The following is a 57,671-nucleotide window of genomic DNA, read 5'->3' as shown; positions in this document are numbered from 1 at the left end:
GCGGATGCCGAGGCGGTCGACCAGCGCACGGAAGCGCTGGATGTCCTTCTTCGCCAGGTACTGCAGAAGGCGGCGGCGCTGACCGACGAGGATCAGCAGGCCACGACGGGAGTGGTGGTCGTGCTTGTGGGTCTTGAGGTGCTCCGTCAGGTCGGAGATCCGACGGGAGAGCAGAGCGACCTGGACCTCGGGGGAGCCGGTGTCACCCTCCTTGGTACCGAACTCGCCGATGATCTGCTTCTTCGTAGCGGCGTCGAGCGACACGCGTACTCCTCATAGTCTCTGAGTGGCCACCGAGTGCCCCCGGTCTGCTTCTCGGGGGAGCTTCTGTTACTCGGGAGGCGGGGATCCGCTGGGCGCGGCCACCAGAACCGAAGGCTCCGGGGGTGCGTACACAAACGGCCGTCACTCAGGGTACCAGGGCGTTTCGGCCGCCCGTGTCACCGGTCGCGCTGGACGTACCAGATCAGGACGCCCACGACCACGAGGACCAGCAGGAGGATCGTCCACCAGCCGACGCCGCCGCCGGATCCGTGGCTCCCGTAGTGGTGGTAACTGCTGTGATAGCTGCCGTGGTAGCCGCCGCGGCTCCGGCGGCCGCCCAGGGCGAGGACGTGGGTCGACGAGAGGGACCAGGGGGCAGTGCCGGGCATGCTCATGGCCTGGAATTTACGTGAGCATGGCATGGCATGGGCACGCCCGTTGCCTCCCTGTGACGAAACCTCCGCTCCCCCGGCACATGCGGCCCGCGTGCGCGCCGCGTCTCCGGCCGTACCCTCCTGCGGGCGTTGACCAGGCTGTTTCACCGTACGCGCGCGTGGCCTCCCAGTAGGGTGACAACGCAACGCTGTCCGTATGCCGAAGGGGGCCGCTTCACCATGGCCGAGACACAGGGCACGAGCGCCGGGACGTCGGCGCCGGAATCGCAGGAGGACGTCAAGGCGCGCAAGGAGCGGGAGCGGGACGAGCTGTACGCCCTCGACATCTCCGGCGTGGAGTGGCACTGCGCGCCCGGCACCGAGAAGCACGAGGAGCGGGTCGAGATCGCGTACCTGCCCGGCGGCGCGGTGGCCATGCGCTCCTCCCTCGACCACGACACCGTGCTGCGCTACACCGAGGCCGAGTGGCGGGCGTTCGTGCTGGGGGCGCGGGACGGGGAGTTCGACCTGGAGCCCAATGAGCGCAACGGGGGGCTCGAGGCGTAGCCGGCGGAAACGGGAAAAGGGGCGGCACGCGTGCGTGCCGCCCCTTTTCCCGTGGCTCCTCTTGGTGCCGTCGTCAGCTGGTCATCGCGCGTGCCCGCGCGTACACGTCGAACACGGCCAGCGCCAGCGGGATCAGGGTGAGCAGGACGAAGCTCTCGGCGATCTCCAGGAAGCGCCCCCAGAACGGGGTGACACCGCGCCGCGGGGTGATCAGGCCGATCGCGGTGACCAGCGCGGTGGCCGCGCCGACCGCCGCCGCGAGCCAGAGGCTGCGGATGTCCAGGGACGAGGTGTCGCCCTGGAAGGCCTCGATCAGAGCGTTCCGGGGCGGGTTCAGGGCGAGACCGAGGCCGAGGAAGACGATGGCGGCGAGGCCGGCGGCCAGCGTGGCGCCGACCTGCGCGGTGTAGCGGAACAGGTGCGCCCGCATCAGCATCGCCACCCCCGTCGCGAGAGCCAGCAGCTGCGCCCAGACGTTGCTGGAGAACCCGAGGACGATCGACGCGCCCACGGCGACCAGGGCGCAGCCGCCGACGAGGCCGACGAGGAGTTCGTGGCCGCGCCGGGCCTGGGCGGCGATCCGCTCGGCGTCCACGGGCTCCTGCGGGGCGGGCTCACCGGTGTCGTAGCCGCCGCGGGAGGGGTTGGGCGGTTCGAAGCCGATGGGCAGCCGCGCGAAGCGCATGGACAGCCCCGGCAGGAAGGCCAGCGCCACCACCGACAGCGGGGCACAGATGGCGGCGGTCTCGATGGGCCGCAGGTCGGTGAGGGTCGCGATGAAGGTGGTGACGAGGCCGACGGCGGAGGCGAACACGAACGCCACGAAGGGTCCGTCGCCACCCGGCGACACCAGGGTGAGCACCAGGGAGGCGACGAGGACGGCCGTGCAGGCGAGCAGGAACTGGAGCCGTCCGATGCCCTCGTGGTGGGCGAGCGGCAGCAGCCCGGAGCCGGCCACGCCGATGTTCGGCAGGGCGCCGAGCCCCAGCGCGACCGCCGAGCCCCGGTCGTCGTACACACGCGCGCGTACGCAGGCGATGGTGACCAGCAGGATGCCGGTGACGGCCGCGATGATGCCCTGCAGGCTGTGCATGTCGTGGCGGACCTGGGAGCTCCAGGCCACGAAGGCGAGCAGCGCGGGCAGGATGCCGCCCGCGACGAGACCGGCGGCACGGGTGAGTTCGCCGCTCCACAGGGTGCGGTCGCGGGTGACGGCGGCGGCCACCGCCTCGGAGACGTCGTCGAGGACGGCGGGCGGCAGCGACTCGGCGAACGGGCGCAGGGTGAGCAGCTCGCCGTCGAGGATGCGCTGTGCCGTGAAGGACCGGGCGCCGTCGAGGACGGTGCCGTCGCGCCGTACGAGGTGGTAGCCGACCGGAGCGCCCTCGGCGGGGCTCTGCTGGGACAGGCGCAGAATCTCCGGGTAGAGGTCGGCGACGGGCACGTCGTCGGGCAGCGCCACGTCGATACGGCTGTCGGGCGCCACGATGGTGACCCGGCAGAAACCGAACCCCATGCCGGCCCCGGAAGGGGCTCCGGTGCCGTGTCCGCCGGGCGCGCCGGCCGGCGCGGAGGCCGTCATGCTCACCTGCTGTTCCCCCTCGTCGGTGGTGGGCGGCGTGCGGCGCCGCCGCGCACCGTCCGCCCGTAAAAATCCTGTGTAGGTTGTGCGGCGCCCCGCACTCCGCCGGTGAACCCGGTGGCCGCGGCCGGGGTTCGCGGACGGGCGCCTGCTGCGAACCGTTGCGGATTGCCCGGGTTTTCCCGGAACGATTCGCAACTGCTCACGCGTCTCTCCGGCACCCTACCGCCAGCCGTTGTCCGTGGTTGTCAGTAGGATCGCGCTTCGCGATCGACGTTCGCCTGACACGGGGCGGCGGACGAAAAATTCGGTCCGGCAAGGGAATTGGTGCGTAGTGAGCCACATCGTCGTCAAGCGCCCGCCGCGGGCACTGCCGAAGGAAGTGCCCACGGACGAGGTCGTGCTGCAAGCTCCGCCGGAACTGCCGCGCGGCCAGCAGGAAAGCGCTTGGATGCAGCTCCTGCCGATGCTGGGCATGGGCGGCTCGGTGGTGTTCTTCTTCAACCCCCAGGCCCAGCCCTTCATGAAGATCATGGGCATGGTGATGGTGGCCTCGACCGTCGCCATGGGCATCTCGATGCTGGTCCGCTACCGGCGCGGCAACCAGGGCCAGCTGGCCGACCTGCGCCGTGACTACCTGCGGTACCTGTCCCAGACCCGGCGCGCCGCCCTGGACACCGCGCAGGCCCAGCGGGACGCGCAGTACTACCTGCACCCTTCGCCGGAGCAACTGTGGGCGCTGGTCGCCGAGGGCAGCCGGGTGTGGGAACGGCGCACCGGTGACGAGGACTTCGGGCAGGTGCGCGTGGGCCTCGGCCCGCAGTCCCTGGCCACGCCCCTGATCCCGCCGCAGACCGCCCCGGTGGACGACCTGGAGCCGCTGACCGCGGGCGCCATGCAACGCTTCCTGGCCACGCACAGCACCCTCGACGAACTGCCGATGGCGGTCTCGCTGCGCGCCTTCTACCACGTGACGGTCAGCGGCGAGCCCGGCACCGTGCGCGGCGCCGCCCGTGCCCTCACCGCCTCCCTCGCCTCGCTGCACTCCCCCGAGGACCTGGTCATCGCCGTCGCCGCCGAGCGGCAGTCGGCGCCCGAGTGGGAGTGGGCCAAGTGGCTGCCCCACGTGCAGGCCCAGGGCCTGGCCGACGGCGCCGGCAGCATGCGTCTGATCAGCACCGACCCCGTCGAGCTGGAGGACCGGCTCGCCTCCCGGCTCCAGGGCAGGCCGCGCTTCCACCCCGGCGGACCGCCGGTCCCCGAACAGCCGCACGTGGTGGTCGTGCTCGACGGTGTCTCCCTGCCGCCCACCTCGCTGCTGGCCAGCCCCGAGGGCATGCAGGGGGTCACGGTCCTGGAGATCGTGCCGGGCGACCTCACCGCCGGCCGGCGCGACCTGTCCGTCGTCGTACAGCCCAGGGAACTGCGCCTGGAGTCCGCGCACGGCATGGTCTACGAGGGGACGCCGGACGTCCTGTCGTACGAGGCCGCCGAGGCGCTCGCCCGCCAACTGGCGCCGCTGCGCGTGGCGTCGGGCGGCGACGACGACGAACCACTGCTGGCGAACCTGGAGTTCACGGATCTGCTGAACCTGGGCGACGCGGCCTCGGTCGACCCGAAGCGGACCTGGCGGCCGCGCTCGCAGTCCGAGCGGCTGCGGGTGCCGATCGGTGTCGGCGAGGACGGCCGGCCCGTCATGCTCGACCTGAAGGAGGCCGCGCAGGAGGGCATGGGCCCGCACGGCCTGTGCGTCGGCGCCACCGGCTCCGGCAAGTCCGAGCTGCTGCGCACGCTGGTCCTCGGCCTGGCGGTGACCCACTCCTCCGAGACGCTGAACTTCGTCCTCGCCGACTTCAAGGGCGGTGCCACCTTCGCGGGCATGGCCCAGCTGCCGCACGTGGCGGCCGTGATCACCAACCTCGCGGACGACCTCACCCTCGTCGACCGCATGGGCGACTCGATCCGCGGTGAGCTCAACCGCCGCCAGGAACTGCTGCGCGACGCGGGCAACTACGCCAACATCCACGACTACGAGAAGGCCCGCGCGGCCGGCGCCCCGCTCCAGCCGATCCCCTCCCTCGTCCTGGTGATCGACGAGTTCAGCGAACTGCTGACGGCGAAGCCGGACTTCATCGAGATGTTCGTGCAGATCGGCCGTATCGGCCGTTCGCTGGGCGTGCACCTGCTGCTCGCCTCGCAGCGTCTGGAGGAGGGCCGGCTGCGCGGCCTGGAGACCTATCTGTCGTACCGCATCGGTCTGCGCACGTTCTCGGCCGCCGAGTCCCGCGCCGCGCTCGGCGTCCCGGACGCCTACGAGCTGCCGAACGTCCCGGGTTCGGGCTTCCTGAAGTTCGGCACCGACGAGATGGTGCGGTTCAAGGCGGCGTACGTCTCCGGCGTGTACCGCACGAGTTCGCAGCAGGCCGCGGCGCTCGGCGGCCCGCTGCCCGTCGACCGCAGGCCGGTGCTGTTCACCGCGGCCGAGGTGCCGGTGCGGTACGCGGCGATCCCCAAGCAGCGCCAGGAGGCGGCGACCGAGCAGCAGGACGACGCGCTCGCCGACACCGTCCTCGACGTGATCGTGCGCCGCCTGGAGGCGCAGGGCCCGGCCGCCCACCAGGTGTGGCTGCCCCCGCTGGACAGCCCGCCGTCGCTCGACGCGCTGCTGCCGGGCCTCGCCCCGGTGCCGGGCCGCGGCATGACCCAGCCGGGCTACGAGGGCGCGGGCCGGCTCGTCGTCCCGGTCGGCCTCATCGACAAGCCGTACGAGCAGCGGCGCGACCCGCTGTGGCTCGACTTCGGCGGCGCGGCCGGCCATATGCAGATCATCGGCGGCCCGCAGTCCGGCAAGTCGACGCTGGTGCGCTCGATCATCGCGTCGTTCGCGCTCACCCACACCCCGTACGAAGTGCAGTTCTACGGCCTGGACTTCGGTGGCGGCGGTATGGCCTCGGTGGCCGGCCTGCCGCACGTGGGCGGCGTGGCCTCGCGCCTGGACCCGGAGAAGGTCCGGCGTACGGCGGCCGAGGTGTACGGCGTCATGACCCGGCGCGAGGAGTACTTCCGCTCCGCGGGCATCTCCTCCATCGCCGAGTTCCGCACCCGTCGCGCGCGGGGCGACATCTCGGTGACCGACCAGCCCTGGGGCGACGTCTTCCTGGTCATCGACGGCTGGGGCAACTTCCGTACGGACTACGAAGCCCTGGAGCAGCTGGTCCTGGACATCGCCGCGCGCGGTCTCGGCTACGGCATCCACCTGATCATCACCGCGTCCCGCTCGATGGAAGTCCGGGCGAACATGAAGGACCACCTGATGAACCGCCTCGAGCTGCGGCTGGGTGACCCGATGGACTCGGAAATCGACCGCAAGGTCGCGGCCAACGTGCCCACCGGGGTGCCCGGCCGCGGTCAGACCCCGCAGAAGCAGCACTTCATGGCGGCGGTCCCGCGCATCGACGGCCTCTCCTCCGACACGGACCTGGCGGAGGCGACCGCCGCTCTCGCCGCCGAGGTCACCCGGCACTGGCAGGAGCCCGGCGCGCCCGAGGTGCGCCTGCTGCCCCGCGAGTTCCCGGCGGCCCAGCTCCCGCCGGGCGACCGCTTCCCGAACCGGGGCATCGCCTTCGCCCTCGACGAGGACAACCTCGAGCCGGTGTTCGTGGACTTCGAACAGGACCCGTTCTTCCTGGTGTTCGGTGAGAGCGAGTCCGGCAAGTCCAACCTGCTGAAGCTGCTGATCAAGCGTCTCTCCGAGCGCTACGACGGCAACAGCTGCAAGCTGTTCGTGGTCGACAACCGGCGCTCGCTGCTCGGGGTGACCCCGGACTCGCACCTGGCCGAGTACATCCCCATGTCGAACCAGATGCAGCACCACATGGACGCACTGGCCGACCTGATGCAGCGCCGCACCCCGACGGCGGACGTGACCCCGGAGGAGCTGCGCAACCGCAGCTGGTGGCGTGGCCCGACGGTGTACGTGGTCATCGACGACTACGACCTGGTCTCCACGTCGAGCGGCAACCCGCTGGCGGGCCTGACCGAACTGCTCCCCTTCGCCCGCGACGTCGGCGTCCGCTTCATCATCGCCCGCTCCACGGCGGGCGCGGGCCGCGCCGGCTACGAGGCCTTCATGCAACGCATGAAGGAACTCGGCGCCCAGGGCGTCGTCCTCGCCGGCGACCCCGCGGAGGGCGAACTGCTGGGCGGGGTCCGGCCACGGCCGATGCCGGCGGGCCGGGGCATCTTCGTGTCCCGCAAGCGCGGGAAGCCGATGGTGCAGGTGGGCGTCGTGGAGCCCTAGAGAGTGTCGTCGCCGGGGAGCTGCGCTCGGCTTGGCCTGGATGCCGCGGACCGTTGTGGTCCGCGGCATCTTGTCGTTCCCGGGAACCTGTGGGACGGAAGTGGAGGTTTCGGGGGCAGCTGGAGTTGCTGCCGTGTCCGTGCCAAGCCTTTGCTATTTTTGCCTGACCTAGACGATTCAAATGGAACGCGATTACCGGTCGGACACTCCGCGGGGATGGGTCATCCATGGCATGGGATGAATGGGAGCAGCTCAAGTCGGACGCGCTGACGCGCCGACAGGGTGGGGCTACGCACATGCAGCTCAACCACATCCCGGACGACCCCGGCGGAGGTTCCGCCGCCTTCCCCAGCCAGACCGGCGACCTCAAGGTCACCCAGCACGACCTGGCCAGGATCGGCAGCGCTGCCCACACTCTCTACAACCAACTCTGGGACAAGGCCCGGTTGTCGAACACCCACGTGGACTCCGCGGCCCGCGATCTGACGAATCAGGGCTTCGCACTCGGTTCGGCCCTCCAGCACGTGTCGGACAAGTGGGACACGCAACTCGGCTCCCTCCTGGACGCGTGCGCCCAGATCTCCAATCACATGCAGGTCACCAAGAAGATCCACTCAGGCGACGAGGCGTACATCTGGCGGCAGATGAGCAGCATCGACACCCTCGACGCCGGTTTCGACGAGCGTGTCGGGGGTCCGGGGAAGCCCAACCCGGCCTACGCCCCGCCGAAGAAGCACTGATCTCGACGCACGACGGGGACACCGACTCATGGATCTCGACGCTCTGCGCTTCGCCAACTTCAAGCAGCTCGACGACGCCGTCGAGGACTGGGGACACATCGTCCGGAACCTGAAAGACCTGGCCGAGGACGCGGACAAGGGCCTGCACCAGGCCGCCAACAAGGCCAACTGGGCCGGTGTGAACCAGCAGGTGACCAAGGAGTTCATCGGCAAGACGGCCGGGGAGTTCCAGGACGCCCACACCCAGGCCCAGACCATCCACAACATCCTGAGCGACACCGCCGGGGAGCTGAAGGGTTACCAGAGGCAGCTCACCGCGGCGATCGAGCGCGGACTGAAGAAGAACCTCACGGTGATGGACACCGGCAAGGGCACCTTCACCGTGACCATGAACGTCCATCCTGACCGGGCCGCGTCCGGCTACACCCCGCCGGAACACGACGAGCACGACGTCACCGCTCTGCGGGACGAGGTGCAGAAGATCCTCCGCGACGCCACCGAGAGTGACAACTCGGCGAAAACCGTCCTCATGGCGCTCGTCGACCAGACCGACTACGGCTTCTCGGACGCGTCCTACAAGGACCGCGACTCGGCCGCGGACGCCGTCAAGGACGCGGACGAGCTGGCGCGTCTCGCCAAGAAGGACCCGGAGGACCTGACACCCGCCGAGTTCGACAAGCTCAACGCCGGGCTGAAGGAGCACGCCGGCGACCCGCTGTTCGCGGAACGCTTCGCCACCGACCTCGGGCCGGAGAAGACGCTCGAGTTCTGGGCCGGGATCAACGATCCCCACAAGGCGGCGCAGCTGGGGCAGGCCCGGGTCGACCAGTACGGCGACCTGCAGCGCAACCTCGGTCTGACGCTCGCCACCGCCTCACAGAGCGACTCCGCCGCCATGACCGAGTGGAAGGGCAGGATGATCGCCCTCGGCGACCAGCCGGTCGGCGGCCAGACCGGGCCCATGGGCTTCCAGGTCATGAGCAACCTCATGCGGGCGGGCGACTACGACGACCGGTTCCTCAAGAGCTACGGCACCGCGCTCATGGCCACCGAACGCAAGCTCACCGGCAACGGGGAGCATCCCAACATGGCCTGGCAGCACATGGGCATGGACCCGTGGCTCAACCGGATGGGCGACGACAGCGGCGACGACCCGCTGACGGGCTATCTCAAGGCGCTGTCCGCCAGTCCGGACGCGGCCACGGACTTCCTCAACGAGGAGTATCTGCCCAAGGGAGGGGACCACAAGGAGGCCGTCTCCAACTTCACGTACCTCTTCGAGGACCGTGAGTGGCCCAAGGAGACCGACCTCAAGGGCGACGACATCCACCCCGGGCAGAACAACCTGGCCATGGCGATCGAAGCGGCCACGACCGGTCACCCGGCGGGCGAGCTGCCCACGGCGGACACCCCGGCACACAACGATCAGCAGGCCAAGCTCATGGCGAGCGTGGTCGCGTCCGTCAGCGACGACCCCGACCGGCTGACCAAGAACGGCTACATGTCCGACAGCATCGGGCAGATGGCGTCGGAGTATCTGCCGGACATCAACCGGGCCAGCACCGATGTGAAGCCCGATCCGGACTCCGAGCAGTGGCAGCAGATCGAGAAGCTCTTCCCCGTCGCCGGTGCGTCGGCCGAGATGAACCACGCCGACGTGTCCCGCTTCCTGATCGCAGTCGGGCAGAACCCGGAGGGCTACTCGGCTGTGGAGGTCGGCCAGAAGGCCTACATGGCGAACCTGATGGATTACCACCTGAATCCGGATCTGCCGGTGGACCAGCGGTACGGGCAGAGCATGGAGAACACCATCACGGAGATATCCCGGCGTTCGGCAGAGGTCGGAGGCTGCCTGGCCATCGGCCGTCAGGAGGCCGTGCTGGGTCCCGCGAAGGAAGCGGACGAGGACTACAACCACGCCGTCTCGCAGTGGCAGAACGTGGCGAACGGCGTCATCGGCACCGGCATCGGAGTAGGCACCAGCTTCATCGCGTCCCCTGCCGCCGGTGCCGCCGTCGGTGGCGTCGCCGGCACCGTCAGCGGTGTCGTCCTCGGGGAACTGTTCAACGGCGTCGAAGGCAGCCATCTGGAGGACAAGGGCCTCGACTCCGCCCGACTCTGGGAGGACAGCCGCGATCGCAACATCGCCTTGGCGCAGAAGGCCGCAACCGAGGCGGCCAAAGCGCACCACTCCCCCTATGCGGACCGGGTCGGCGAGTGGGCACGCTACGGCACCGAGGACGGCTTCAACGACGCTTCCACGGATGGGCGGCGGATGGCCGACGACCTTCAGACGGAAATCTCCTAGCGAGGAATCGAAGCCGATGTCACCCCTCCGCCCCCGATCCCCCATGGCCTGCGTCGCCGGCGCCGTTGCCGTCGGTCTGGCCCTGACGAGCTGCTCCTCGGGAACTTCGGACAAGAAACGCGAATACGCTGTTCCCTCGTCGATGTGCGGAACTGCCATGCCTCCGTCGGCTCTGGAACCGCTCCTGCCGGCGGGGAAGACCATCTCGTCCCGGAGCAGCGGTTCTCCCGGCTACGCGCGCTGTCAGGTCTCGGTGGACGGAAAAGTCGTCCTCTCGAGCATCATCGAACGCTGGAGCCCGAGGACCACTCTCACGAAGGTCGCCTTCGGCACCTACGGGATCACCGCCCACAGCGTCAATAAAGAAGGTGAAAGGTACATCGTCGCGGACTCCGCCGCGGTGGGACACGTGGAATGCGCCGCCAAGCGGCGGGATGGCGCGGAAGTCTTCGCGGTGATCAGGACGCACCACGGCTCGGTCGACACCGCAGCCATGGAGAAGGCCATCAGCGAGTTCACCGATGCGGCAGCCACATCCAAGGAGTGCACCGAACTCAACACGTGAACGACGGCGTCAGCCCGCTCAGAACGCCGCAAAGGCGATGACCGAGCTGTCGTGCAGGACGAAGACACGATTGCCGGCGGCGGCCATGCGGCGGAGCGCTGGGTCGACCAGGTGCAGACTCTGCTCGACGCCTGCGCCCACATCTCCAATCACCTGCGGTACACCATGAACCAGCACGCCGCCGACGAGTCCTACATCGCCGGCACGCTGAGCAACATCTCCCAGCTGGACCACGGGTTCGACGGGCGGAAGGGCTGACGCAATCGACGAAGGCTCGGGAACCAGTGAGGCGGGCGAGCCGCGCACGTTCTCCTTGAGGAACGCGGTCCAGCACCTGCACGACGAGCTGGGTGTACAAGACGGGCGACGACAGCGGCGATGCGCTTCTCGAGATCCGGTTTTCGGCGTCGACCAGCCATCCTTCGGCCACCCAGGATGAATCCAGCAGCGACCAGACCACGTACCCACTGGGCGTGTATGCGAACGCAGGACCCGATGGAGCCGACCTGTTTTTTCGATGCACCACGAAAGCACCATCCAAAGATGCCTACATCGGAGATGCGAAATACGTGAAGGCGGAGCTCTATTCCACCGCCGCGATGCGGGGCGACAGCCCCGACAAAGATCGGATGGTGATCCTCAACTCGATCTCCCGCAAGTTCGCCCACGAAGCAGGGTGTGCTTCCGAGGCCGGCCTTCCCCTGTCGTGCATGGCCAAGACGCGGTTGCCGACGGCGGCCGTTGTTCTCGTCCAGGCAGCCGGTGGCGGCACCCGTTCAGAACGTCGTCAGGGCCTCGACCCCGCTGTCATGCATGAGGAAGACGCGGTTGGCGGCGGAGGCCAGATGAGCATAGGTGAACCCGTCGACGTCGTATACCCATGCCTGGCTGCCGTCGGTCGCCTTCGCTGTCTTGAGCTCCATCGAGTCGTCCGTCTCCGTCAGACCGCCGGCCAGCGCCCAGACGCCGTGACCGCTCAGCACAACGCGGGTACGGGTGAAAGCGGTCATATGCGAGGCGGAGAACCCGGCGCGCTCCGGCGTCCACATGTCACTGCCGTCGCGCCTGTCCAGGCGCGTGCAGTAGCTGCCTCTGGTGGCGTAGACCCCGTCCGCGGAGACCGCCGGCACGCCGAAGCCGTCTTCTTCGCCGGCCTTCGCGGTCCAGATCACCTGCCCATCGCTGACGCGACGGGCCTCCAGCGTCTTGCCGTTGAGATAAACGGTGTCGCCGTAGACCGCAGGGCGGACCGGGAAGTCGTCGCCGTTGAGATGAGCCGTCCGGCTCCACACCGTGCGGCCGTCGCTCGTCCGTACGGCGAGGACGCTTCCGTTCGTCGACGCGGGGATGAAGAGCCTGCCCTGGCCGACGGCGCCGGGCGGAATCACCTTCTGCCGGAAGTCGGTGGGGACGGTGGCCGTCCAGCGGACCTTCGCGTCCGCGCGGCCGATGCCGCGCACTCTGCCCTCCTTCGTGAGGACGTACACCGCCTCCGCGTCGGCTCCGAGCAGCGTCATGGCCTCGGCGCCAGGGCATGTCCACTTGGGCTCCCCAGTGGACGGGACGAAGGTCCGCAGCACCCCCTGGCTGTCCGCGCCGACGACGAGCCGGTCCGACAGAGACAGATAGCCGGCCTTCGCCACGATTCCGGGCGCCACCCAGCGCTTCGTGCCGTCCCTGACGTCGTACGCGGCGATGCCGCCACTCGCGGCGCCGAAGACGAGGACGTCGCGTACCGGCAGCAGCAGCGGCGAGTAGACATCCGCAATGTCGCCCAGTGACCAGATGCTGGCCGGTTCCCCGGTTTTGCTCGGATCCTTGTCGGGGTCGGCGTCCAACGGCTGCACAGGGGTCCGCACAGCCGGAGGGATGTCGAAGGGGTCGCTCTTCTTGACGCTCCGGGACGCGGCGCCTCCGTGGCTACCGATCCACCACGCCGTCGTACCGCCCCCGGCCGCGACCACGACGCCCGCCGTGGAGAGTCCGACGAGCATGCGCCGCCGGCTGACGGACGATGCTCCGCCGGTCGAGTGCGCCGTGATCTGCGTGGTCAGGCGATGAGCTTCGGCTTCCCGCTTCTTGATCGCATCGGCGATCCTTCCGCGCCGCCACGCCCGGTCCGCCCCCCTCGGCGCCGACATGAGCTGGGCGATCTGAGCGGGCAGCGGACGGGCGGTCGGATCCTTGGCGAGGCATGGAGCGATGAGTTCCTGCAACTGCGGTGACATGTCGCCGAGTCGGGGCTGACCGTGCACCACCTCGTACTGCAGCGCCGCCACGTGCCCACCGTCGAAGGCGCGTCGGCCGGTGGCGGCGTACACGAGCACGGCGCCGAGCGAGAACACATCGGCAGGCGGAGCCACACGCTGCCCGAGCACCTGCTCGGGCGCGCCGTAGCCCGGCGTGACGGGAATCTGCCCGGTGGTCGTGAGAGTGAGCCCGTGTTCGGGCCGGGCGATGCCGAAGTCGATGACACGCGGCCCGTCCGAGGTGAGCACGATGTTCGGCGGCTTGAGATCCCGGTGGATGAATCCGGCCGCGTGGATGTCGGCGAGGGTCTGCGCCAGGGAGGTGGCCAGGGCCCGCAGCGCGGGTTCGGCGAGCGGGCCGTAGGTGTCGACCACCTGGTCCAGGGTGAGCCCGGCGAGAAATTCGGTGGCGATCCACGGCCGCGCACCCTCGGTGTGGGCCCCCAGCACGGCCGCGACGCCCTTGCTGCGCACGGCCCGCGCGGCCTGCGCCTCGCGTACGAAACGCTGGACCAGGTCGGTGTCATGGGCGAGTTCGGGACGCAGAACCTTGACGGCAGCCAGGGTGCCGGCGCCGTCCTGTCCGACGTACACCTTGCCCATGCCGCCCTCGCCGAGGACGCCGACCAGGCGGTAGGGGCCGAGACGGATCGGGTCACCGGTGCCGAGCGGTTTCATCGTGGGTTGGTCTTTCTGCCGAGACGGACGGAGCGGTTTCCGGGTGGCGGTCCGGATGACGACCGGCCCCGCAGTCTGCCTGCGGTCACTCGAGCGGGTAGGCGGAGATGAAGTCGGTGTCCATGCCGAGCACCAGTCCCGACTGGGTGTCCGCGTGGAACTGCACAGCAGTCGTCTTGTACGTCAGGGCGATGCCGTGAGTCGACAGCGAAACGGCCCGCAGCTGCAACCCGTTCTTGTAGTACGCACAGCGGGTGCCGACGATCGGCTGCCAGCCGGTGTACGCCTCGTCCACTTCGGCTGTCGCCTCGGTCCACAGGACCTTGCCGCGCGCCGTGTCCACCGCCGTCAGTCCGACGCCCTCTCCCACGGCGTACAGCACACCCTTCGTCAGCGTCGGCGGGCTGTACCGCTGCCCGCTCTCGGTCGCCCACACCTGGGCGCCGTCGCTCAGTCGCAGCGCCCGGAGTTGCGCACCACCGACGTAGATGTGCTCGTCGTCCGCGGCGATCTCGCTCCTGAGGGAGTCGACATCCTCGATGTCGTACGGCTTGTCCCACAGCACGGCTCCGCTGCGGATGTCCCGTACGACGATGTGCGGCTTCTTGTCCTGGACCTCCTGGAAGGTCACCAGGCGCCCACCGGCCACCTTGGCGGCGAGGAAGTGCAGCCGCTCGCTCTTGTTCGACCGCTTCGGCAACGGCTTCGTCCAGAGGGTCTTGCCGGTCTTGAGGTCGGCCGCGCGCAGGGTCCAGGTCTGCGAGGGCAGGAAACCCTCGTTCTCTGCCTTCTTTCCGGCCCCCACCGCCACATACACGACGTTGTCCGCCAGGCAGAGCAGCTGGTTGGGCAGGATGCCGAAATCAGCATCCGCCAGACGGGTGGAGGTCGGCTTCACATAGTCCTGGGCCTCGTCCCACGTGGAGATCGCCATGGCGGTTCCGCTTCCGTGGTGGTCCCAGTCCTGGTCGAGCATGTACAGCCGGCCGTCGGCCACCGCTACCTGCCACCAGTTCCCGTTCATCAACATTTTGCGATTCGACCCGTTCGACGGGTTGATGCGCTGGAAGATCGCGTTCAGCGGAAGCCAGATGGACCCGTTGGCATGGTAAGGGGCGACCACCCCCCAGTTGTCGTATTCCATGCCGCCCTTGCCGCCGTACTGCCACAACGCGGAGAGATTGCGCGTCTGCCGGGGCGCCTTCTTGGCCGGAGCCGTGCCATGCCCGCGGTACCACCACACGCCCCCGCCCGCTGCCGCGGTCACCGCCAGCGCCCCGCCCGCCGCCAGGAACCCGCGGCGCGACAAGCCTCGGCTGGACGGCGAGGAGACCGTGGTGGGGCCCGCCTCGGTCGCCGGCGCCGGCAGCCGCTGTGGCGTCAACCGCCAGACGTCGGCGGCCCGGCGCCCGATGTCCGCAAGCAGCTCGGGGGGCAGATGGTCGGCGAACTCGCCTTGGCCGTCGTGGAGTTGGGCCGCGAGTTGGGCCGTGGTAGGCCGGGCCGCCGGGTCCTTGGCCAGGCACTGGGCCAGCACCGGCGTCAGCGCGGCCGGTACACCGCTCAGGTCCGCCTCCGCGTACCGCACCCGGTACAGCAGATCCGCCGCCTGCCCGTGTCCGAAGGGGCCGCGCCCGGTGGCCGCGTACACCAGCACTCCGGCGAGCGCGAACACGTCGCCGGCCGCGTCGTGGTCCTGCCCGGTGGCCTGTTCCGGCGACATGAAGGCGGGTGTGCCGACGGCGACGCCGGCCCGGGTCAGCCGGTCGTCGCCGATGGCGCGTGCGATGCCGAAGTCGATGACCTTCGGGCCGTAGGCGGTCAGGAGGATGTTGGACGGCTTGAGGTCGCGGTGTACGACGTCCGACCGGTGCAGCTGGCCGAGCGCCGAGGACAGGGCAGCGCCGAGGGCGCGTACGGACTGTTCGGGCAGCGGTCCGCCGGCCTCGACGGCCTCGTCGAGCGGGGGTCCCAGCACGTACTCCGTGGCCAGCCAGGGTGTCTCGGCGAGCGGATCCGCGTCCATCACCCGTGCCCCGAACTGGTCGCCGATGACCCGGGCCGCGTCCGCCTCCAGCCGGAAACGGGTGCGGGCCGCCGGATCGGTGGCGATGGCGGCGTGCATGGTCTTCAGGGCGACGGTACGGCCGCCGGCGGAGCGTGCCACGTAGACGGTGCCCATGCCTCCGCTGCCGAGCCGGGCGATGAGCCGGAAAGGGCCGAGGGCAACGGGGTCGTCGTGGGTGAGAGGAGTCGGCATGGGTTCTTGTCGTCAGTGGCTGGGGTGGGGTACGGGGGCCGTGGAGGGCGCCCCGCCAGGCGGCCAGGGTGTGTGCACCGGCGCCGGCAGCGGGACTTCCGCGGCCAGGACGGACGCCGACTGGTGGACGATCGCGGCCACGAGCCGGGCGGGCAGCCAGCCGGGGACCAGAAAGGCATCGGCGCGCGAGGGCGGAGCGAAGCCCGCGGGAGCGTCCGGCTGGGGTCCCTCCGCCAACTCGTCGATCACGTCGGCGAGTTGCGGCCGATGGGCCGGGTCGCGAGACAGGCAGCGCGGGATCAGCGAGCGCAGGGCGCCCGGCAGTTCCTCACGCTCCGGCATCGTGTACCCCGTGGCGGCGTACGCCAGCGTCGCGCCGAGCGCGTACACGTCGCCCAGCGGACGTGGCTGTCCGCCCGCGGCCTGCTCGGGCGGCAGGCTGCCGGGGTCGAGCCCGGGCACGTTTTGTCGTACGGCACCGTCCGGCGCCGCGGCCCGTACCGCCCCGAAGCAGGTCAGCCGGGGGCCGTCTGCGGCGATCAGTACGGCGGCCGGGCACAGCCCGGCGTGGGTCAGGTTCTGCCCGTGCACGACGGCGAGGTTCTCGGCCAGTGCGACACCGAGCGCCCGGACGGTCCGCTCGGGCAGCGGGCCGCCGTGCACGGCGAGGGCGATGGGCAGCGGAAGCGCGGGCACGTAGGGACGGGCGTGCCAGGGCTGCTCACCGGGGGCGGCGAGTTCGGCCGCCGGGAGAACCCAGGAGCCGAGGAGATAGCGGGAGGCGTCGGCCTCGGCCATGAACCGCTGCGGGTCGGCCGTGGCCAGGGGCGTGCTGACCAGTACGGTCCGGTCGCCGTCGGCGCTGCGGGCGATGAAACGGTGTTCGGGCACGGGGGTCTGCGCGGGAAGCCCGGAGTCGAGCCGCGTGACGACCGTGTACGGCCCGATCTGCCGGGTACCTCGCGTACTCGGTCCTGCCCCTGACGCGCGCATGCTCTGCTGGCCGTTGTCAGCCGAGGGCGTCACCTGGCTCGTCCCGCCCGCATAAGGGCCACACCTCCGCCGCCGATCACGACGATCGCGGCAACGGCGCCGAGCGTGATCCAGAGGGTGGAGTCGCTGTCGTTCGAGGATTCCGCGCTTGACCCTGCCGCTGAGGTGCCGCCGGTTGAACCCTTTTCCGGGGCTTGTGACGGGGTTGATGCAGAAGGGGAGGAGGACGAACTCGCGGTGGACGAGCCCGACTTGGCCAGAAGGTCGCCGCCGTTGTCCTTCGCGAGCGGGTCGACGTGCGCCGGTCCCGGGTTATAGGGCGGGTTCGCAAGAACCAGACGGGGACGAATGAGCCCGTAACCACCGTACTTGCTCGGGTTGTTCTTCGGCCACGTACGGCCCGCCGTGTCGATCAGGGCACGGGTCACTTGGTTCACCGTCCAGTCGGGGTGGGCGGACCAGATCAATGCGGCGGCGCCTGAGGTGATCGCCGCTGCGGGGCTCGTACCGTTCACGTTGTCGCAGTACGAGCGGAAGGTCGCGTCACACCAGCCGGGGAATCCCTGCCCGGGTGCAGCGAGGTCAACGTAGCCCCCTGAGGAGGAGAACTTCGAGGCGGTAAGGGTTTTGTCCGCCGCGGCTATGCCGAGCACATACGGATACGCGGCTGGATAGCCAATGACGCCATCCTTTTTCTGGCCTTCATTACCGACTGCCGCAATCAGCAGCTTCCCCTTGGCAGCGGCGTACTTGATGGCAGCCTCTTCGTTGGGGTCAGGGGCATCCGTGCCGAACGACATGCTGATGACTTTGGCGTCGGTGTCGGCCGCCGCCCTGATCGCGGCGGTGGAGTCGGGCGTCTTCTGGTTCTTCGCCTTGTCCTTCAGTTCTTCGAGCTTGATATGGATCGGGATGATCTTGGCTCCGGGTGCCAGCCCCTTCAGGCTGCCACCCGCTCCCGTACCCGCGATCAGCTCTGCCATGGTCGTGCCGTGGCCGACGGAGTCGTCGGTGGCTCCGTACGCGACCGACTTCGGGACTTCGTCCGTCAGGACCTGGCCCTTGAGCGACGAGGTGTCGGCATTCACACCGCTGTCGATGACAGCGACCTTCACGCCCTTTCCTGTGCTGACCTTCCACATCTTCTCGGCCTGCATGAGCCCCAGGTACCACTGCTTGGACTGGGCGTCGTCGGCGGCGGCAGTCGGGGCCAGACCCACTGTCGTGGCGGCCAGGGCACCGACAATCGCGGCCACAGCACCCACTCGTCTACCGTGGGGCGCTCTGTGACCCGTAGCCTCCTCGGCTCGTCGGCTGATCCCTGACTTCATCGTCCTTCTGTCCTCGCTCGTGCTGCGTTGACCACCGGCGGCACATCGCGCGCTGGGAGTTGTCGGGTAGGTCTGTTTCTTCGTCCTTCAGTTTCGACGGCTCGGCTTCTTCAACAGCTCGGCTTCTGCGGCTGGGCACAACAGCAGGGTGGGCGCCTCCCGCGCGCGCCCACCCTGGAGTTGATTCTGCGAGCCTCGCCCTACTGGAAGTAGCTGGCCGCCTTCTTGTCGCCTTCCATGTACGTACCGCCGGACTGGGCGACGACGTGACCGATGCCGGCCAGCGCCTGGTGGATGTCGTTGGCTTCCTTGTCCCAGCGCTGCAGCTTCTCGTGGAAGGTGCCCTGGGCCTGGCCCTCCCAGTACTGCAGGCTGTTCACCACCAGACCGCGCAGGTCGTGCAGGTCCTGCTCGAGCTGGCTCGCCTGGTTACCGATGTTGGTCGCCGCGGTGTCGAGCCCGTCATAAGTGACTGACAGCCCCTCAGCGTTGTTGGCCATGCCTGTTTACCTCGTCTCGCTGGTGTGTGCCTGGTGAGTGGGCCGGATTCCCGGCGGTTGTCCTGTGTCTCGCTCGACTCAGTAGGAGCTGAGGGCGGACGGCGGGATCGAGGAAGCGCCGTCGCGCACGTCGATCTTGTTGACGGCCGCGCGGACCTCGTCTTCCTTGCTGTCCTTGATGTTGCGCGTCGAGGTCATGGCCTCGATGACGTCACCGAGAATGGTGCCGATGTTGCGCAGCGACTCGTTGATCTCGAGCTGCTTCTTGTCGAACGCGGCACGGCCGATACCCTGCCACTGACCCTCGAGGCCGTCGATGACGCCCTGAAGCGTGTGCACGCGCTTCTGGATGTTCTCGTACTTCTCGAGCATCTGCTTCTGCAGCCGGATTACTGCATCGTCTTGGAGCTTCTGCTTTCCGCCGGCCATGGTCGGCCCTGCCTTTCGTGTGTCCGTTGTTGATCTGTTGGGTTCGGCTCACCGCTGGTGCTTTCGCTTCCAGCGGTGAGCACGCAGTGCCTGCCCTGTCCGAGGTGCACTGGACGTTATGGCCGTTGTCAGCCGAGGGCGTCACCTGGCGCGTCGTGCTCGCATAAGGGCCACACCTCCGCCGCCGATCACGACGATCGCGGCAATGGCGCCGAGCGTGATCCAGAGGGTGGAGTGGCTGTCGTTCGACGATTCCGCGCTTGATCCTGCCGCTGAGGTACCGCCGGTTGAACCCTTTTCCGGGGCTTGTGACGGGGTTGATGCAGAAGGGGAGGAGGACGAAGTCGCGGTGGACGAGCCCGACTTGGCCAGAAGGTCGCCGCCGTTGTCCTTCGCGAGCGGGTCGACGTGCGCCGGCCCTGGGTTATAGGCCGGGTTCGCAAGAACCAGACGGGGACGAATGAGCCCGTACCCGGCGTATTTACTCGGGTTGTTCTTCGGCCACGTACGGCCCGCCGTGTCGATCAGGGCACGGGTCACCTGGTTCACCGTCCAGTCGGGGTGGGCGGACCAGATCAGGGCAGCAGCTCCCGAGGCGATCGCAGTCGCCGAACTCGTGCCGTTCACGTTGTCGCAGTACGAGCGGAAGGTCGCGTCACACCAACCGGGGAATCCCTGGCCGGGGGCCGACAGATCGACATAGTTCCCGGCGGAGGAGAACTTCGATACGGTGAGTGATTTGTCCACTGCGGCTACGCCGACTACGTATGCGTCCGCGGCCGGATAACCAATGGTGTCGCCTGACTTCCGACCGTCATTGCCAACTGCAGCAATCAGCAGCTTTCCCTTTGATGCCGCGTAGTCGATAGCAGCCTGTTCATCGGAGTCGGGCCCTGGGGAACCGAACGACATGCTGATGATCTTGGCATCCGTGTCAGCCGCCGCCCTGATCGCGGCAGTGGCACCAGGCGTCTTCTTCTTCTCCTCCGCACTGCGCTTCATGCCGTCGAACTTGACGCGGATCGGGATGATCTTCGCCCCGGGCGCCAGGCCCTTCAGGCCGCCGCCCGCTCCCGTACCTGCAATCAGCTCGGCCATGGTGGTGCCATGGCCGTCGTAGTCGTCAGTGGCTCGGTAAGCGACCGATTTCGGAACCTCGTCCGCCAAGACCTGTCCCTTGAGTGACGCGGTGTTCGCGTTCACCCCAGTGTCGATGACAGCGACCTCGACGCCCTTTCCGGTGCTGACCTTCCACATTTTTTCGGCCTGCATCGGACCGAGGTACCACTGATGCGACTGCTCGTCCGCAGCGGCATTCGGAGCCAGGCCCACCATCGTGGCGGCCAGGGCGCCGACGAACGCGGCCACAGCACGCACTCCTCTACTACGGCGTGTTCTGTGAACGATGGCCTGCTCGGCTCGTCGACTGGTCCCTGACTTCATCGTCTTTCGTGTCCTCGCTCGCGCTCAGTTGACCACCGGCGGCACATCACGCCGGGGCTTTTCGGGCAGGTGTGTCTCTTCGTCCTCGACCAGATAGTCAGGCCGCGGCGATCCCTCCGTCTTCCGAGCGTCGCTGGGCTTGCCGTTGTGGCCGGCACCGCGGGCGAGGCCGGCACCACCACGGGTCATGCCGTTGCGCTCAGCACCTGCCGCGGAGTTGCGTGCGCTCGGCCTGCCGGTGACGGCCTCGGACGATCCCGAAGCGGCGGCAGAACCCGGCGCGCTCGCACCCGTCCGCGTCGTGGACTCCGGCATGCCGAAGACACCGCGCTGGCCGAGCCGGCCAGTGATGGACCGGGAGTTGCTCTCTTCCTCACCGCCGATGACCGTGCCGCGAGGGATCCTCGACCCGTTCTTCGACGACGGATTCGTGGTGGACGGCCGTCCCCCGACAACTCCATTGGACCGGCCGGCTCCAGTGGCCGGCCCGCTGCTCGTACGCTGTGCCGCCGTGCCCCCGGGCCGGGGCGTACCCCCTGTGACCCCTCGTCCCATCGGGGCCGACCTCGCTCCGGAACCGGTTCCCTTGACGGCGGACTGTCCGGTCGACGTGGCGCGTCCCATCTGGTCCATGGGGCCTCGGCCCACGGACCGTCCGGAACCCGGTTCGGTCAGACCGGACGTACCCGCGCGCCCCTGCGCCGATGACGGCGTACGAAAGCCACCAGAGCCACTCAAGCCCCGGCCCGAAGCGGCATTGGGCATGTTGGGCATGGGAAGCCGGTATGCACCGGCGTCGAACACATTGGGCTGCCCGCCACTTTGCGTGGGAGGCATGCCCGTGACCGGCGGAGTGTGGCTGGGGCCGGGTGTGGTGGTCGTGGGCGGTGGGAGCGTGCCGGTGGTGTCGATGTGGGTACCGACGGGCTGGTTGGGGTCCGGAATCTTGTCGGGGATGTGCTGCGTGGGCGTCGGACTGTGGCTTGTGACGTGCGTGGGAACATCACCACTCGGCTCCGTCACGTGATGGCCGCCGACCGCGGACACCATTCCGCTGCCTGTGTGCGATGCCGACCCAGAGCCAGCGGAGGACACCGGAGCGGTGAGGCCGGACTTCCTCGTGGGCTTGGGAACCCCCACGTTGGGCATGGAAGTGAACGTCGGCTTCTTGTCCTCGTCGGGCAAGGACGACAGCACCTCTTCGGACACCGCATAGTACGACGCCAACCGGTTCATCTGGTTGATCGCCTCTTGGCGGTCCTTCTCCACCTTTACGGCAGTGGCGTACCCCTCTTTGTCCGCCGCCTTCTCAGCTGCCGTGAACGTATCCGGGCGCTTCCGGTTCCCCTCCGTGTCACGAGCCGGCATGGCTCCACGGACAGCGGCAAGCCCCACGGCGGCAGCCGTGATCTGGTCGCCCGCGGCTCCGGCGAACTCGCTCAAGTAGTGGGTGTGCGTGACGAGCGTGCCGCCCCACTCGCGGAATGAGTCACCCGACTCACCGACCCAGTGGACCTTCTGGATGTGGCCGTCCAACTCGTCGGCTGCCGCCTTGATGGCGTCGCGCGCATCCCACAAGGCCTTCCCGGAGGATTCGAGATCCTCCGGATCGGTCTGCTCGACCAGGTCGATCATCCTGTTGAGAGGGAGGTCGAGACGGCCGAAGTCGGTCCGACCGGCTACCCCTTGCCCGATGGGCGTGGCCCTGATCGCCGTGTCAAACACTCCGAGAAGCCATCCGCTGTGCGGACTGCTCTCGTAACCACGAACCCAGTCTGTGGCCTTGTTCTGATTGCCGACTCGCTGCAGATCGGCGTCGTGCTTGTCGGTCATCGTCACGCCCTCACCTTGGTGCCGGTGCCCGTGCGCTGCTTGCCGTCCGCTGCGTCCTGACTCTTCCCGACCTCAGCCTGGATAGCCCAGAATCGCTGACGCTGCTCCTCTTCGAGATTGTCGAAGCCGATGCGCGCACCCTGTACCGCGATACCGATCGCCTCGATCTGCAGATGGAGGTTCCTGGACAGCTGCGTCAGCTCGTCATGGACCCGCTTGTACTGGTTGTACAGACCGTGCGCTTCAGGGAAGATGTCCGGCCCACCGGACGTCAGTGACGTCTGCCTGATCGTCTGAGCCCCGACCTTCGCCGGGTTGCCGGCGGACCCCTCAAGGGTCTTCAGGACGCTGTCCACCCGCTTCACGAACGTATCCAGCGCCTCACTGCTGGCTTCCAGGTTCGCCGCCCTGGTCGCCGACACGCCCCCCACCATGTCTGCCGGAAGCACGACGCTCCTCCCCGTTTCCCCGTACGTCCATCGATCCCGACCGGATCGGGACCGATCACTCGCTCGCTCGCCGTGTGATCACCCAGCGAGCCGCGACTCACAGCACTTGACCACTCTAGTCAACCTGCTCAACGGGTCCAAGCTGCATATGTGTTGACTCGGTTACGAGACCGCTTCAGGCGTCGCGATTTGCCCGGTTTGCGAGCGATCGGCGGCGGTGGCACAAGTGGCCGGCCCTGCGCGCTCGGGAGCGTCGACCCATCGTGGGCGCCGCCGCTCCTGCCCGTGCGCCGTCGTTGCGCGATCTTCGCAGAGTTCACACACACGTCCCCTCGGTACGGCTCTGCGGCGCGCTTCCGTACTCCATGGAGCAGCAGCGGTCGGCGACTCGGCCGCGACAGTGCCCGCCTCCCCAGACAACTGCGGCCAAGCGGAAGCCCGCATTCCCGACGCCACCCCGTCCGCCATACAGCACTCCTCCGTCGTTCTCCCGCGACAGCACTCCCGTTGGTCCCCTACGTCAGCAATCCGCCGAGCTTTCCGGCGATTGCATTCCCCAGCCGGCTCTCCCGCGACAACACCCCCCGTCGGCCGCTCGCCCCACCGTCCCCGGCAACTCCCCCGTCGGCCCCCGCCTCAACGCTCCCCCGCCACTCCCCCCCCATCAGCACTCCCTCATCAGCACCGCCCCTCCCCCGACCTCACAGCGATCCGGTAACCCCGATACGTCAGTGAGCTGTCCCCGCCGTAGAGGCCCGGTGGGGAGTAGTCGTCCTTCTTGGAGCGGGTGCGTTCGATGTGAGTGCAGAAGGTTGTGTCCGTGCCGTCGGCCGTGACGGTGAGGTTCGCGTGGGCGGGGGTGTCGGTGTCGGACGGGGTGGCGGTCACGCCGTACTGCGGGGCGTCGGCGCCGCCGTGTTCGGTGACCTTCTGCTCGAGCAGGGACGCGTAGTCGTCGAAGTAGAGCGGGGTGCCGGAGTCGTCGACGGTGAACCGGTAGCCGTCCAGGTCGTCCGTGGCCTGCCGTACCGCGCTCGTCAGCTCCTTGTCGTCCCAGGACTGGCCGTCGGACACGCCGAAGCCCTGGACGGCGGTGTAGACGCCGCAGGCGGCGAGGGCCACGAAGACGACCCGGGCGCAGACGAAGGCGGCGTCGGGCAGCTCCGGTGCCGAGGGGTTGAGGCGTTCGCGCCAGGCTCGTACCCGGTCCGCCTTCACGCACGCCATGGCGAGGAGCACGGCGGAGGCGAACAGGAGCAGGACGTTCAGCTTGTCCAGTGTGTTCACCGGCCGGTCTCCAGCCGCCCTTCGCGCCTGCGCCGCGCGTCCCGGACCGCCACCGCCGTACCGCTCAGGCCGGCCACCAGGACCAGGACGCCCACGACCACGTAGGCGGCCATGCGGCTGTCGCGTTCCTGCGCCGTCTCGCCGAAGTGCAGCGGCGTGACGTCCGGGGCCTCGGCCCTGGACACGCCGCCCTCGGGCTGCGGGGACTGGACGGGGTGCTCCGGGTCCACGTCCGTGAGCGCCTTCACCGGGTCCACCACACCCCAGCCCACCAGCCGGTCGTGACCGGGGATGGAGCGTTCCGCGGTCTGTTCGATCTGCGCGACGATCTCCTGGGCCGTCCAGTCGGGGTACTTGGCCTTCAGCAGGGCCGCGACGCCCGCCACATAGGGGGCGGAGAAGCTGGTGCCGTTGTCCGAGCAGTGGCCGCCGCCGGGGACTGTGGAGATCATGTCGACACCGGGTGCGGCGACCCCCACGAAATCCCCGGACTGCGAGAAGGGCGCGCGTTCGTTGTTGCGGTCGGATGCCGCCACGGCCAGGACCCCCGGGTACGACGCCGGGTACGTGACCTTGACGTTGCCGCCGAGGCCGTCGTTGCCGGCGGAGGCGACCACGACGACCTTGTGGGCGAGGGCGTAGTCGATGGCGTCCTTCAGCGTGGAGTTCTGCGGGTTGAGCGCGTTGGCGGTGTCCTGGGAGATGTTGATGACGCCCGCGCCCGCGTGGACCGCGTCCATGACCGCCTGGGCCAGGGTGTTCGCGGTGCCGTCGCCCTCGGCGTCGTTCTGCTTGATCGGGATGATCGTCGCGTCCGGGGCCAGGCCGACGAAGCCCGTGCCCTTCATCGGGCGGGCGGCGATGATGCCCGCCACGCGCGTGCCGTGGCCGACCGTGTCCGTGGTGCCGGAGTTGTTGCCGCGGTCGATCTTCTCGCCCTTGGAGTTCTTGGCGGGCAGCAGGTTCTTGCCCCGGGACGCGTCCACCGCCTTGGTGAGCTGCCGGTTCTTGACGTCGACGCCGGTGTCGATCACGGCCACCCGGACGCCCTTGCCGGTCGACATCGCCCACAGCTCGTCCAGGTTGACGCGTTGCAGCGCCCACGGCCGGCCCGCGTACGGCTTCGACGGGAAGGTGCACTGGCCGTCGTCGGCGCGGGCCGGGGCCGCGGGGAGGGCGAGCACCGTGGTCGTGGCGGTGAGGGCCAGCGCGGCGGCCAGGGTCGTCGCTCGCGCGGCGGGGCCCGAGATCCTGGCGCGGTGCGTCCTTGCCTTCAGCATGATTGCGTTCTCCTCCGCCCGGCCGTCAGGAACCCTGCGGCTGGCGCGCCGCCGCCTCCGACAGACGGGGGCCCGTCGGCAGGAAGGTCGACCACTCCACGGGGACGGGGCTCGGATTGACGTTCTCGTATCCGAGGTGGGTCTGGGCGATCTTCGCCTCCTGCAGCTCCTCCTTGCGCTTCTTGGCGTTGGTGCCGATGCGTTCGCTGTCGCTGTCGCTGTCGCTGTTGGACTGCAGGGCGTAGCGCAGGCCGGTGTCGGTGACCAGGAAGACGCCGCCGACCGAGGTCTCCGTGCCCTGGAACTGGCGGTAGAGCTGGCCGGAACCGGGGGTGACGTACCCGCTGGAGGAGCCGGTGGGCAGCTGGGCGGGGAAGTCCCGGCCCACCCAGGTCGACAGGGTGGTCCGGCCCTTGGCGCCGACCGAACGCAGCACGTTGCACACGGTGTTGCGGCCGCTGGTGGCGCTGGAGCCGTCGTTCACCATCCTGGGCCGGTACGTCGGCCAGTTCCGGTCGCCCTGGAACGTGGTGCTGTCGGCCACCGCGCCCGGGCTGACCTTCTGCGCCTCGCCTGCCTGGCCGACGTTGACGAGCTGTCCGCTGTTGAGCAGGAGCGTCGCGGTGAACTCGGAGATGCGGGCGACCTTGCCCTGGAGTACGACGTAGTACTGGAGCATGTGGCCGTCGTAGGCCTTGATGACCTCGCCGACCTTGTCGTACTCGGCAGGCAGGCCGGCGCCGGCCTTCGTGCCGGGCGTGCCCGGGACACGGGGGATCGAGACGGCGTCGCCCTTCTGGAGGGTGGCGAGCCAGTCCTGGGAGACGCGCTGCGGGGCGCGGCCCTGGGTGTCGAGGGCCTTGAGCAGTTCCTTGTCGTCCGGGTTCGCGATCGGGTAGGCCGTGCCGTGCGCGTCGACGACGTACTGCGTCTTGCCGTCCGGGGCGACGACGTACATCAGGTCGCCGCCGGTGAGCCGGTTCGGGCCCTCCGTCTTGGCCCATTCCTTCTTGGCGAGGACGAAGGCCGCCTTCTGGATGGCGCGGCCGCCGGCTCCGGGGCGTTCGCAGACCGCCCAGCGCTTGGCGGCCGAGGCCTCGCCCGGGGAGGGCAGGCGGTCGGGGGCGTAGGGGATGCCGATGGTGACGCCGTGCGGGGGCTTGCCGCTGTCCAGGACCTTCTCGTCGACGGTGATGACGCTGTCGTTCTCGGGGCTCAACAGCAGCTTGGCGGAGGCCATGTTGAGCACCGGGTGCAGCTGCACCTGCTTGCCCGTCTTGAGCACGACGTACCGGGTGGTCGACTCGCTGGCGACGATGACGTGCTTCTCCGGGTCGTCCCAGCCCTTGGGCGCCGTCGGGCTGAACATGCCGATCGCGCCGAACACCGCGAGGATGACGACGCCGACGACGAGGCCGGGCACCAGGGCGCCCAGCGGTTTGGGGGCGCCCTCCTCCGAGCCGGAGGGCGAGGGCTGAAGGAAAGCTGCGAGCGTACGGCGCTTCGCGAAGGTGTAGGCGTTGAGTTCGTCCCGCCGTGATGCCATCTGTGTCCGCTCTCTCCCCGTTGCGGAGCCATGGGGGACCTGTGAAGATCCGTCCCCCGCCCTCGGTTGCCTCTGGTGACTCGACTGTCAGACCCGCCCCCTACTATGCCTGTTGCGTAGACGTGCGTGTGGCACGGGTAGGGTGCTCACGGCTTGAAGGGACCGGAGCTCAAAGGGTTTCCGGGTGAGTTCGGGGGTTTTGGAGTGATGGCTTCCGCAACGCGGACCCGGTCGCGATCGCAATCGGGGTCACGACCTCGTCGTGCGCGCCGGCCGAGTGCCCACGGCCCTGCTTCCTCTCAGCCCGCCACCCAGCCCTCGCCCGCGCCCTACCAGGGCGCTTTCGCCCCGCATCCGGAGTCCCGTTCGGGGCGCGGCGGTTCGTTCGCGCTGCAGCGGCTGGTGCTGCTGGAGATCGCGGCCGCGCTCGTGCTGTGCGGGTGGCTCGCGGGGACGATCGCGATGATCGCCTCCGTCCCGGTCGCCGCGCTGTTCGTGGTGCTCGCGGTCGTACGGCGCCGGGGGCGCTCCCTGCCGGAGTGGCTCAGCACCCTGCTGGCGCTGCGGGCCCGCACGCGGCGGGCGGCGGCGACACCGGTCCCGCCGGGCACCGACGCCGGACTCGCCCCGGCCGTGGAGTGCGACCCGACGCTGCGCACCTACAGCTACAGCCGCGGCGACGACCGCGACCAGCGGCCGATCGGCATGGTCGGCGACGGCGGCTTCCTGACGGCGGTGCTCCAGGTGGAGTCGGACGCCGACGCGCTGCGCGCGGAGCGCGGCCGCAGACCGCTGCCGGTGCGGCTGGTGCGCGACGCCCTCGAAGTCGACGGCATACGGCTGGAGTCGGCGCAGATCGTCGTGCACACCCAGCCGGCGCCCGCGCTGCACCTGCCCCAGCAGTCGGTCGTGGTCACCAACTACGCGCCGCTGCAGGCCCAGACCGGTTCCCCGGCGGTGCGCATCACCTGGATCGCGCTGAAACTGGATCCCGAGCTGTGCCCGGAGGCGGTGGCCGCGCGCGGCGGCGGGCTGACGGGCGCGCAGAAGGCCCTGACCCGCGCGGCCGAGCATCTGGCGAGCCGGCTGACCGGCGCCGGGTTCCGGGCGAGCGTGCTCACCGAGGAGGAGCTGACGGCGGCCATCGCGACCTCCGCGTGCGCCAACCCCATGGTGACGGCGCAGGCCGGGCGGGGCGAGGCGCCGCAGCGCCGCACGGAGGAGTCCAGCCGCAGCTGGCGCTGCGACAACCGCCGGCACACCACCTACTGGGTGCGCCGCTGGCCCCAGCTGGGCGGGTCCGGCGGCTCGCTGGCCCAGTTGGTGGCGCAGCTGACGGAGGTGCCCGCGCTGGCGACGACGTTCAGCCTGACGCTGGCCAAGGGCGCCCAGCAGGACGTGGTGATCACCGGCCATGTGCGCATCACCGGCCGCAGCAACCAGGAACTGACCGACGCACGGCGGGAGTTGGAGCAGGCGGCGCGTCGGGCGCGGACCGGCCTCGCCCGCCTGGACCGGGAGCAGCTGCCCGGCGTTCTGGCCACCCTGCCGCTTGGAGGTGCCCGCTGATGGCCCTGTCGACCTCGCCCACGCCGTCGGGCGCGGCCTCGCCGGCGCCGGGTCTCGGCGAACGGCTGCGCACCGGTTTCGGTCTGCTCGGCCCCCGCCACCCGCGGCACACCCTGCCCGTGGAGCAGGCCGACGCGCTGTCCCTGCCCATCGGCGACGACGGCGTGGTCGTCGGCGTCAACGCCGAGGGCCAGCCCGCCGTGCTCGGCGTCAACCGTCCGACGCCGTACGACATCGTGCTCATCGGCGGTCTGTGGACCGCGCAGGTCATAGCGCTGCGGGCGGCGGCGACGGGCGCGCGCGTGGCCGTCGAGACGGGTCGCGCGCAGGCCTGGATGCCGATGGTGCACGCCATGGGCGGCGGGCAGAACGGCCTCGCGGTGTACGACGTCGGCCGCGTGCCCCCGCAGGGCGCCTCGGCCGGTACGCCGGTGCTGGTGGTGCGGGACTGCGGCATGCGCCCGCCGCGCGGACGCGTGGTGTCGGCTCCCTGGCAGTCCGTGCTGACCCTGCTGCCGTATCTGAGCCCGGTCGCGCCGCGGCTGATGCGCCAGGCGCGCCTGGTGGGCGTGCAGCGGGTGTCGCCGGACGAGGCGGCGGAGATCGGCCGGGTGCTGGGCCTGCCGCGTACGGAGGTCGAGACGCTGCCCACGCTTCCGGACGGGGTGACGCTGTGGTGCACGGAGCGGGACCGGCAGTACGTGGTCACACAGGCGACCGACCCCGAGACCGGACTGCTGGGCGTGGCTCGCCGCATGGACTGAGCCGCCCGGCGCGGTCGGCCCCAACTTGGCCGGTTTCAAGGAAGTTGGCGGCATGATGCCGGAATTCGCCCGCTATCGTGCCCGGCTGAGGCGCTTCCGCGTCACGTTTTGGTGTACGTCCGCACGCGCGGCGGCCGTAACTGCCCCGGTGTGACGCGTCGGACGGGCAGGAAGCGGCGGCCGGGCCTGCCAGCGTCGTCGCATTGGTGATTAGGCTGGGACCGGGCAGTCGCGAGTTCCCACGAGCGGGTGGTGCGCGCTCTGCGACCAAGGGGTCCGGTGACCCAGGGGGAAGCCCGGCGAATCGTACGACAGGAACGGTCGCCCCCTAGCACGGCATGAGGGTGTTCGACCACACCAGGAGGAACTGTGAACAGCGATCGGGACGGGATCCGCGGGGGCTGGGACACACCCGACGACGACCAGACCGACGCGGAGTCCGCCATCGAGATGACGGGCGAGTTCACCATCGACTACGCGCCGCCCGCCTGGTACACGCAGAACGCGCAGGGTTCGTCCGGTGCGCCCTCGTCGCCCCCGGTGCCGCCGCCTCCGCCGGCGAACAGCGCCCCCTACACGCCGCCTGCGCCGGCGCAGGGCGCCCCGTACGGCCCGCCCCAGGGAACCCCGCCCCAGGGCACTCCTTACGCACCGCCGCCCCCGCCGGCCCAGGCCGCGCCCTACGCCGCCCCGGCGCCGCCCGTCGGAAACCCCGTCCCGATGCCCCGGCTGCCGGACGGATTCGAGCCCCAGCAGCCCCACGCCGCCCAGCCCGCCCAGCCGGATGCGGCCCAACAGGCACAGCCGGAGGCTCCGGCGCCGGCCGTCGAGCCGGAGACGGGCAACGGGGACCTGGAGAGCGGGGCCACCATGCGGTTCTCCGCCGTGGCCCTGAAGCGCGAGATGGCCGAGATCGCCGAGCGCGCGGCGGCCGCCGCCCAGCAGATCGGCTCCGGCGACGAGGGCTCGGCCGAGGGTACGGCCACGGGTTCCGCCGGTGCCGAGGCCGACGCGTCCGAGAAGCCCGCGGGCGAGGGCTCCGGCGGCAGTGCCGAGGAGCGGTCGGACGAGGTGTCCGCGGGTTCGGCGCAGGATGCCGCCGCGTCCCAGGTCGACGCCCAGGAGGACAAGGGGCTCGGCGAGGGTGAGGGGGACGAGGGCGAGGCCCGGGCTGAGGACGCGGCCGAGGGCGGTGCCGATACGGATGCCGAGGACACGGCCGGTGCCCGGGAGGAGTCCGCGGACGACGCCAAGGCCGAGAACGGCACGTCCGATGAGGGCGAGTCGGGCGCCGCCCAGTCGGACGCTTCCTCTCCCACGGACGCAGAGGCAGACGCGGACGCGCAAGACGCCGTGACACCCGATGCCTCCCCCGCCGCCGACTCCACCCCCGTCGCCGACGCCGCCCCGCAATCCGGCGCATCTCAGCCCGGCACGCCGGAGAGCGGCGCACAGCCGGACGGCGCCCCGCACTCGGGCGCCTCTCAGGCCGCCGTACCGCCCGCGCCCGTCCAGGGCGGCCAGGACGGCGCGTCCGGCTGGACGCCTCCGCCCGCGCCGCAGAGCGGGGTGCCCCCGCTGCCGCCGTCCTACCAGCCCGCGGCGCCCGCTCCGGCGGCCCAGTGGCCCGCGCAGCAGCAGCCCGGCCCGATGCCCGCTCAGCCGCAGCCGGCGGCCGCCGAGGGGCCCGGCCCGATGCCCGGCCAGCAGCCGCCGTTCCAGCCGCAGGCCCCGCAGCCCGCGCCCGCGGCCTGGAACCAGCCGCAGCCGAACCAGCCCCACCAGAACCAGCCGGGCGCGCCCGCCGCACCGCAGGCCGGGCAGCCGGCGCCCGGCCCGGGACCGCAGCCGACCCCGGCGGGCCCCGGCGCCCCGGGTGGCGGTTACGGTTTCCCGCAGCCCCCCGCGCCCCAGCCGAACCCCAACGGCCCCAACCCGGCAGGCGGTTACGGCTTCCCCCAGCCCGGCACGCAGGGCGGTGCCCCCAACGCCCAGCCCCAGCCCGGCGGTTACGGCTTCCCCCAGCCGCCCACCGCCCAGCCGCAGCCGCAGCCGCAGCCGCAGCAGGGTGGTTACGGCTTCCCGCAGCCCGGCGCGCAGGTTGGTGCCCCCAACGCCCAGCCCCAGCCCGGCGGTTACGGCTTCCCGCAGCCGCCGCAGGGCCAGGGCGGCGCACCGGCGCCCGAGGGACAGCCTGCACCGCAGGCTCCCCACGCCCCGCAGGCACCGCACGCGCCCGTGGATCCGCGGTCCGGTGCCGCCTGGCCGCAGCCCGTCCAGCACGACCAGCGGCAGCCCACCAACCCCGGTGCGGCGCCGCTCGGTTACACGGCCGCCGTGGAGCTGTCCTCGGACCGGCTGCTCAACAACAAGCGGCAGAAGGCGAAGAGCGGGCGGCCCGCGGCGGCGGGCGGACGGTTCAAGCTCGGCGGCAAGAAGGAGGAGGCCGAGCGGCAGCGCAAGCTGGAGCTGATCCGCACGCCGGTGCTGTCCTGCTACCGGATCGCGGTCATCAGCCTCAAGGGCGGCGTCGGCAAGACGACCACCACCACCGCGCTGGGCTCCACCCTCGCCACCGAGCGGCAGGACAAGATCCTCGCGATCGACGCGAACCCGGACGCCGGCACGCTCGGCCGGCGGGTGCGCCGGGAGACCGGGGCGACCATCCGCGACCTCGTCCAGGCGATCCCGTACCTGAACTCGTACATGGACATCCGGCGGTTCACCTCGCAGGCGCCCTCCGGTCTGGAGATCCTTGCCAACGACGTGGACCCGGCCGTCTCGACCGCGTTCAACGACGAGGACTACCGGCGCGCGATCGACGTGCTCGGGCGGCAGTACCCGATCATCCTGACCGACTCCGGCACGGGCCTGCTGTACAGCGCCATGCGCGGGGTGCTCGACCTCGCCGACCAGCTGATCATCATCTCCACGCCGTCGGTGGACGGCGCGAGCAGCGCCAGTACGACGCTGGACTGGCTGGGCGCGCACGGGTACGCCGACCTGGTCTCCCGCTCGCTCACCGTGATCTCCGGGGTCCGCGAGACCGGCAAGATGATCAAGGTCGAGGACATCGTGGCGCACTTCGAGACGCGCACCCGCGCGGTCGTGGTCGTGCCGTTCGACGAGCATCTGGCCGCCGGCGCCGAGGTGGACCTCGACATGATGCGGCCGAAGACGCGCGAGGCGTACTTCAACCTGGCCGCGCTGGTCGCCGAGGACATCACCCGCCACCAGCAGGCGCACGGCCTGTGGACCAGCGACGGCAACCCGCCGCCGGTGGCCGCCCCGCCGATGCCGGGCCAGCCCTACCCGCAGGCGCCGGGGCAGCCGTACCCGCCTCAGCAGGGCCAGCCGCCGTACCCGCCGCAGCAGGGCCAGCCGCCGTATCCGCCGCAGCAGGGCCAGCCGTACCCGCCGCAGCAGCCGGGGCAGCAGCCCTACCCGCAGGCCGCTCCGGGCCAGCAGCCGTACCCGCCGCAGCAGGGACAGCCGCCCCAGCCCGGTGCCTACGGCTACCCCCAGCCGCCGCAGGCCCCGCCCCAGCAGTAGGACGGCAACACAGAGGGCGGCCGGCGCTCAGCGCACCGGCCGCCCTCTCGTCGTCAGACGCCCACACCAGTCGGGGAACCGCCGGAGGTTACCCCTCCGCCGCCACGATCTCCCGGCACCGCTTCACATCGGCGGCCATCTGCTCCAGCAGGGCCTCCAGCGTGTCGAACTTCGCCTGGCCGCGCACGTACGCGAGGAAGTCGACGGCGACGTGCAGGCCGTACAGGTCGAGGCCGACGCGGTCGATGGCGTACGCCTCCACCGTGCGCTCGGTACCGTCGAACTGCGGGTTCGTGCCGACGGAGATCGCGGCCGGCATGGCCTCGCCCTCGACGTGCAGATAACCGGCGTACACGCCGTCGGCGGGGATCGCGGTGTGCGGGAGCGTCTCGACGTTGGCCGTCGGGAAGCCCAGTTCGCGGCCGCGCTGGGCGCCGCGCACGACCACGCCCTCGACCCGGTGCGGGCGGCCCAGGATCTCGCGGGCGCCCTCGACGTCGCCCTCGGCGACCAGACGGCGGGTCAGCGTGGAGGAGAACGGCAGGCCGCCGCCCGCCTCGCCGGTGAGGTAGAGGTCGACGACGTCGACCTCGAAGTCGTACACCTTGCCCTGTTCGGCGAGGAAGTCCACGTTGCCGGCGGCCTTGTGGCCGAAGCGGAAGTTCGGTCCCTCCACGACCGCCTTCGCGTGCAGCTTGTCCACCAGGACCTTGACCACGAAGTCGGCGGGCGAGAGCTTCGAGAACTCGGTGGTGAAGGGCAGGATGAGGACCGCGTCCACGCCCAGGTCCGCCATCAGCTCGGCGCGGCGGTGGTGCGGGGCGAGCAGCGGCGGGTGGCTGCCGGGGCGGACGACCTCACTGGGGTGCGGGTCGAAGGTGACCACGACGGCGGGGACGCCCAGCTCGCGGGCGCGGTCGACGGCGTGCTTGATGATCAGCTGGTGGCCGCGGTGGACGCCGTCGTAGGAACCGATGGTGACGACGCTGCGCCCCCAGTCCTGGGGGATGTCCTCCAAGCCACGCCAGCGCTGCACTGTGACCGCTCCTCGAACCCGTGTCCAAATGACGCCTAAGACTTGCGCAGGTCTAAGGGTGCCATGCCGGGTGCTCCGGACCCGCATCGGCATCGGGGCTGTGACGGGGCGCACGTCCGCGGCGACTGTCTGTCGCCGCTCACGCCGGTACGCGGACGCCCGCGAGGTTCTCGAGCATGCGGCGGGTGCTGGGGCCGACCACGGCGGCCCAGTCGTCCGGGGCGGCGGCCAGCCAGCCGGTCATCCGGGCGGCGAAGCCGGGCACGTGCCGGCCCAGGTCGACCAGGCCGCGGTCGAAGCGGGCGGCGCCCTCGGGGGTGCGGACGAGGAGCAGGCCGGTGCGGTGGACGAGCCCGCGGACTTCCTCCTCCCGGTCGTCGCCGTGTCCGGTGGCGGCGGCCTGCAGGACGGCGTCCAGCACGGACGGGTCCTCTTCCCGGGCGAGCAGCAGCTCCAGCAGCTCGCGGCGCAGCGGCCGGCAGGCGGGGGTGCCGGCGGCGGCGAGGACGCCGGCGAGGGCCGCGCGGAGGTGGTCGGGGCCGTCGTCGAGGAGGCCGGTGACCAGGGGCAGCAGCACGGGGCGGACGGTGGGGCCCTCGGCGAGGCGCCGGTCGACGTGGGCGGCGATGGGCCCTGCGAGCGAGGGGCGCAGCCGTGCCGACTCCTGCAGGAGTGCTGCGACACTGCGGGCGAGCGCCGGGGTGGTGACGTCGGTGAGGGTGTGCAGCGTCTCGTCCGGGCGTGTCTCCGCCGGGTCCGGGTGTGCCGTTTCTTGGCGTGTGTCCGTTTCTTGGCGTGTGTCCGTCGCGTCCGGGTGGCACAGCCGGGCGCGGAAGGCCTCGAGGACCGGTTCCGGGTGGGTGGTCAGGGCGGAGGCGAGGGCGCTCGGCGGGAGATGGGGATCGCCGTCGGCGAAGTGCCGCAGGGCCGAGGCGAGGTGCCGGTCGCGGCTGTGCGGGTCGCGGACCAGCAGGGCGAGCGCGCCACCGTGCAGGGCGCGGTCGGCGGGGCGGGCGAGCAGGGTGAGGGCGGCGTAGCGCAGCAGCCGGCGGTCGGCCTCCGAGCGGACGTGCGGGGCCACGCGCAGCCCGTGGGTCACGGCCGCGAGACGGCGGGCGGGGCGCTCGTCGTGCGCCCAGCGGTCGACGGCCCGGCAGACGGCCGCCGGCTCGTCCTCGGCGAGGGTGGTGAGCAGTTCGTCGGCGCGCCGGTGCCCGCTCGCCGCCAGGACCTCGGTGAGGTCGTCCAGCGCGCCGTGCCGGTGGGTGTGCAGCAGGGCCTGGGCGGCGGTCGCGACGGTGGCGTGCGGGGTCGCGGGCAGCGGCCGTTCGTCGTCGAACCAGCGGGTCAGCGCCGGCTGTACGACGGCGGGGGCGGCGGCGAGCAGCCGGGCGACGGCGTCGAGGTAGCGCTCGCCGGGCTCCGATGGCGCCTGGTCGGCCGGCACGAGCCGGCGCAGCAGGTCGAGCCGCTCGGTGTCGGTGACCGGCAGCTCGGTCCAGAAGCCGGGACCGAACTCGGCGGGCACCGGCCGCGCGGCGCTGCGCCAGGCGACGATCCGGTCCGCGAGCCGCCGCAGCACCCCGGTGTACGGCGTGGCGTCCGGGACCTGGAGCAGGGTGCGGGCGAGCAGCCGCGCGGCCCACCAGGAGCCGGGGTCGCGGTCCAGGGCGTCCGTCAAGTCCCCGAGCCGCGCGGTGAGTTGACGGTGGCCGTGCTGCCGGGCGAGGAGCAGCAGGGCCTGTACGACGGGGCCGGCGCGGTGGTGCGGCACGGGCACCGGGTGGGGGGTGCCGGCGCGGTGGACCAGGGCGTGCAGGGCCTCGTCGAGGTCGAGGTGCACGCCCTGGATCCAGTCGGCCAGTTCCTCGTGCGCGAAGCGGTAGCCCCGGCCGGCCGGGACGAGGAGGCCTTCGGCGAGGACGGCGGACGCCCAGCCGGTACCGCCGCCGAGCCGCGCCGGGGCGGGCCCCCAGGGAAACACCGCCTCGAACGACGCCCGGTCCAGCTCCCCCTGCCCCGGGCCGAGGCTCCGCCGGGCGGCCTCGTGCACCTGCCCGGCCACCCGCGCGGCGAGCCGGCGTACGGCCGTCCCGCGCAGCCCGCCCTCGACGGCGAGCCGGACCGCGATCCGCAGGCACATCAGATCCAGGTGAGCGGCGAACACGTCATGCCGGTCGAGGGGCACGGCACCGGCCAGGACGTCCGGGGCGGCGGCCCACACCTCGGCCAGCAGCCGCAGGGTGAGCGGGTGCCGGGCGTCACGCTCGGCGAGGAGACCATCGGGCAGCCCATAACGGGCGCGGGCCTGCCGGGCCTCGTCCTCGGTCAGATCGGAGAGGCGCAGGCAGGGCGGGAGGGGGGTGGAGGCGGTTGTGTCGGCGGCGGCGTTGGCAGTGTCGGCGGGCGGGGTGGCTGCGGAGGGGGTGGTGGCGGTCTTGGTACCGGGTGCGGTGGCCGCAGAGGTGGCGTGGGCGGTGTCGGCACCGGGCGGGGTGACCGCGGTGCCGGTGACGGCCGGTGCGACGAAAACCCCAGCGGTCGCGGCGCCGGACGTGACCGCCGAGGTGGCGGCGGAGGCGGTGCCCGTGACGGGTGCGGTGGGCGCGACGGCCGGGGCGACGAAAACCCCGGGGGTCTCGGCACCGGGCGCGGTGGCCGCAGAGGAGGCGGCGGTGTCGGCACCGGGCGGGGTGACCGCGGTGACGGTGACGGCCGGTGCGACGAAAACCCCAGCGGTCGCGGTGCCGGACGTGACCGCGGAGGTGGCGGCGGAGGTGGTGCCCGTGACGGGCGCGGTGGCCGCGACTGCCGGGGCGACGAAAACCCCGGGCGTCTCGGCACCGGGCGCGGTGGCCGCAGAGGAGGCGGCGGTGTCGGCACCGGGCGGGGTGGCCGCGGTGACGGTGACGGCCGGTGCGACGAAAACCCCAGCGGTCGCGGTGCCGGACGTGACCGCGGAGGTGGCGGCGGAGGTGGTGCCCGTGACGGGTGCGGTGGCCGCGACTGCCGGGGCGACGAAAACTCCGGGGGTCTCGGTGCCGGACGCGGTGGCCGCAGAGGTAGCGGTGGCGGTCTCGGCACCGGGCGGGGTGGCCGCGGTGCCGGTGACGGCCGGGGCGACGAAAACGCCGGCGGTCTCGGGGCCGGAGGGTGCGGCGGGGGCCGTCGGGGTGTGCAGCAGGTCGGTGGGGAACTCCGCTCCCGCGTGCTCCCAGTACTCCTCCCCGCAGGCCACCACCAGACGTGCGCCGGTCCGGCGGAGCCAGTCGGTCGTGCCCCGGGTCCAGTCGGGGAGGCGGTGGGCGAGGACGGGGGGCATCTCCTCGGGGCCGTCCAGGACCAGCAGGAGCGGGCGGCCGGCGCGGGCGGCGAGGCGGGCCAGGTCGTCGGGGGTGAGGTCGCCGAGGGACTCGGGGTGGGCGCGGCGGGCGGTGGCGACGATCCGGGCGGCCCGTTCCAGGGCGCGGCGGGCCGCGTCGGCCACGGAGGCGTCGGTGTCCTCCAGGTCGGCGCCGCGCAGCCACAGGGTCGGGGCGGGCCGCTCACCACGGGCCCGGCGGGCGGCGAGGTCCGCGAGTACCGTCGTACGACCGCTGCCCGGGGCGCCGACGAGCCCGAGCACGGCCCGGCCGCCGTCGGTGAAGGCGGCCAACTCCCGTACGACGCCGGGGCGTTCGACCGGTTCCACGGTGCCGGCGAGGGGTCGCTGCGGGCCGTCCTGGCCGACCGAGGTCTCGGTGAGCTGCAGCATGCCGGCGAGGTTGAGGTCGGCGCCGTAGGCGGGGACGGTGGCCGCGTTGCGGGCGAGCAGTTCGGCGAGGGGGCCGTCGGCGGGCCGCAGCGGCACCGCGAAGCCCGTGTCGCGCTGTGCGGAGTGCAAGGCGGTGCCGAGGACGCCGAGGACCGCGCCGGTCCGCGCGTCCAGCACCGGTCCCCCGGCCGCCCCGCCGCCCAGCCGCAGCGCGTCCTGGCCGGCCGTGCCGATGGCCAGCTCCAGCGCGTCCGGCAGGAGGTGGAAGCGGTCGGTGGCGGTGTACGTCACCTCGGTCGCGGCCAGGATCCGCGCCTCCCGCCAGCAGCCCGCGGGGAGCCGTACATAGGTTCCGGCGTCGATCCGCTCCCGCACGGTCAGCGGCAACGGGTCGAGGCCCAGGCCGTCGGTGCGGACCAGGGCCAGGTCCAGGGCGGGAAGCGGGGTCACGGCATCGTCGGCCACCACGCAGGTACGGTCGCCGCCCGCCGTCTGGAGCACGAGCCGGGGCAGGCCGTCGACGGCCTCGTGGCTGGTGAGCAGGGTGCCCTGGTGATCGGCGAGGAACCCGACGCCTCGGGGGCGCCCGGCGAGGTCACGGATCTGGACGAGGGGCGGGTGCGGCTGGTCGGAGATGGCGCCGGGGACGGACGGGGCTGCGGTGGCGAGGGCGCCTGATGCCCACGGGCCCGCGGTGCCGAGACCTTCCGTGCCCGTGCTGTGTTCGAAGCAGGCCGCGCCCGTGGTGTAGCCGACGGCACCCGCACCCGGGGAGGTGTGGGGGCCGGCCGTGTCCCTGTCGGCCGTACGGTCCCTGCCTGGGCCCCGGAAGCCGTCCGTCGGTGGCCGGCGAGCGTCTCCGGTGCGCGGACCCCGTCCCGCCATGGCCGTACCTCCCCGCTCTCGCCCGCGTGACCTCTCTTGCGACGGTAAGGCGCACGATGATCTACGGGACAGATCGCGTGGCGAACGCGCCCCCTTCCGCTCCCCCGGTTCACTCCGAGCGCCTGCCCGGACGGGTGAATAGGCGGGAGCCGTTGGATAACCCTAGGGGTGGGGGAACCGAGGGGGGACCGTGGAGCGGTGGCAGGGGCGCACCCCGTGGCCGGCCGCCGCTCCACGGGCAAGCGCCTTCGCGCGGGAGCCTCAGCCGAAGACGGCCACGCTCTTGGCCTTGCCCTTGTGCTGCTCGACGAGCGCGAGGAAGCGGCCCTCGGGGTCGAAGACGGCGACGGGACCGGCGCCCGCGTACTCGTCGGGCATCTCCAGCCGGACGCCGTTCACCAGCAGTCGGGCGCGCCGGGCGTCCACCTGCCAGCGCGGGAACGCGGCCGCGGCGGCGTCCGCGATCGGCATCACGGTCAGCTCCTGCTGGAGCTGGTCCAGCGTCTTCGCCGCGTCGATCCTGTACGGCCCGACGCGCGTCCGGCGCAGCGCGGTGAGATGGCCGCCGACGCCCAGGCCGGCGCCCAGGTCACGGGCGAGGGCGCGGATGTAGGTGCCGGAGGAGCAGACGACGGAGACGACCAGGTCGAGGACCGGGGTGCCGTCGTCGGCGACGGCGTCCCGGACGTCGTACACCGCGAAGGAGGAGACCGTCACCGGCCGGGCCGGGATGTCGAACTCCTCGCCCTCCCGGGCCCGCTTGTACGACCGTACGCCGTCGATCTTGATGGCGCTGACCTTGGACGGCACCTGCATGATGTCGCCGGTCAGCTTGGCGATCCCGGCGTCGACGGCGTCCCGGGTCACCTTGGAGGCGTCGGTGGACGAGGTGATCTCGCCCTCGGCGTCGTCGGTGATCGTGTTCTGGCCCAGGCGGATGGTGCCCAGGTACTCCTTCTCGGTCAGGGCGAGGTGCCCGAGGAGCTTGGTGGCGCGCTCGATGCCGAGGACCAGGACGCCGGTCGCCATCGGGTCGAGGGTGCCGGCGTGGCCGACGCGGCGGGTCCTGGCGATCCCGCGCATCTTGGCGACCACGTCGTGCGAAGTGAAGCCCGACGGCTTGTCGACGATGACGAGGCCGTCGGGCGTGGTGTGCTTCTGGGTCATTCCGCGGCGTCGCCGTCCGTGTCGGTCTCGTCCTCGGCCGGCTTGCGGTAGGGGTCCGCGCCGGCGGCGTACGTGGCGCCGGTGGCCGCCTCGCGGACCTTCGCGTCGGACTGCCGGGCCTTGTCGAGGAGGTCCTCGATGGTCCGGGCGGTGTCCGGCAGGGCGTCCGCGACGAAGGTCAGGGTGGGCGTGAACTTCACCCCGGCGGCGCGGCCGACCTCGGAGCGCAGGATGCCCTTGGCGCTCTCCAGTCCGGCCGCGGCGGCCTTGCGCTCCTCGTCGTCGCCGTAGACCGTGTAGAAGACGGTCGCCTCCCGCAGGTCACCCGTGACCCGGGTGTCCGTGATGGTGACGTGCGAGCCGAGCCGCGGGTCCTTGATCCCGCGCTGCAGCTTCTGGGCCACCACCTCCCGGATGAGGTCCGCCAGCCTTTTCGCCCGCGCGTTGTCGGCCACTGGTCCGTCTCCCGTTCGTTGTTTCTTCTTGCGTTGCTGTGGTCTGGTCGGCGTCGTCGTGTCAGTCGTCTTCGCCGTGGAAGCGCCGTCGTACGGACAGCAGCTCGACCTCGGGGCGGCCGGCGACCAGCCGTTCGCACCGGTCCAGTACGTCGGTGAGGTGCGCCGCGTCGCCGGAGACCATGGCGAGGCCGATGATCGCTCGCCGGTGGAGGTCCATGTGGTCCACCTCTGCCGCGCTCACCGCGTACTTCCGCTGGAGTTCGGCGACGATGGGGCGGACGACGGAGCGCTTCTCCTTCAGCGAGTGGACGTCGCCGAGGAGGAGGTCGAAGGACAGAGTCCCCACGTACATGGTGTGTGCCGGGTTAACCCGCCGGTACGGGATCGATGGCCTGGAGCCACGGTACCGCGTGCCTGTCGGCGACTCGACCGGGTTTCCGGGTGCCCTTGACTGGGGTGCCGCCTGGGGGCTCCGCCCCTGGACCCCCGCGAGGCAGGGGCCCAGGGGCGGAGCCCCCAGGAACGGCGCGCTGGCCGACAGGACCGCAGTCCCGTCGGCCAGCACGAACCGTGGGCCGAATTACGCCCGCGGCTTCTCCCGCATCTCGTACGTCGCGATGACGTCGTCGACCTTGATGTCGTTGAAGTTGCCGAGGTTGATACCGCCCTCGAACCCTTCGCGGATCTCGGTGACGTCGTCCTTGAAGCGACGCAGGCCCTCGATGGTGAGGTTCTCCGCGACCACCTTGCCGTCGCGGATGAGGCGGGCCTTGGTGTTGCGGCGCACCTCGCCGGAGCGGATGAGCACACCGGCGATGTTGCCCAGCTTGGACGACTTGAAGACCTCGCGGATCTCCGCCGTACCGAGCTCGACCTCCTCGAACTCCGGCTTGAGCATGCCCTTGAGGGCCGCCTCGATCTCCTCGATCGCCTGGTAGATGACCGAGTAGTACCGGACGTCCACGCCCTCGCGCTCCGCCATCTGCTGGGCACGCCCGGCAGCGCGGACGTTGAAGCCGATGACGATCGCGTCCGAGCCCATCGCCAGGTCGATGTCGGACTCCGTGACCGCACCGACGCCGCGGTGCAGGACGCGGATGTCGACCTCTTCGCCGACGTCCAGCTGGAGCAGGGAGGACTCCAGGGCCTCGACGGAACCAGAAGCGTCACCCTTGATGATCAGGTTCAGCTGCTGGACCTCGCCGGCCTTGAGCACCTTGTCCAGGTCCTCCAGCGAGACACGGCGCGTGCGCTTGGCGAAGGCCGCGTTGCGCTCGCGGGCCGCGCGCTTCTCCGCGATCTGGCGAGCCGTACGGTCCTCGTCGACCACGATGAAGTTGTCGCCGGCGCCCGGGACGTTGGTCAGACCCAGGACCTGGACCGGCATCGACGGGCCGGCCTCGGCCACGTTGTTGCCGTTGTCGTCGAGCATCGCCCGGACGCGGCCGTACGCGTCGCCGACCACCATCGTGTCGCCGACCCGCAGCGTGCCTCGCTGGACGAGCACCGTCGCCACGGCGCCACGGCCGCGGTCGAGACGGGACTCGATCGCGATGCCCTGCGCGTCCTGGTTCGGGTTGGCCCGAAGGTCCAGGGCGGCGTCGGCCGTCAGCACGACCGCCTCGAGGAGGCTGTCGATGTGCAGGCCCTGCTTGGCGGAGATGTCGACGAACATGGTGTCGCCGCCGTACTCCTCGGCCACCAGGCCGTACTCGGTCAGCTGACCGCGCACCTTGGTCGGGTCCGCGCCCTCGACGTCGATCTTGTTGACCGCGACCACGATCGGCACCTCGGCCGCCTTGGCGTGGTTCAGGGCCTCGACCGTCTGCGGCATGACGCCGTCGTTGGCCGCGACGACCAGGATCGCGATGTCCGTCGACTTCGCACCGCGGGCACGCATGGCGGTGAACGCCTCGTGACCCGGGGTGTCGATGAAGGTGATCGCGCGCTCTTCGCCGTTGACCTCGGTCGCGACCTGGTAGGCACCGATGTGCTGGGTGATGCCGCCGGCCTCGCCCGCGATGACGTTCGTCTTGCGGATCGCGTCGAGCAGGCGGGTCTTGCCGTGGTCGACGTGACCCATGACGGTCACCACCGGCGGACGGACGACCAGGTCCTCCTCGGAGCCCTCGTCCTCGCCGAACTCGATGTCGAAGGACTCGAGCAGCTCGCGGTCCTCCTCCTCGGGGCTGACGATCTGAACCGTGTAGTTCATCTCGCCGGCGAGGAGCTGCAGGGTCTCGTCGGAGACGGACTGCGTCGCGGTGACCATCTCGCCGAGGTTCATCATGACCGCGACGAGGGACGCCGGGTTGGCGTTGATCTTCTCCGCGAAGTCGGTGAGCGACGCGCCGCGGGAGAGGCGGATGGCCTCGCCGTTGCCGCGCGGCAGCATCACGCCGCCGACGCTCGGGGCCTGCATGGCCTCGTACTCCTGGCGACGCTGCCGCTTCGACTTGCGGCCACGACGCGCCGGACCGCCGGGACGGCCGAAGGCGCCCTGCGTGCCACCGCGGCCACCGGGACCGCCGGGACGGCCGCCGAAGCCGGGACGGCCACCGCCGCCACCGCCGGGACCACCCGGACGGCCGGCGAAGCCACCGCCACCGCCGCCGGGACCACCCGGACGGCCGGCGAAGCCACCGCCACCGCCGCCGCCACCGGGACGGCCGGCGAAGCCACCGCCACCCGGACGACCGCCGCCGCCACCGGGACGGGCACCGGGACCGCGGCCGCCGGGGCCACCGCCGCCGGGACGCGGGCCGGCAGCCGGACGCTGCGGCATCATGCCGGGGTTCGGACGCGGACCGGCCGGGCCGGGACGCGGGCCGCCCTGCGGCCGGGGCATGCCGGCCGGGGACGGACGGGAACCGCCGGGACCCTGCGGACGGGGGCCGCCGCCCTGGGCGCCGGGCGCCTGCGGACGGGGAGCGCCGCCGGGACCGGGACGCGGGCCGCCCTGCGGGCGCGGGGCCTGCGGACGGGCCATGCCGGTGGAGCCACCGGAGGTGAAGGGGTTGTTGCCCGGACGCGGACCGGCCGGACGGGCGCCCGGACGCGGGGCCTGGCCGCCGGGACGCTGACCACCCTGGCCCGGACGGGCCTGACCCTGGCCGGGAGCACCCGGACGGGCGCCACCGGGCTTCGGCGCGCCGGGACGGGCACCGGAGCGCGGACCCTGCGCGGCCGGGGCCTGCGGGGTCTGGGCGGGCGGAGCCGTGAACTCCGGGGCGGCCGGAGCCGGACGCGGCGCGGGCTTGGGACCCGGAACCGGACGCGGGCCCTGGGCCGGCGCGGGCGCCGAGGGAGCCGGCGGCGTGGCGGGCTGCTCGGCAGCCGGCGCCGCCGGAGGCTTGGGAGCTGCCGGCCGCGGGGCCGGGGCAGCAGAACGTGCCGCCTGCGCCGGAGAGGGCGCGGGGGCGGGCTTGGGGGAAGCCTTGCGGGGGGCGGGCTTGCCGGCGGACTTGCCGTTGCCACCGCCCTGGAAGGCGTCGGTCAGCTTGCGTACAACCGGCGCTTCGATGGTCGAAGACGCCGAACGGACGAATTCACCGAGTTCCTGGAGCTTGGCCATGACGACCTTGCTCTCGACACCGAACTCCTTGGCGAGTTCGTATACCCGGACCTTAGCCACTTCGCTCCTTTGAGGTCCGGGTTGAAGCCGGACCGTCGCTAGTTCATGGGCGTACTCATCGCGTACTCATCGAGTGCTCATCGCAATCTCGACCTGCTTTCGACTCGCGAGGTACCAGGGCCGCACGGGGTTCCGTGCGGCACGTCTTACGGTGTTGCCTGCTCGGCAACTGTTGTCTGCTCGACGTATCGGCGCAACGCCTTTGTGTCGAGCGGCCCCGGGGCGCGCAGTGCCCGCGGGAACGCCCGGCGGCGTACCGCCTGGTCGAGACAGACCAGGGCGGGGTGCACGTACGCACCCCGGCCGGGCAGCGTACCGCGAGGATCAGGGACGCATGCGTCCTCGATCTTCACGATCCGCAAGAGATCGTTCTTGGCCGCCCGCTCCCGGCACCCCAGACAGGTGCGCTCAGGGCATGCTCGGGCGTGCGTCCGGCCAGACACAGTTAAGTCTACCTCCCCGTACCGACCTCACCCCTTCGGGGCAAAGATCGAACGGCTGTTGTCGTAAACCTAGCGACCTGCGGCTGGGATCTATTCCCGGAGCCGCACGGTCACAGGGCGTCAGTCGGTCACTCGGCGGCGGCCGGCTCGGTGTCGGGCCGGATGTCGATCCGCCAGCCGGTGAGCCGCGCGGCGAGGCGGGCGTTCTGCCCCTCCTTGCCGATGGCCAGCGACAGCTGGTAGTCCGGCACGGTCACCCGGGCGGAGCGGGCGGCCATGTCGACGACCTCCACCTTGCTCACCCGGGCGGGTGACAGGGCGTTCGCCACCATCTCGGCCGGGTCGTCCGACCAGTCGACGATGTCGATCTTCTCGCCGTTCAGCTCGCCCATCACATTGCGCACCCGGCCGCCCATCGGGCCGATGCAGGCGCCCTTGGCGTTCAGGCCCGAGCGGGTGGACCGGACGGCGATCTTGGTGCGGTGACCGGCCTCACGGGCGATCGCGGCGATCTCCACCGAGCCGTCGGCGATCTCCGGCACCTCCAGGGCGAAGAGCTTCTTCACCAGGTTCGGGTGCGTACGGGACAGGGTCACGGAGGGGCCACGGACGCCCTTGGCCACCCGGACGACGTAACTGCGCAGGCGCATGCCGTGCGGGTAGGTCTCGCCCGGCACCTGCTCCTGCACCGGCAGGATGGCCTCCAGCTTGCCGATGTCGACCAGCACGTTCTTCGGGTCGCGGCCCTGCTGGACCACGCCCGTGACGATGTCGCCCTCGCGGCCGGCGTACTCGCCGAGCGTCGCGTCGTCCTCGGCGTCGCGCAGCCGCTGCAGGATCACCTGCTTGGCGGTGGTGGCGGCGATCCGCCCGAAGCCCGACGGCGTGTCGTCGAACTCGCGCGGCTCCTGCCCCTCCTCGAGGTCCTCGGGGTCCTCCTTCGCCCACACGGTCACATGCCCGGTCTCCCGGTTGAGCTCCACGCGCGCGTGTCGGCGGCTTCCCTCGGTGCGGTGGTACGCGATGAGGAGGGCCGACTCGATCGCCTCGACCAGCAGGTCGAAGGAGATCTCCTTCTCCCGAACCAAGCCCCGCAGGGCGCTCATGTCGATGTCCACGGCTACGCCTCCTCCTCTTCCTTCATGTCCGTCTTGCTGTCCTTGCGGTTGAACTCGACCTGCACGCGCGCCTTGGCGATCTCCGGGAAGCCGAGTCTGCGGGTGGTGGCCTTGCGGCCCTTCACCCCGGGGACCTCGACGTCCAGACCGTCCTCGTCGGCCTTCAGGATCCGGGCGACAAGCTCGCCGCCCTCGGTCAGCTCGAACTTCACGAGCCGGTCGGTGGCGCGCACGAAGTGCCGGTGCTCGGTGAGGAGGCGCTCCGCGCCGGGGGTTCCGACCTCCAGGTCGTACGCCGCGTCACCCATCGCGTTGGTCTCGTCGAGCTTCGCCGAGAGCGCACGGCTCACATCGGCGATGGCGTCCAGGTCGGCTCCGGTGTCGGAGTCGACGACCACGCGCAGCACCCGCTTGCGTCCGACGGAGTCCACGGCGATCTCTTCGAGATCCAGTCCCTGGGAGACGACGAGCGGTTCGAGCAGCTCTCGCAGCCTCTCGCTCTGGGTGGTGCTCATCCGGGTGACTCCTCGGCCGCGTGTGCTGTTGTGGGATGGGTCGCGTGTCTGGTCAAAGCGTATCCGGTCGCGAGGAGTGTCGCCGTCCACCTGTGGACAACCGGGACGATCACTGGGGAAAGCCGTCACCGCAGGGACGATTCGCCTGCCGTGCGGGACGACCGGTGCCGGTGAGTGGCGTGGGACGGGCGCGCGGGTACCGTGATCACGGACGTGCCGACCACGTGTGCGGCCCTCCCCCAGGTTTTCCCACCGTACGAGCCCCGAGGACGTCTGCAGTGCCGTACCCCCCGCCGCCGCGCACCCCCTCGGGGCCGCGCAGAAGATCCCTGCTCGCCTCGGCCGCCGGCGCGGCCCTGCTGGCGGGCTGCACGACCGATTCGGACTCCGGCGGCGGCGCGGCGTCCTCGGCGGCGCAGCGGGCACGCGCGCGTGCGGCAGGTGACAGCCAGGCCCTGCTGGCGCGATACGACGCCGTCCTCGCCGCGCATCCGGGGCTCACCCGGCGGCTGACCCCGCTGCGGGCCCAGGTCGCGGCCCACGTCCGGGCGTTCCGGGAGGGCACGCCGCCCACGCCGGCGACGTCCTCGGCCTCCCCGTCCGCCGCTGCGGCCGTGCCGGCCGCCGAGAAGGACGCGCTCGCCGGCCTCGCCGCCGCCGAACGCACCCTGGCCGACCGGCGCGCCCGGGCCCTGCTGGACGTGCCGGGCGAGCTGGCGCGGCTGCTGGCGTCGGTGGCGGCGGCCGGGGCCACGCACGCGTACCTGCTGACCGAGGGGACGAAGTGAGCGACGGGTCGAAGCGGGCCGAGCTGACGGCCCTGCAGGCGGCGCTGGCCGCGGAGCACGCCGCGGTGTACGGCTACGGCGTCGTCGGCGGCAGGATCGGCGCGGCGCGCCGGAGCGAGGCGCGGGCGGCCTACGACGCGCACCGGGCGCGCCGCGACGCGCTGACCCGCGAGGTCCGCGACCTGGGCGGGGAGCCGGTCGCCGCGAACGCCGCGTACGCGCTGCCGTTCCCGGTCCCGGACGCGCCCGCCGCCGTACGGCTCGCCGCCCGGCTGGAGGAGCGGGTGGCCGGTGTCTACGCGGACCTGGTGCGGGCGGCGACGGCCGCGCGGCGCGCCTCGGCCGCCGCGGCGCTGCGCGAGGCCGCGGTGCGCGCGGCGCGCTGGAGCGGGGAGAGCGTAGCCTTCCCTGGGCTCGCCGAGCGGGCCGGCGAGGGGACGGGCGCGGCCGGTGCCACCCCGTCGGCCTCCGCCTCGGTGTCACCCTGACCCGGTGACCCGCCAGGTGTGCCCGTACGACAGGACCCGGACCGGAAGGGAACGACTCGCGCATGGCTTTCGAACCGCCGCCGCGCCTGGTACGGGCGCTCGGTGAGACGGCGCCGGACGGGGACGACTGGCTGGCCCGGCTGCCCGTGGTCGCCGAACAGGCCGTGGCCGCGCGCGAGTTGACCGTGGAGCGGGTGCAGGTGCCGGGCGGCCGCAGCAGCCTGGTGGTGCTGGTTCGGCGCCCGGACGGTACCCCTGCCGTGCTGAAACTGGCCCCGCCCCGGGCCCGCCCGGAGAGCGAGCGCGCGGCGCTGGCGCACTGGGGCGGCCTGGGCGCCGTACAGCTGCTGGAGGACGGCGCGGAGGAAGGGGTGCTGCTGCTGGAGCGGCTGCACCCGGATGTGTCGGTGCGGTCGCTGCCGGAGGCGAAGGCGCTGCTGGAGGCCGCGGGGACGCTGCGGCGGCTGTGGGTCGAGCCGCCCGCCGGTCACGTCTTCGAGACGGTCGCGGAGCGCACGGGGCGGCAGGCGGCGGCGATGCGGGCGGGCGCCGAGGCCGAGCCCGAGGTGGCGCCTCTGGTCGACGCGGCGCTCGCGGCCCGGGACGAGCTGGTCGCCGGCCCGCCCGAGCACCAGTTGCTGCACGGGACGTTCCGGCAGAGCAAGGTGCTCGCCGGGGAGCGGATGCCGTGGCTCGCGGTGGGGCCGGATCCGGTGGTCGGCGAGTGCGCGTTCGACCTGGCGCGGCTGGTGCGCGACCGCGTGGAGGACCTGATCGCGGCCCCCTCCGGCCCGGCGACGACCCGCCGCCGCATCAAACGCCTCGCCGAGTCCCTGGAGGTGGACCAGGACCGCCTGCGCGGCTGGACCCTGTTCCGGGCGGTGGAGTCGGGCGTGCGCGCGCTGCGGGTGGGGCGGCCGAAGGACGGGGAGCTGCTGCTGGAGTTCGCGGGCTGGCTGTGAGCGGCGGGCGGGCGGCCCTGTGACCACGCGAGAAGCCCCCTGAGACCGCTGCCGGTCTCAGGGGGCCTTTCCATGCGCTGCTGCCCTTGTCAGGCCGTCAGGCGGGCGATCGCCTCCTCGACGGTCAGCTCCTCGCGCTCACCGGTCTTGCGGTCCTTCAGTTCCAGGACGCCCTCGCCGGAGCGGCGGCCGGCGACCAGGATCTGCGGGACGCCGATCAGCTCGGCGTCGGTGAACTTCACGCCCGGGGAGACGCCGGCCCGGTCGTCCACCAGGACGCGGACGCCGGCGGCGGCCAGCTTCTCGGCGACGTCGAGGGCCAGCTCGGTCTGCAGGGCCTTGCCGGCGGCGACCACGTGCACGTCGGCCGGGGCGACCTCCTTGGGCCACACCAGGCCGTGCTCGTCGGCGCTCTGCTCGGCGATGGCCGCGACCGCGCGGGAGACGCCGATGCCGTAGGAGCCCATGGTGACCCGGACCGGCTTGCCGTTCTGGCCGAGGACGTCCAGCTTGAGGGCGTCGGTGTACTTGCGGCCCAGCTGGAAGATGTGGCCGATCTCGATCGCGCGGTCCAGCTTCAGGCCGGTGCCGCACTTCGGGCAGGGGTCGCCCTCCTGCACGACCACGACGTCGACGTACGCGTCGACCTCGAAGTCACGGCCGGCGACGACATTCTTCGCGTGCGTGTGCTCCTTGTTGGCGCCGGTGATCCAGGAGGTGCCGGGGGCCACGCGCGGGTCGGCGATGTACTTCACCTTCTCGCCCAGGCCCTGCGGGCCGACGTAACCGCGCACCAGGTCCGGGCGGCCCGCGAAGTCCGCCTCGGTGACCATCTCGACGACCGCCGGGGCGAAGTGCGCCTCGACCTTGTCCAGGTCCACCTCGCGGTCACCGGGGACGCCGACGGCGACGATCTCGCCGTCCACCTTCACCAGCAGGTTCTTCAGCGTGGCGGAGGCGGGGACGCCGAGGGAGGCGGCCAGGGTCTCGATGGTCGGGGTGTCGGGGGTCGGGATCTCCTCCAGGGCCGGTACGGCCGAGCCGTCCACCGGCTTCAGGGTGTAGCTGATCGCCTCCGTGTTGGCGGCGAAGTCGCAGTTCGGGCAGTCCGCGAAGGTGTCCTCGCCCGCCTCGGCGGGGGCCAGGAACTCCTCGGACTTCGAGCCGCCCATGGCGCCGGCGGTGGCCGCGCAGATGCGGTAGTCCAGGCCGAGGCGCTCGAAGATGCGCTGGTAGGCCTGGCGGTGCAGGGCGTAGGACTGGGCGAGGCCCTCGTCCGCCAGGTCGAAGGAGTACGAGTCCTTCATCAGGAACTCACGGCCGCGCAGGATGCCGGCGCGGGGGCGGGCCTCGTCCCGGAACTTGCTCTGGATCTGGTAGAGGATCACCGGCAGGTCCTTGTAGGACGTGCACTGGTCCTTGACCAGGAGGGTGAAGATCTCCTCGTGGGTGGGGCCGAGGAGGTAGTCGCCGCCCTTGCGGTCCTTGAGCCGGAACAGCTCCTGGCCGTACTCGTCCCAGCGGCCGGTCGCCTCGTAGGGCTCGCGCGGCAGCAGGGCGGGGAGGGAGACCTGCTGGGCGCCGATGGCGTCCATCTCCTCGCGGACGATCCGCTCCACGTTGGACAGGACCTTCATGCCGAGGGGCAGCCAGCTCCAGATGCCGGCGGCGGTGCGGCGGACGTAGCCGGCGCGGACCAGGAGCTTGTGACTGAGGACCTCGGCGTCCGCCGGGTCGTCGCGCAGGGTCTTCGCCATCAACTGGGACATGCGCTGGACCGGTGCGTTCGCCATGGTTGTCGTACTCCTGCCGGGATTAGGTGATGGCATAGGAGGTTAGCCGGGCGGGCTGCGCCGGTGGAAATCGTATTCGTCCCGGCTTTGCTTATGGCGCACGGGTTACTTGCGGCGCAGGGGCAGGTGGGCGCCCATGACCGCGTACGGCTTCGGCGCGCTCGGGAAGTGGACCTGGCGGGCGAGGTCGACGTAGCCGAGGGAGAAGTACAGGCCGCGGGCGGGGCTGTCGGTGTCGATCGCGGAGAGGATCGAGCGGGGTTCGTCGGCCGTGTCGGTGATCGTGGTGATCAGGCGCCGGCCGATGCCGCGGTTCTGGTGGCCGGGGTGGACGTGCAGCTCCGTGATCACGAAGGAGTCGTCCAGCCAGTAGTCGTTGCCGGCCGCGCGGAGGTAGGGCTCCACGACGGTGGACCACCAGTGGGTGCGGGAGTTGGGCATGCCGTACACGAACCCCACGAGACGGCCGCCCGCGGTCGCGCCGAGGGCCCGCGCGCCCGGGAACTGCATGTGGCGCTGGACGATCTGGCGGCGTACGGCGACCTCGTCCGGGCCCAGGCCGAAGGCGACGGCTTGGACAGCGAGGGCCTCGTCGACGTGGGCTGCGAGGTCCAGGGGGCCGATCACGAGGTCCATGCCGGGAGCGTACAGGGGCCTCAGAACAGGACACTCATGAAGGCGCCGACCTCCTGGAAGCCCACTCGCCTGTACGTCCTGCGGGCCGCGGTGTTGAAGTCGTTCACGTAGAGACTGACGACCGGCGCCACGTCCGCGAGCGCGTACCGCAGGACGGCTGCCATGCCCGGGGCCGCGAGGCCCCTCCCCCGGTACTCGGGGGCCACCCAGACGCCCTGGATCTGGCAGGCGTGGTGCGTCGCGGCGCCGATCTCCGCCTTGAAGACGACCTTGCCGTGCTCGTCGAGGCGGGCGAAGGAGCGGCCGGAGCCGACGAGTTCGGCGACGCGCGCCTGGTACAGCAGCCCGCCGTCACCCGCCAGCGGCGAGACGCCCACCTCCTCGGTGAACATCGCCACGCACGCCGGCATGATCGTCTCTATCTCGTCCTTGCGGACGCGGCGGACATAGGGGTCCGGGGCGATGTCGGCGGGCATGCGGTCGGTGACCATCAGCGGCTGGTGGGCGCGGACCTCGCGGGCGGGGCCCCAGTGGGGTTCGAGCAGGCTCCACAGCGCGGCGGTGGAATCGGCGGGGCCGACGATGGAGGAGCAGCGGCGGCCGGCCCTCCTGGCCCGGTCGGCGAAGGCGCGGACGGCGCGCGGGGTGGCGCACACGGGGACCAGATTGGCGCCCGCGTAGCACAGGGACGTGAGCATCCCGTCCTCGTACCAGCCCCACATCTCGCCGCCGAGCCGCCACGGGTCGAGGCCGGCCACCCGCACCCGCGAGGTCACGAAGGCGTTCGCGACCGGCTCGCGGTCGAGGACGGCGAGCGCGGCGTCAAGGTCACTCGGTTCGAGCACCCGAGAGGTCGTCTGGGTCAACACGTGCGGGGGCCTCACCCTGGGGTTCTGCTGGTCCCGGAACTTTACCCCGAGGGCTTGTGGAACGCTTCTGGGTCAGAACGGCCCAGCAGGACGACGTCCAGGTGGGCTTCTTCTACCCGGCAGCCCGGGCTTCCCTGCCCAGCAAGTCCCGCCACCTGGCGGTGACGGGACTCACGAAAGCCGAAAAGCTCAGCCGGCCACCGACACCGACGGCTCGCCCGACTCCACGCCCTCGTCCTGCATCTGCTCGGCCAGCTTCATGGCCTCCTCGATGAGGGTCTCGACGATCTTGGACTCGGGGACGGTCTTGATGACCTCGCCCTTGACGAAGATCTGGCCCTTGCCGTTGCCGGAGGCGACGCCGAGGTCGGCCTCGCGGGCCTCGCCGGGGCCGTTGACCACGCAGCCCATGACGGCGACGCGGAGGGGGACCTCCATGCCGGTCAGGCCCGCGGTGACCTCCTCGGCGAGCTTGTAGACGTCGACCTGGGCGCGGCCGCAGGACGGGCAGGAGACGATCTCCAGGCCGCGCTGGCGCAGGCCGAGCGACTGGAGGATCTGGAGGCCGACCTTGACCTCCTCGACGGGCGGGGCCGACAGGGACACCCGGATCGTGTCGCCGATGCCCTGGGAGAGCAGCGCGCCGAAGGCGACCGCCGACTTGATCGTGCCCTGGAACGCCGGGCCCGCCTCCGTCACGCCGAGGTGGAGCGGGTACTCGCACTGCTCGGCGAGCTGGCGGTAGGCCTCGATCATCACGACCGGGTCGTTGTGCTTGACGGAGATCTTGATGTCCCGGAAGTCGTGCTCCTCGAAGAGGGACGCCTCCCACAGCGCGGACTCGACCAGCGCCTCCGGGGTCGCCTTGCCGTACTTCTGCAGCAGGCGCTTGTCGAGGGAGCCGGCGTTGACGCCGATGCGGATCGGGGTGCCGTGGTCCTTGGCGGCCCGCGCGATCTCCTTGACCTTGTCGTCGAACTGCTTGATGTTGCCCGGGTTCACGCGGACCGCGGCGCAGCCGGCCTCGATGGCGGCGAAGACGTACTTCGGCTGGAAGTGGATGTCGGCGATGACCGGGATCTGGGACTTCTTGGCGATGGTCGCCAGGACGTCGGCGTCGTCCTGCGTGGGACAGGCCACGCGGACGATCTGGCAACCGGACGCGGTCAGCTCGGCGATCTGCTGCAGGGTGGCGCCGACGTCGGACGTACGGGTCGTCGTCATCGACTGGACCGAGACGGGCGCGTCCCCGCCGACCGCCACGCTTCCGACCTGGATCTGCCGGCTCTTCCGGCGCTCGGCGAGCTTGGTCGGAACGGACGGCATGCCGAGAGAAATCGCAGTCATCTGCTGTGCAACCCCAAGTCGTGGATCAAGGTCCGGTCCCGTCGTCGGGCGGGCTCCAGGCTTCGAGATTACGGCACGGGCCTCGGCCCGAGCACATCCCACCCGGTAAACCCACCCGATGGAAGGCGGCCCGGAACATGACCGTCCAGGACGCCTTGAACGTCGTACGGCTATGAGATTTTCACCGGGTTAACAACGTCCGCGATCAAGACCAAGAGCGTGAAGCAGACGAAGATCCCGGCCACCACATACGCCACCGGCATCAGCTTCGCCACGTCGAAGGGGCCCGGGTCCGGGCGGCGCAGGACCCTGGCCACGTTGCGGCGCAGTGCCTCCCACAGGGCGCCCGCGATGTGGCCGCCGTCGAGCGGGAGGAGCGGGAGCATGTTGAACAGGAACAGGGAGAGGTTGAAGCCGGCGAGCAGCATCACGAACATCGCCACCTGCTGGGAGGCGGGGATGTGGAGGGTGGCGATGTCGCCGGTGATGCGGGCCGCGCCGACGATGCCGACCGGGGAGTCCGGCTGGCGCGGGGCGTTGCCGAAGGCCGCGTCCCACAGGGCCGGGATCTTGCCGGGCAGCGCGGCGAGGGAGTCGACGGCGTCGCCGACCCGGTCGGTCATCCAGGTCACGGACTGGCCGAAGTCCTGGTGGACGACGCCGGTGGCGGCGCTGAAGCCGAGGAAGCCGGCCTTGACGTACTTGCCCTGGACGTACTGGCCGCTGGAGTCCTTCTTGGCGACCTGGTTGGTGGCGATCGTGGCGTGCAGGGTGAGCTGCCTGCCGTCGCGCTGGACGACGATCGGGACGGTCTTGCCGGCGCTGTCGCGGATCAGGTCGGACAGGGTGTTCCAGTCCTTGGTGGGCCGGCCGGCGAAGGAGACGATCTTGTCGCGCTTCTTCATGCCGGCGGCCTCGGCCGGGGACGCCGGGTCGGCCTTCTTGCAGCTGTCGCGGTGCTCGCTCTGCGCGATGACGCAGGGCGAGACCGAGGCGACCGTGGTGGTCTGCTGCTGGATGCCGAAGCCCATCAGGACCGTGAAGAACAGGCCGATCGCGAGGATCAGGTTCATGAAGGGTCCGGCGAACATGACGATGACGCGCTTCCACGGCTTGCGCGTGTAGAACATGCGGGTCTCGTCACCGGGCTGCAGTTCCTCGAAGGCGGCCGAGCGGGCGTCCTCGATCATGCCGCGCCACGGGGAGGTGGAGCGGGCGGAGACCCGGCCTTTCTCGTCGGGCGGGAACATGCCGATCATGCGGATGTAGCCGCCGAGCGGGATGGCCTTGATGCCGTACTCGGTGTCGCCCTTCTTCCGCGACCAGACGGTCGGGCCGAAGCCGACCATGTACTGCGGCACGCGGATGCCGAAGAGCTTGGCCGTGGACAGGTGCCCCAGCTCGTGCCAGGCGATCGAGACGAGGAGGCCGACGGCGAAGACCAGTATGCCGAGGATGAACATCAAGGTCGTCATGCACGCGCCTCCGCGGTCGCCGTCGTGGCTGTGAGTTCACGGGCCCGGGCGCGGGCCCAGGTCTCCGCTTCGAGGACGTCCGACACGGTGAGGGAAGTTCCCGTGGCCGGGGTGCCGTGCTCCTCGACCACCCGGGTGACGGTCTCCATGATGCCGTTGAAGGGCAGCGCGCCGTTCAGGAAGGCGGCGACGCACTCCTCGTTGGCGGCATTGAACACCGCCGGGGCCGTGCCCGCGAGCCGCCCCACGTGCCGGGCGAGGTTCACCGCCGGGAAGGCCTCGTCGTCCAGGGGGAAGAACTCCCAGGTGGAGGCCTTGCTCCAGTCGAAGGCGGGCGCCGCGTCCGGAACCCGTTCGGGCCAGCCCAGACCGATGGCGATGGGCCCGCGCATGTCGGGGGGCGTCGCCTGGGCGATCGTGGATCCGTCGGTGAACTCGACCATCGAGTGGACATACGACTGGGGATGCACGACCACCTCAATGCGGTCGAAGGGAATGTCGTAGAGCAGGTGGGCCTCGATGACCTCCAGTCCCTTGTTGACGAGGGTCGCGGAGTTGACCGTGATCACCGGGCCCATCGCCCAGGTGGGGTGGGCGAGGGCGTCCTCGACGGTCACGTCGGCCAGCTCGGCCTTGGTGCGGCCGCGGAAGGGGCCGCCGGAGGCCGTCACCACCAGCTTGCGGACGTCGGCCCGCGTCCCGGCGGCCAGTGCCTGGAAGAGCGCGGCGTGCTCGGAGTCGACCGGGATGATCTGGCCGGGCTTGGCCAGCTCCTTGACCGGCGGCCCGCCGACGATCAGCGACTCCTTGTTGGCGAGCGCGAGGGTGCGGCCGGCCTGCAGGGCGGCCAGGGTGGGCGCGAGGCCGATGGAGCCGGTGATGCCGTTCAGCACCGTGTGGCAGGCGGAGGCGGCGACCTGGGTGGCCGCGTCCGGTCCGGCGAGGATCTCGGGGAGCGGCTCGCCAGGGCCGTACGCGGCGGCGAGCGCCTCGCGCAGCGCGGGTACGGCGTCCTCGCGGGCGACCGCGACGGTGCGCACCCGCAGCCGGTGCGCCTGCTCGGCGAGGAGGGCGGTGCGGCTGCCGTTCGCGGACAGGGCGGTGACCCGGAAGCGGTCGGGGTTGCGCAGCACGAGGTCGATGGCCTGGGTGCCGATGGATCCGGTGGAGCCGAGGATCACCACGTCCTTGGGGCCGTCGGCCGCGAGGGGGTCGTAGACGAGGTGGGGATCGGCGAGGGGTGCCGGATGGGCGGGGCTGTCGGTCATCCCCCCATTGTTGCCGCATCCACTGACAGCGGGGACAGGGTGTCCCTCGGGCGGGTGCGTGAACCGTTTTTGTCGCCGGATGGAACGTTTGTCCGCTTGTAAAATATCAGTGAAGGTTGCGGGTGGGGTCTCGGTCCCGGACAGGGGACACAGGCGTCGCGTCCTGCTGAATTCCCGCGTGTCGCGCCGCCGGTGATGGCATCCTTCCGTAGGCGCCCGGCTCGACGGGCGCGAAAAAATTGGGGGAGGAATCACCGCTTTGAACCGTATGCGCACGACCACGACCGTCCTGGCCACGGCCGGTCTGCTGACCGCCGCTCAGCTCGGACTCGCCGGGGGCGCGTTCGCCGCCGCGCAGGCGCCGGCCGGCTCCGGCTGCCCGATCGACCTGGTCTACCCGTCCCGCTTCTACATCGACTCGCACGGGTGGGTGACCAACGGGGGCCTGTACTTCGGCATCAAGAACAAGAGCACGACGAAGACCTTCAAGAAGGTCAGCTTCACGGTCACGGACGTGACGAACATCCGCTTCGGCACGGCCAAGGCCACGGGCGGCAAGGTCACCCACAAGACGTCGAAGACGGTGACCGTGTACACGGGGACGCTGAACAAGAAGGCGAGCCTCGGGGTGAAGGTGCGGACGCATCTGCTCAACACCCACAGCTACAAGGTGAAGTTCACCCTGCACGGCTCGGGCTGGACCTGCGCCGTGAACCAGGGCACCTGGGGCCACTGACCCCAGGCGCCCGGTCGGCGGGCGGGTGAGCGCGTCAGGCCCCGAAGGGGCGGCGCGCGCTCTCCCGGGCGGACGGTCCGGGGGTCGCGTCGGCGATCCACGGGCCGTCCCCGGACGGGTCGAGGATGCCCTCCTCCAGCCAGGTGTAGGCACCGCCGAGGACGGCCTTGACCACCTTGCGGTCCAGGTCGTCGGTGTTGGTCCACAGGCGGTCGAAGAGTTCGTCGACCCGGATGCGGGCCTGCCGGCAGAAGGCGTCGGCCAGCTGGTAGGCCTCGCGGCCGTGGTCGCCCCGGCCGCGCAGCCACTCGGCCCGGACGCAGACCGCGCTCATCGCGAACAGCTCGGCGCCGATGTCGACGATCCGCCCGAGGAAGCCCTGCTTGGTCTCCATCTTCCCCTGCCAGCGGGACATGGCGTAGAAGGTGGAGCGGGCCAGTTTGCGGGCGGTGCGCTCGACGTAGCGCAGATGCCCGGACAGGTCGATGCCGTGCTTGAACTGGCCGTACGACGTGGGCAGCTGGCCCGGTCCGGCGACGAGCTTCGGCAGCCACTTGGCGTAGAAGACGCCCGCGTTCGCGCCCGCCTTGGCCTTGTCGGACAGGGACTTGTCGGGGTCGATGAGGTCACCGGCGACCGAGAGGTGGGCGTCGACGGCCTCGCGGGCGATCAGCAGGTGCATGATCTCCGTGGAGCCCTCGAAGATGCGGTTGATGCGCAGGTCGCGCAGCATCTGCTCGGCCGGGACCGCGCGTTCGCCGCGGGCCCTGAGGGACTCGGCGGTCTCGTAGCCGCGGCCGCCGCGGATCTGGACCAGTTCGTCGGCCATCTTCCAGGCCATCTCGGAGCCGTAGAGCTTGGCGAGGGCGGCCTCGATGCGGATGTCGTTGCGGTCCTCGTCGGCCATCTGCGAGGACAGGTCGAGGACGGCCTCCAGGGCGAAGGTGGTGGCCGCGATGAAGCTGATCTTGGAGCCGACGGCCTCGTGCAGCGCGACCGGCTTGCCCCACTGCTCGCGCTCCGCCGACCACTCGCGGGCGATCTTCAGGCACCACTTGCCGGCGCCCGCGCACATCGCGGGCAGCGAGAGCCGGCCGGTGTTGAGGGTGGTGAGCGCGATCTTCAGGCCCGCGCCCTCGGGGCCGATGCGGTGGGCGGCCGGCACGCGGACCTGGTGGAAGCGGGTGACGCCGTTCTCGATGCCGCGCAGGCCCATGAAGGCGTTGCGGTTCTCGACGGTGATGCCCTCGCTGGTCCCCTCGACGACGAACGCGGTGATGCCGCCCTTGTGCCCCTCGGACTTCGGCACCCGGGCCATCACGACGAGGAGGTCGGCGACCACGCCGTTGGTGGTCCACAGTTTCACTCCGTCGAGGACGTAGTCGTCCCCGTCGGGCACGGCGGTGGTGGCGAGGCGGGCCGGGTCGGAGCCGACG

At 71.3% G+C, this 57,671-nt stretch carries 44 protein-coding genes (2 of these 44 running past the window's edge); 13 read left to right on the top strand and 31 right to left on the bottom strand.

Going from position 1 to position 57,671, the window contains the following annotated elements; genetic code table 11:
- Both rpsO and AB0950_RS20980 read right to left on the bottom strand, forming a co-directional pair.
- Positions 1-264, bottom strand: the 5' portion of a protein-coding gene (rpsO, locus tag AB0950_RS20985) for a 30S ribosomal protein S15 (protein WP_171152312.1). Its footprint begins 24 nt before the window's first position; 264 of the gene's 288 nt are visible here — the first part of the coding sequence; it begins with the start codon at positions 262-264; the stop codon falls past the left edge of the window.
- A gap of 176 nt (positions 265-440) precedes the next feature.
- A complete protein-coding gene (locus tag AB0950_RS20980; protein ID WP_360152892.1) occupies positions 441-659 on the bottom strand; it encodes a hypothetical protein in 219 nt (72 codons plus the stop codon).
- Positions 660-878: 219 nt separating this feature from the next.
- Here AB0950_RS20980 and AB0950_RS20975 point away from each other — a divergent pair, with 219 nt between their 5' ends.
- Positions 879-1,205 (top strand): DUF397 domain-containing protein, encoded by a 327-nt coding sequence (locus AB0950_RS20975; protein WP_360152889.1) that lies wholly within the window; start codon positions 879-881, stop codon positions 1,203-1,205.
- A gap of 73 nt (positions 1,206-1,278) precedes the next feature.
- Here the strand turns inward: AB0950_RS20975 and eccD are convergent, their stop codons facing one another.
- Positions 1,279-2,787, bottom strand: a complete 1,509-nt coding sequence (gene eccD / locus AB0950_RS20970; protein WP_360152954.1) for a type VII secretion integral membrane protein EccD — start codon at positions 2,785-2,787, stop codon at positions 1,279-1,281.
- Positions 2,788-3,121: 334 nt separating this feature from the next.
- Here eccD and eccCa point away from each other — a divergent pair, with 334 nt between their 5' ends.
- The 5 genes from eccCa to AB0950_RS20945 all read left to right on the top strand — a co-directional run bounded on the left by eccCa (position 3,122) and on the right by AB0950_RS20945 (position 10,958).
- Entirely contained in the window at positions 3,122-7,087 is a 3,966-nt protein-coding gene (eccCa, locus tag AB0950_RS20965; RefSeq protein ID WP_366779165.1) for a type VII secretion protein EccCa, read from the top strand.
- 227 nt (positions 7,088-7,314) lie between these two features.
- Positions 7,315-7,827 carry a hypothetical protein gene (locus tag AB0950_RS20960; protein WP_366779164.1) on the top strand — a complete coding sequence of 171 codons (513 nt, stop codon included), beginning with the start codon at positions 7,315-7,317 and terminating at the stop codon, positions 7,825-7,827.
- 28 nt (positions 7,828-7,855) lie between these two features.
- The gene (locus AB0950_RS20955) at positions 7,856-10,135 is read left to right on the top strand and encodes a DUF6571 family protein (protein ID WP_366779163.1); all 2,280 of its coding nucleotides are present in this window, start codon (positions 7,856-7,858) and stop codon (positions 10,133-10,135) included.
- 43 nt (positions 10,136-10,178) lie between these two features.
- Positions 10,179-10,700: a hypothetical protein gene (locus AB0950_RS20950; RefSeq protein ID WP_366779162.1), complete on the top strand. Its 522-nt coding sequence runs from the start codon at positions 10,179-10,181 to the stop codon at positions 10,698-10,700.
- A gap of 51 nt (positions 10,701-10,751) precedes the next feature.
- Positions 10,752-10,958 (top strand): hypothetical protein, encoded by a 207-nt coding sequence (locus AB0950_RS20945; RefSeq protein WP_366779176.1) that lies wholly within the window; start codon positions 10,752-10,754, stop codon positions 10,956-10,958.
- 518 nt (positions 10,959-11,476) lie between these two features.
- Here AB0950_RS20945 and AB0950_RS20940 read toward each other — a convergent pair.
- The 12 genes from AB0950_RS20940 to eccB all read right to left on the bottom strand — a co-directional run bounded on the left by AB0950_RS20940 (position 11,477) and on the right by eccB (position 26,978).
- Positions 11,477-13,627 (bottom strand): serine/threonine-protein kinase, encoded by a 2,151-nt coding sequence (locus AB0950_RS20940; RefSeq protein ID WP_366779161.1) that lies wholly within the window; start codon positions 13,625-13,627, stop codon positions 11,477-11,479.
- Positions 13,628-13,712: 85 nt separating this feature from the next.
- A complete protein-coding gene (locus AB0950_RS20935; protein ID WP_366779160.1) occupies positions 13,713-15,887 on the bottom strand; it encodes a protein kinase in 2,175 nt (724 codons plus the stop codon).
- 12 nt (positions 15,888-15,899) lie between these two features.
- Positions 15,900-16,880, bottom strand: coding sequence for a serine/threonine protein kinase (locus AB0950_RS20930; RefSeq protein ID WP_366779175.1), 981 nt, complete (start codon positions 16,878-16,880; stop codon positions 15,900-15,902).
- 29 nt (positions 16,881-16,909) lie between these two features.
- Complete coding sequence (locus tag AB0950_RS20925; protein ID WP_366779174.1) at positions 16,910-18,037, bottom strand: S8 family serine peptidase; 1,128 nt, start codon at positions 18,035-18,037, stop codon at positions 16,910-16,912.
- Positions 18,038-18,411: 374 nt separating this feature from the next.
- On the bottom strand, positions 18,412-18,711 hold the full coding sequence (locus AB0950_RS20920; RefSeq protein ID WP_330337472.1) for a WXG100 family type VII secretion target: 300 nt from the start codon (positions 18,709-18,711) through the stop codon (positions 18,412-18,414).
- A 78-nt stretch (positions 18,712-18,789) separates the two neighbouring features.
- Positions 18,790-19,140: a WXG100 family type VII secretion target gene (locus tag AB0950_RS20915; protein ID WP_360152865.1), complete on the bottom strand. Its 351-nt coding sequence runs from the start codon at positions 19,138-19,140 to the stop codon at positions 18,790-18,792.
- Positions 19,141-19,281: 141 nt separating this feature from the next.
- Complete coding sequence (locus AB0950_RS20910; RefSeq protein WP_366779173.1) at positions 19,282-20,475, bottom strand: S8 family serine peptidase; 1,194 nt, start codon at positions 20,473-20,475, stop codon at positions 19,282-19,284.
- Between the two features lie 132 nt (positions 20,476-20,607).
- Positions 20,608-22,416, bottom strand: coding sequence for a hypothetical protein (locus tag AB0950_RS20905; protein WP_366779172.1), 1,809 nt, complete (start codon positions 22,414-22,416; stop codon positions 20,608-20,610).
- Positions 22,417-22,418: 2 nt separating this feature from the next.
- On the bottom strand, positions 22,419-22,865 hold the full coding sequence (locus AB0950_RS20900; protein WP_366779159.1) for a hypothetical protein: 447 nt from the start codon (positions 22,863-22,865) through the stop codon (positions 22,419-22,421).
- A gap of 678 nt (positions 22,866-23,543) precedes the next feature.
- Positions 23,544-24,152, bottom strand: coding sequence for a hypothetical protein (locus AB0950_RS20895; protein ID WP_366779158.1), 609 nt, complete (start codon positions 24,150-24,152; stop codon positions 23,544-23,546).
- Complete coding sequence (gene mycP, locus AB0950_RS20890) at positions 24,149-25,432, bottom strand: type VII secretion-associated serine protease mycosin (protein WP_360152841.1); 1,284 nt, start codon at positions 25,430-25,432, stop codon at positions 24,149-24,151. The genes AB0950_RS20895 and mycP overlap by 4 nt, the downstream gene beginning before the upstream one ends.
- A gap of 25 nt (positions 25,433-25,457) precedes the next feature.
- A complete protein-coding gene (eccB, locus tag AB0950_RS20885) occupies positions 25,458-26,978 on the bottom strand; it encodes a type VII secretion protein EccB (RefSeq protein WP_360152838.1) in 1,521 nt (506 codons plus the stop codon).
- A 207-nt stretch (positions 26,979-27,185) separates the two neighbouring features.
- On the opposite strand from eccB, the gene eccE reads away from it, so the two are divergent.
- From eccE to AB0950_RS20870, 3 genes are all read left to right on the top strand, one after another.
- Positions 27,186-28,547: a type VII secretion protein EccE gene (gene eccE, locus AB0950_RS20880; RefSeq protein ID WP_366779157.1), complete on the top strand. Its 1,362-nt coding sequence runs from the start codon at positions 27,186-27,188 to the stop codon at positions 28,545-28,547.
- Positions 28,547-29,311 carry a hypothetical protein gene (locus AB0950_RS20875; RefSeq protein ID WP_366779156.1) on the top strand — a complete coding sequence of 255 codons (765 nt, stop codon included), beginning with the start codon at positions 28,547-28,549 and terminating at the stop codon, positions 29,309-29,311. Before eccE ends, AB0950_RS20875 begins: the two co-directional genes overlap by 1 nt.
- 369 nt (positions 29,312-29,680) lie before the next feature.
- Positions 29,681-32,863: an SCO5717 family growth-regulating ATPase gene (locus tag AB0950_RS20870; RefSeq protein WP_366779155.1), complete on the top strand. Its 3,183-nt coding sequence runs from the start codon at positions 29,681-29,683 to the stop codon at positions 32,861-32,863.
- An 88-nt stretch (positions 32,864-32,951) separates the two neighbouring features.
- On the opposite strand, the gene AB0950_RS20865 is transcribed toward AB0950_RS20870, so the two are convergent.
- The 9 genes from AB0950_RS20865 to rimP form a co-directional block, all read right to left on the bottom strand.
- Positions 32,952-33,899, bottom strand: a complete 948-nt coding sequence (locus AB0950_RS20865; RefSeq protein WP_360572613.1) for a bifunctional riboflavin kinase/FAD synthetase — start codon at positions 33,897-33,899, stop codon at positions 32,952-32,954.
- A 139-nt stretch (positions 33,900-34,038) separates the two neighbouring features.
- Complete coding sequence (locus AB0950_RS20860) at positions 34,039-38,538, bottom strand: hypothetical protein (protein ID WP_366779154.1); 4,500 nt, start codon at positions 38,536-38,538, stop codon at positions 34,039-34,041.
- Positions 38,539-38,799: 261 nt separating this feature from the next.
- On the bottom strand, positions 38,800-39,705 hold the full coding sequence (truB, locus tag AB0950_RS20855) for a tRNA pseudouridine(55) synthase TruB (protein ID WP_366779153.1): 906 nt from the start codon (positions 39,703-39,705) through the stop codon (positions 38,800-38,802).
- Positions 39,702-40,160, bottom strand: coding sequence for a 30S ribosome-binding factor RbfA (gene rbfA / locus AB0950_RS20850; RefSeq protein ID WP_360152816.1), 459 nt, complete (start codon positions 40,158-40,160; stop codon positions 39,702-39,704). Before rbfA ends, truB begins: the two co-directional genes overlap by 4 nt.
- Before the next feature lie 61 nt (positions 40,161-40,221).
- Complete coding sequence (locus tag AB0950_RS20845) at positions 40,222-40,515, bottom strand: DUF503 domain-containing protein (RefSeq protein ID WP_208898485.1); 294 nt, start codon at positions 40,513-40,515, stop codon at positions 40,222-40,224.
- 228 nt (positions 40,516-40,743) lie between these two features.
- The gene (gene infB, locus AB0950_RS20840; RefSeq protein WP_360152812.1) at positions 40,744-43,797 is read right to left on the bottom strand and encodes a translation initiation factor IF-2; all 3,054 of its coding nucleotides are present in this window, start codon (positions 43,795-43,797) and stop codon (positions 40,744-40,746) included.
- Positions 43,798-43,943: 146 nt separating this feature from the next.
- Positions 43,944-44,240 (bottom strand): YlxR family protein, encoded by a 297-nt coding sequence (locus AB0950_RS20835; protein WP_360572619.1) that lies wholly within the window; start codon positions 44,238-44,240, stop codon positions 43,944-43,946.
- Between the two features lie 128 nt (positions 44,241-44,368).
- Positions 44,369-45,358 (bottom strand): transcription termination factor NusA, encoded by a 990-nt coding sequence (gene nusA / locus AB0950_RS20830; RefSeq protein WP_360152806.1) that lies wholly within the window; start codon positions 45,356-45,358, stop codon positions 44,369-44,371.
- 2 nt (positions 45,359-45,360) lie between these two features.
- Complete coding sequence (rimP, locus tag AB0950_RS20825) at positions 45,361-45,873, bottom strand: ribosome maturation factor RimP (protein ID WP_360152803.1); 513 nt, start codon at positions 45,871-45,873, stop codon at positions 45,361-45,363.
- Between the two features lie 278 nt (positions 45,874-46,151).
- Between rimP and AB0950_RS20820 the strand changes: the two genes are divergently transcribed.
- From AB0950_RS20820 to AB0950_RS20810, 3 genes are all read left to right on the top strand, one after another.
- Positions 46,152-46,661 (top strand): hypothetical protein, encoded by a 510-nt coding sequence (locus AB0950_RS20820; protein WP_360572623.1) that lies wholly within the window; start codon positions 46,152-46,154, stop codon positions 46,659-46,661.
- Positions 46,658-47,149 carry a ferritin-like domain-containing protein gene (locus AB0950_RS20815; RefSeq protein WP_366779152.1) on the top strand — a complete coding sequence of 164 codons (492 nt, stop codon included), beginning with the start codon at positions 46,658-46,660 and terminating at the stop codon, positions 47,147-47,149. Before AB0950_RS20820 ends, AB0950_RS20815 begins: the two co-directional genes overlap by 4 nt.
- Before the next feature lie 62 nt (positions 47,150-47,211).
- On the top strand, positions 47,212-48,111 hold the full coding sequence (locus tag AB0950_RS20810; RefSeq protein WP_360572627.1) for an aminoglycoside phosphotransferase family protein: 900 nt from the start codon (positions 47,212-47,214) through the stop codon (positions 48,109-48,111).
- An 89-nt stretch (positions 48,112-48,200) separates the two neighbouring features.
- Here the strand turns inward: AB0950_RS20810 and AB0950_RS20805 are convergent, their stop codons facing one another.
- From AB0950_RS20805 to dxr, 6 genes are all read right to left on the bottom strand, one after another.
- A complete protein-coding gene (locus AB0950_RS20805; RefSeq protein ID WP_360152791.1) occupies positions 48,201-49,904 on the bottom strand; it encodes a proline--tRNA ligase in 1,704 nt (567 codons plus the stop codon).
- A 105-nt stretch (positions 49,905-50,009) separates the two neighbouring features.
- The gene (locus tag AB0950_RS20800) at positions 50,010-50,540 is read right to left on the bottom strand and encodes a GNAT family N-acetyltransferase (RefSeq protein WP_360152789.1); all 531 of its coding nucleotides are present in this window, start codon (positions 50,538-50,540) and stop codon (positions 50,010-50,012) included.
- Between the two features lie 20 nt (positions 50,541-50,560).
- Complete coding sequence (locus AB0950_RS20795) at positions 50,561-51,409, bottom strand: GNAT family N-acetyltransferase (protein WP_360152786.1); 849 nt, start codon at positions 51,407-51,409, stop codon at positions 50,561-50,563.
- Positions 51,410-51,598: 189 nt separating this feature from the next.
- Complete coding sequence (gene ispG / locus AB0950_RS20790; RefSeq protein WP_360152783.1) at positions 51,599-52,756, bottom strand: flavodoxin-dependent (E)-4-hydroxy-3-methylbut-2-enyl-diphosphate synthase; 1,158 nt, start codon at positions 52,754-52,756, stop codon at positions 51,599-51,601.
- Between the two features lie 170 nt (positions 52,757-52,926).
- The gene (locus AB0950_RS20785) at positions 52,927-54,231 is read right to left on the bottom strand and encodes a site-2 protease family protein (protein ID WP_360152780.1); all 1,305 of its coding nucleotides are present in this window, start codon (positions 54,229-54,231) and stop codon (positions 52,927-52,929) included.
- The gene (gene dxr, locus AB0950_RS20780) at positions 54,228-55,499 is read right to left on the bottom strand and encodes a 1-deoxy-D-xylulose-5-phosphate reductoisomerase (protein ID WP_366779151.1); all 1,272 of its coding nucleotides are present in this window, start codon (positions 55,497-55,499) and stop codon (positions 54,228-54,230) included. The genes AB0950_RS20785 and dxr overlap by 4 nt, the downstream gene beginning before the upstream one ends.
- A gap of 268 nt (positions 55,500-55,767) precedes the next feature.
- Here dxr and AB0950_RS20775 point away from each other — a divergent pair, with 268 nt between their 5' ends.
- A complete protein-coding gene (locus tag AB0950_RS20775; RefSeq protein WP_366779150.1) occupies positions 55,768-56,235 on the top strand; it encodes a hypothetical protein in 468 nt (155 codons plus the stop codon).
- A gap of 34 nt (positions 56,236-56,269) precedes the next feature.
- Here AB0950_RS20775 and AB0950_RS20770 read toward each other — a convergent pair whose 3' ends face one another.
- Positions 56,270-57,671: the 3' portion of an acyl-CoA dehydrogenase family protein gene (locus AB0950_RS20770; RefSeq protein ID WP_360572631.1), read on the bottom strand. The gene runs 536 nt beyond the window's last position; only the last 1,402 of its 1,938 coding nucleotides appear in the window; the start codon falls outside the window, past its right edge — the gene reads right to left on this strand; it ends in the stop codon at positions 56,270-56,272.

It is taken from the genome of Streptomyces sp. NPDC007189, assembly GCF_040703635.1.
GTDB lineage: Bacteria > Actinomycetota > Actinomycetes > Streptomycetales > Streptomycetaceae > Streptomyces.
Note: the sequence above shows the minus strand (reverse complement) of the source record. Positions and strands in the feature narration are given on the sequence as shown.

Excerpts from the sequence above, each read along its gene's own strand:
- AB0950_RS20980 (WP_360152892.1), bottom strand. The coding sequence starts at position 659 with ATGAGCATGCCCGGCACTGCCCCCTGGTCCCTCTCGTCGACCCACGTC.
- AB0950_RS20975 (WP_360152889.1), top strand. The coding sequence starts at position 879 with ATGGCCGAGACACAGGGCACGAGCGCCGGGACGTCGGCGCCGGAATCG.
- eccD (WP_360152954.1), bottom strand. The coding sequence starts at position 2,787 with ATGACGGCCTCCGCGCCGGCCGGCGCGCCCGGCGGACACGGCACCGGA.
- AB0950_RS20960 (WP_366779164.1), top strand. The coding sequence starts at position 7,315 with ATGGCATGGGATGAATGGGAGCAGCTCAAGTCGGACGCGCTGACGCGC.
- AB0950_RS20955 (WP_366779163.1), top strand. The coding sequence starts at position 7,856 with ATGGATCTCGACGCTCTGCGCTTCGCCAACTTCAAGCAGCTCGACGAC.
- AB0950_RS20950 (WP_366779162.1), top strand. The coding sequence starts at position 10,179 with ATGGCCTGCGTCGCCGGCGCCGTTGCCGTCGGTCTGGCCCTGACGAGC.
- AB0950_RS20940 (WP_366779161.1), bottom strand. The coding sequence starts at position 13,627 with ATGAAACCGCTCGGCACCGGTGACCCGATCCGTCTCGGCCCCTACCGC.
- AB0950_RS20935 (WP_366779160.1), bottom strand. The coding sequence starts at position 15,887 with ATGCCGACTCCTCTCACCCACGACGACCCCGTTGCCCTCGGCCCTTTC.
- AB0950_RS20930 (WP_366779175.1), bottom strand. The coding sequence starts at position 16,880 with ATGCGCGCGTCAGGGGCAGGACCGAGTACGCGAGGTACCCGGCAGATC.
- AB0950_RS20925 (WP_366779174.1), bottom strand. The coding sequence starts at position 18,037 with ATGCAGGCCGAGAAGATGTGGAAGGTCAGCACAGGAAAGGGCGTGAAG.
- AB0950_RS20920 (WP_330337472.1), bottom strand. The coding sequence starts at position 18,711 with ATGGCCAACAACGCTGAGGGGCTGTCAGTCACTTATGACGGGCTCGAC.
- AB0950_RS20915 (WP_360152865.1), bottom strand. The coding sequence starts at position 19,140 with ATGGCCGGCGGAAAGCAGAAGCTCCAAGACGATGCAGTAATCCGGCTG.
- AB0950_RS20910 (WP_366779173.1), bottom strand. The coding sequence starts at position 20,475 with ATGGTGGGCCTGGCTCCGAATGCCGCTGCGGACGAGCAGTCGCATCAG.
- AB0950_RS20905 (WP_366779172.1), bottom strand. The coding sequence starts at position 22,416 with ATGACCGACAAGCACGACGCCGATCTGCAGCGAGTCGGCAATCAGAAC.
- mycP (WP_360152841.1), bottom strand. The coding sequence starts at position 25,432 with ATGCTGAAGGCAAGGACGCACCGCGCCAGGATCTCGGGCCCCGCCGCG.
- eccB (WP_360152838.1), bottom strand. The coding sequence starts at position 26,978 with ATGGCATCACGGCGGGACGAACTCAACGCCTACACCTTCGCGAAGCGC.
- eccE (WP_366779157.1), top strand. The coding sequence starts at position 27,186 with ATGGCTTCCGCAACGCGGACCCGGTCGCGATCGCAATCGGGGTCACGA.
- AB0950_RS20875 (WP_366779156.1), top strand. The coding sequence starts at position 28,547 with ATGGCCCTGTCGACCTCGCCCACGCCGTCGGGCGCGGCCTCGCCGGCG.
- AB0950_RS20860 (WP_366779154.1), bottom strand. The coding sequence starts at position 38,538 with ATGGCGGGACGGGGTCCGCGCACCGGAGACGCTCGCCGGCCACCGACG.
- truB (WP_366779153.1), bottom strand. The coding sequence starts at position 39,705 with ATGACCCAGAAGCACACCACGCCCGACGGCCTCGTCATCGTCGACAAG.
- AB0950_RS20845 (WP_208898485.1), bottom strand. The coding sequence starts at position 40,515 with ATGTACGTGGGGACTCTGTCCTTCGACCTCCTCCTCGGCGACGTCCAC.
- rimP (WP_360152803.1), bottom strand. The coding sequence starts at position 45,873 with ATGAGCACCACCCAGAGCGAGAGGCTGCGAGAGCTGCTCGAACCGCTC.
- AB0950_RS20810 (WP_360572627.1), top strand. The coding sequence starts at position 47,212 with ATGGCTTTCGAACCGCCGCCGCGCCTGGTACGGGCGCTCGGTGAGACG.
- AB0950_RS20805 (WP_360152791.1), bottom strand. The coding sequence starts at position 49,904 with ATGGCGAACGCACCGGTCCAGCGCATGTCCCAGTTGATGGCGAAGACC.
- AB0950_RS20800 (WP_360152789.1), bottom strand. The coding sequence starts at position 50,540 with ATGGACCTCGTGATCGGCCCCCTGGACCTCGCAGCCCACGTCGACGAG.
- ispG (WP_360152783.1), bottom strand. The coding sequence starts at position 52,756 with ATGACTGCGATTTCTCTCGGCATGCCGTCCGTTCCGACCAAGCTCGCC.
- AB0950_RS20785 (WP_360152780.1), bottom strand. The coding sequence starts at position 54,231 with ATGACGACCTTGATGTTCATCCTCGGCATACTGGTCTTCGCCGTCGGC.
- dxr (WP_366779151.1), bottom strand. The coding sequence starts at position 55,499 with ATGACCGACAGCCCCGCCCATCCGGCACCCCTCGCCGATCCCCACCTC.
- AB0950_RS20775 (WP_366779150.1), top strand. The coding sequence starts at position 55,768 with ATGCGCACGACCACGACCGTCCTGGCCACGGCCGGTCTGCTGACCGCC.